Genomic DNA, 57,671 nt, shown 5'->3' on the forward strand with positions numbered 1-57,671 from the left:
TTTTCAAGAACATTTGTTTCCAATTATAACAACTAATAATAAGTACGTCAAAATAATTATTATAAATAAGTATTATTTCTAATATGATTTTAAATTTTATTTGACAATTTATTTAATAAAAAAGCGACTTACTTTTATGTAAGCCGCTTTTCTTCTATTCTTTAATATTTACCCCGTATTCTTTAAACCAAACGTGAATTTGTGCTAAATGAGCTAAAAGTTGTGGCCCGCTCATCAATTGACCAAACCAAGGCGTTTGAAATGCACTGCCGCCTGACTCAATTAATCCGCTAAGCTGTTCTTTATCAAATAGTTCGTGTAAAATTGAGCCTTTATCCGTTAATAAATCTTGTAGCCATACTGTTACTGCTTTTGTATAGTGCGGATTATGCGTTTTCGGATAGGGGCTCTTCTTTCTATATAAGATGTCATTTGGAAGTAATCCTTCTAACGCTTTACGCAATAGACCTTTTTCGCGGTTTTTATACATTTTCATTTCCCAAGGAATATTCCACGCATATTCGACAAGTCGGTGATCCGCAAATGGAACGCGTACTTCTAAGCTTGCGCCCATACTCATACGGTCTTTTCTGTCTAATAATGTTGTCATAAACCATACCATGTTTAAATAAAATAATTGTCTTCTTTTTGCTTCTAGCGGGCTTTCTCCCTCTAAAATAGGAACTTCTTGAATAGATTCTTCATAACGCTGTTGTACATATTGTTGTAAATTTAATTTACTTCTCCATTCTTTCTTTAGCAGTTGTTCACGCGCTTCTGTAGAGCGCATCCACGGAAATGCACTCGATTGCAAATCATCTTCTCTATAAAACCACGGATAACCACCAAATATTTCGTCTGCACATTCCCCAGATAAACCGACGACAAAATCTTGTTTAATTTCGCGACAAAACCATAATAATGACGAATCGATATCTGCCATACCAGGCAAATCACGAACGATTACTGCTTCTGTTAAATACTGTGCTAATTGTTCATTTGAAATGACGCAGCGATGATGGATTGTTTGAAACGTCTCCGTCATCAAATGAATAAATGGTGCATCTGAATTCGGCTGGAACGCATTCGCTTTAAAGTATTTATCATTATCTTCGTAATCAACAGAATATGTGTGTAATTGCCCTTTTCCTGACCTTGCATATTCTTTCGCAGCAATCGCTGTAATCGCGCTCGAATCTACACCACCTGATAGAAAAGTACATAGTGGTACATCAGAAACGAGCTGCCTTGTAATCGCATCTTGTAATAAAAAGCGTGTTCTCTCTACTGTTTCTTCAAAGGAGTCTTCATGTTTTTTACTTTCCACATTCCAATATCTCCATATACATAAACCGTTCTTTGAAAATGTCATCGCATGACCTGGACGTAATTCTTTTATACCAGCATAAATGCCGTGACCAGGCGTTCTAGATGGTCCAAGGCCGAATATTTCGGATAACCCTTCTAACGTTACTTCCGCCTTCACATCTGGATGAGCCAGTATCGCTTTTAACTCTGAACCAAATAGCAATCGTCCACTATCATATTTATAAAATAGCGGTTTTACACCTAATCGATCTCTTGCAATAAATACTTGTTCTTTCTGTTCATCCCATACGGCAAACGCATATATACCGTTTAAATGATCGACACATTCTTCTTTCCACTCAATATACGACGCTAATAGTACTTCCGTATCAGAATGACCTTTGAACGTATATCCTCTTCTTAATAGTTCCTTTCGAATATCTTCTGTGTTATACAGTTCCCCGTTATAACAAATTGCATAATTCGCTTCGTCCTTTAAACAAGTCATCGGTTGTTTACCACCCTCAGGATCAACAACGATTAACCGTTTATGCCCAAATGCGACATTGCCTTTAATCCAAACTTTATTATCATCTGGGCCACGCTTCGCTAACGTCTCAGCCATCTTCGTAACGACGTCCCGTTCTCCTTCTAATGAGCGTTTATAATCCACCCATCCTGTAATCCCGCACATATAAATCATCCTTCCATCTTATTTCTTTTCCTAAACGAGCAGTAATCCCCACCTTAGAGATGCGGATCAAAAAAATGACAAACTTGACGATAACGTACTATCCACATACGGAATAGCATTTTCACTCAGTAAAACGTGTTTTATTGTATGCCCACCTATGTCTAGGTGTGTCTAGTTATAAAGTACGCCCGAACTGTCTATAACAGAAATAACTACTTTTCATAAAGGAGAAATCGTGTATGATACAACGTAACCATATTTTATATAACCAGCCACGCGCTCATACAGTCGGTAATGTAGAATATATAAACAATGAATGGGTATTCTTTGACGATGAAAATGATGAAGCATTTTTATTAGAAGATATTGCCGAAGATGGCTTTGAGATTTTATATAACAACAACTGGCTACCAGCTCGTTTCTATGAACAAGATGTATTACAAATCGCCAACGAACAGCACCATTTGCAAAATGGGGAAATGATACGAATTCGAAAAAAATTACTTCTTAGCTATACGGAATGGCTTGAGGAATTACCTGACTCTGTCTTTACATTATTAACGGAATCATTGCAATCCCTTCATTACTCTTTATATGATTGCATGTATTGTCATAATTATTTATCTTTCTTACCGAAAGAGGAAACGTGCGAAGGAGTAAATATTCTTTTGTTCGATAACGAAGAGATGATTTGTACACTGCAACACCATTTCGTTCGTCACCCTACGTCAAATAAAAACATGTTTCGTTTTACGAAAGTAAACGGAGAAGAGTTGCATATCGATGCGACATAAAGTAAAAAAACCACCTTATCTCCCAAATATTTGAGATTATAAGGTGGTTTTATTTTTAATCAAAATACTTGCCAGCCAATCGGTAATTTCAGTCCAAGGTAAAATACTGCTACTAACGCAACAATAAATAGTCCCCAAACTGCCCCTGTTGCTTTGTTCTTGCTCATTTTTACAAGAACCATTTCCATTCCACCGATAACTAAAATACCAGCTAACATTTTTAAGCCGTACCACATGTGCATGCTACCTGTTGCTGTTTTCACAATACTCATGTACAACATGAAGCCTGTCACAATAATGATGATATACATTAGGCGAAGCCCCATATGTACACCTTTACCTTTTCTTCCTGCTGAATAAAGCGAATACGCAACGAAGAATAAAATTAAACCTAACGCCCATGCTGTAATATGCATATGTACCATCGTATCCTTTACCTCCTCTTTTCACACTTTTTCACTCTATATGATAACATGTTCATTTATTTTCAGGAAATGTTTCGCTTTTTTACATTTAAATGATATAATATTTAGAGTATTTACAAACTTCTTGTAATAACAAAAGGGGGAACAATCATGATTCAAACTAAGGATATTATCGAACTTACAGACACATACGGAGCAAATAACTATCACCCACTTCCAATCGTTATTTCTAAAGCAGAAGGCGTTTGGGTAGAAGATCCTGAAGGAAACCGCTATATGGACTTATTAAGTGCATATTCTGCAGTAAACCAAGGTCATCGTCACCCAAAAATTATTAACGCTTTAATTGACCAAGCTAATCGTGTTACGTTAACTTCTCGTGCTTTCCATAGCGATCAATTAGGTCCTTGGTACGAAAAAGTTGCGAAACTAACTAATAAAGAAATGGTACTTCCAATGAATACAGGTGCAGAAGCTGTTGAAACTGCAATTAAAACAGCTCGCCGCTGGGCTTATGATGTGAAAAAAGTAGAAGCAAATCGTGCTGAAATCATCGTTTGTGAAGATAACTTCCACGGCCGTACAATGGGTGCTGTTTCTATGTCATCAAACGAAGAGTACAAGCGTGGATTCGGTCCAATGCTTCCTGGTATTATCGTAATTCCTTACGGTGATTTAGAAGCGTTAAAAGCTGCAATTACACCAAATACAGCTGCATTCATTTTAGAGCCAATTCAAGGTGAGGCAGGAATTAACATTCCACCAGCTGGTTTCTTAAAAGAAGCTCTTGAAGTATGTAAAAAAGAAAACGTTTTATTCGTAGCAGATGAAATCCAAACAGGCTTAGGCCGTACTGGTAAAGTATTTGCTTGCGACTGGGACAATGTAACTCCTGACATGTACATACTTGGTAAAGCCCTTGGTGGCGGCGTATTCCCAATCTCTTGCGTAGCAGCAAACCGCGACATTTTAGGCGTATTCGAGCCAGGTTCTCACGGTTCTACATTCGGTGGTAACCCACTTGCATGTGCTGTTTCTATCGCAGCTCTTGAAGTGTTAGAAGAAGAAAAATTAACAGAGCGTTCTCTTCAATTAGGTGAAAAGTTAGTTGGGCAATTAAAAGAAATTGATAACCCAATGATTACTGATGTTCGCGGTAAAGGCTTATTCATCGGTATCGAATTAAACGAGCCAGCTCGTCCTTACTGTGAACAACTAAAAGCAGCTGGGCTATTATGTAAAGAAACACACGAAAATGTAATTCGTATCGCACCACCTCTAGTAATCTCTGAAGAAGATTTAGAGTGGGCGTTCCAAAAAATTAAAGCAGTATTATCGTAATAATAGAGAGGTTGTCCTACATGTTGGGACAACCTCTTTCTTTTTATATTGATTTATACTAAAATAAAATTGTAATTTTCTGTATTTTTTTTTAGAAAGCAGGTGCGATATGTTATTAAGGTATGGTAAACATATTAACTATTTAGCCACATCTTTTATTTTAGTTACATTCTTTGGCTTCCTCGTTTCCGTAACATTACTTAGTCACTACTCATCTTCTACTACATTCACACTACTGAAAGCATCATTTTGGACTGCTGTTATTCTGACTATCATTGGTTTTGGACGAGAAAAAAGCGCACTTACGGTTATACTATTTGGTATTTGTACACTTGCATTTATTGGTCTTTACACTTTTTCCGTTATCGATTACCTCTATAACCCAAGACCATAGAAAAGGGCTATCTTTTCACAAGATAGCTCTTTTTTCATTTCACTACATTTCGCAAAGTACCAATTCCTTTTACTGTAATGATCACCTCATCACCAGCATGTAAAAACTTCGGTGGTGTGAAACCTTTTCCGACACCAGATGGCGTTCCTGTTGCGATAATATCTCCTGGTTCTAATGTCATTCCTTTACTTATCGTTGAAATAATTTCTTCTATTGAAAAAATCATTTTATTTGTATTTGAAGTTTGCCTTACTTCCCCATTTACTACCGTTTCAATGTGTAACGCATTTGGCGTTTCAACCATTGATTTATGAATTAAATACGGTCCCATCGGACAAAATGTATCAAAACTTTTTCCAAGGAAAAATTGTTTATGCTTCCGTTGAATGTCGCGAGCAGTTATATCATTTATAATGGTATAACCAAAAACATGCTCTAGCGCTTTTTCTTTTTTTATTTGTTTCCCTCGCTTACCAATGATGATAGCTAGTTCTCCTTCATAGTCTAGTTCATTCGTTGCGTGGGGATGACTATTAATTTTTTCATTCATTCCAATAACTGTCGTTGGCGCTTTCGTAAAGATCATTATATTTTCTGGAATGGACTCTACTCCGCCCATTTCTATCGCATGCTCACGATAGTTTTTTCCAACGCACAAAATATTCTTTCTTGGCCTTGGAATCGGTGCTAATATTTTCACCTCAGTTAACGGATAATACGCCGTTTCCCCATGCTCTTTTGCCCAATTTACAATTTCACGTACTTTCTCAAAACATTCAGTCCCTCTTTCAATACACTCTAACATTGTAATGGGGATTGTAACCTTTTCTCCCTTTTGCCTTTGCGCTTCTCTTAAGTGCAATACCTTTTCTTCCTCTTCATCCACAATACCTACAAATACCTTTTCATCTTTTTTCGCTGTTACCAAACGCAATATTTCCACTCTCCATCCTAAAACTCATACCCTTTAATTGTATTCGCATCCGTAAGAAAAAAACCTTCTCATGCACGCTAATTTTTACAATATTCTTCTCATATCCTATTCGTTACCCCTTTATCATTTGGCATAAAATGTAGAAATTTTACTTTTTTTAGCGAAGGTATTTCTTTTTTATGGGATTTTTGTATAATATGTACTACATATATACTAAAAATTTCATTTAGAGATGGAGCCGATTTCAATGTTTGAGCAAGCGATTGAAAAAAAACGTGAAAAAATGATTTATTTTGCTGAACGCTACGGAATGACTTCTCAAAAAACAGTGGATTGTAGCCAAGAACTGGACAGGCTCTTAAATGCAATTTGGCATGTACATACGGATTTTCACCCCAATCAAACACTCGATACACACACACAATAACGTGTGTGTTTCTTTTATTTCAAAAACACACACATTTTATTGAAAACGCCCATACAATAGTAGAAAAGAAAATTTTAAAAACGAAAGGTGTTTTTTATGCCAGCTATGGTCGGACATATTCGTATCGTTAATATTGGATCAAGTGGTATTTTTCATATTGGAGATGTATTTGCGATTAGACCTATTAGTTATTCACGCGCTTTCGCTGGGGCAGGCTCCTTTAATGTTGGAGATAACGTTTCTGTCTACAATTATCAAAGTACAACGACTGTCAATGATTCAGATGTAATTGATCAAGCGATAATTGGTTCAACTTAGAGGAGGCGATTGCATTGAATTTTTATGTAAACCAAAGTATCATCATCAACAGTATTAGGATTGATAGCATTACAACCTCTTCTGTATTCCAAATTGGCACTGCCGGAAGTATTAAAGCTCTATCTAAATTTTCAAATTCCGGCGGATTTACACAGCCTCTTCGCCCATTACAGGGGAAGGGACAAATTATTTCTATCAAACCATCAACTAGTTCTTCTTAAGACATCCTTGTCATAAATATATAGCAGGAATATTTTTACCCTCCCTATTGAAAAGGAGGTTTCACAAAATGAACCAAGATATATATACTTACTTACACCAACTTCAACAAGCTCTTCAAGCACAACAAGCAAACATTCTTCACCTAGAAGATCAAGTGCGCCAATTACAAGAAGAGCTTACCGAATTAAAAAATCGCCCCTCCTCTTCTGTAGGAAAAGTGGAATACAAATTCGATCAGTTAAAAGTAGAAAATTTAAATGGTACTTTAAATATTGGTTTAAATCCGTTTTCAGCAAAAGGACAGCCAATTGAGGATTTTCAAGTGGATACAGAAACATTAAAGGTAAATCCTGAAACAGATACAAACCCAGATTTTTACCAAGGCATCCTTCAAGAAATGCATCGTTACTTAGATGAAGAAGCATATAATCGAATTCTCCATTTTGAACAAGAAGAGAGAACGCCGCTCGATGAAATGTATCGACAAATGATGGTGGATGACATAAAAAAACAAATGGAGCATAGACTTCCTTATTATTTATCACAAGCGCAATCATATGAAGGGATTTCAACAGATCCAGATTATTTACGAGATATCATTATTCAAGCAATGAAACATGATATCGACAAAGCTTTCCTATCTTTTATTCAACACATACCGGGCAATTTCCGAAAGGAGTAAGTATGTATGAATGTTAACGTTGTAAATCGTGAATTAAAAGTCGGACAGATTAAAATGAACGGTGTATCGTCGTCCGCACTCTTTTTAATTGGAGATGCGAATCTCCTCATACTATCTTCTATTCTTGATACACCATTTGAAACTGTTACAGAGGGTCCATTTGTACCACTAGTCACAGATGTCCCTCCTACTCCAGGTTAAGGAGACTGAGAAATTATGTTACATCATGTGTCTGTTGTCCAAAATGTTTCTATTATTTCTTTAGGGATTACTGGTGTATTTCAAGTTGGAGATGCAAATCAAATGGAATTAAAAAGTAGAGCTCTTGCCGTACACAGGGAAATTCCTTGTTATATAAAGGGAGAAGGTCGCTTAGATGCGTTTGAAATCTTTACAGACGAACACATCACAATCCCAAAGCGAACGACAGATGTAAAATTAAATATTGTAAATGAATACCCTTTTATTGAAGTAAACAATGTTGAATTACGAACCCTTTTAAATTCTGGTTGCTTTCAAATTGGAAATGTTGATTATGTTTTTAATAACTCTCGTATTATGCAAATCCGCCAATATATTTCGGATGAACCTTCCGCTCAATAGTTCATATAGTAATTAAAAAGCTTAGAAAAGTAGGTGGATGGTATGCCCTCTGTTGTTGGAAATCTTGTCGTTCAAAACAGTAATGGCTCTTTCAATTTAGGAGATTTTTATAACGTATCTCCGAAAGAAAATACGAAAGCTTATAACGGATCTGGTGCTTCCAATGTTGGATTTGTCGTGAATACGTTTAGCGGCGTTAGTGCAACAAATACGTTTGATTCTGATGTGGCAGATCAAGATCAAATTGGAACAGCGTAAAAAAAGTAGGAGATGCTCTCCTACTTTTTTCTTATTCCCATGCAAATTATAATTTCATTTTATTTAAATGATAACCCGTTCTCCTCCAAAGCCTTTCTAAGCTTTGGTAAAGATGCCGGGCCCATACCATGTAGTTTTAAAATTTCCTTTTCACTATATTTTGAGAGTTCTTCTATAGTGTGAATTCCATGATGTTGTAACGCATTTCGTGCCGGTGATGAAAGAAGTGAAAGAAATCCTGTTTTTGGTTTCTTTTCTTTCTCACAAGCTGGGCAAGTTGGACAATCGCTACTTTTATAGTATTCATGTCCTTTTTCACACGTTCTTAACGTTTTTTCCGTTGCCATTTTCCAGTTCCTCTATTCCTCAATTTTCACAACATGGTTGCCATCAAAGAAGTATAAGCATTTCTCTTTCACAGGATGTTGCAAGCTTTTCTCTAGCGCCTTTGCATATAACGAAAGCTGCACTTTATATCGATCTTCTAAAATCGGTTTCGCTTGATCGAATCCGCCTGGGAACTTCCCTTCAATCGTATCTGTTTTAAAGTCGATTAAAGTGATACCATCTTCCTCTTCAATCATGCAGTCGATAACCCCTTGGACAAGAATCGATTCTCCGCTCTTCCCTTGCCAATCTTGATATGCTTCTTCTGCTGCAAGCATCATCGTAAATGGTACTTCACGCTCAACACTTTTCGCCGCTAATACCCTTTTACCAAGATCACTGTCAAAGAATGAAATCACTTTTTCGATTGCTATTTCTTCCGCTTGTTCAAATGTTAATAGTTCTTTATTAACCATGCCATTAATTTGCTCCCGAATCACTTCTTCTGTAATCGGCTTCTTCAAATCTACATGCTGCATAACAGCGTGTACTGCCGTACCTCTTTCAGCGTACGTTAATCCTTTTTTCTCCATAAAACGAGGACGTGTTTTAATTGGCGCACGTAGTTTTTTAATAAAGGCGTTATCGCTACCTTCTTCAGATTGATAATTTCTCTTTATTTCTGTAACAGACTGTTTCGCACGATATGATGTTGCTTCCTCATATCCGTACTTCCACATTAATCTGTCGTACACTTCTTCTTTCCGTTCACTTTGTAACGGAACAGCTTTTTTCTCACGAAGCGCTTCTAGTAATTCTTGTTTCTCTTCTTGAACCGGTTCTGGTGCGAGTAACGTGTTACCGTCTACAATTTCTACTTTCCAGCTAGTGTCATACCCATAAATTTCACCTGGAATACTTCCTTGTCCTAATTCCAGAAGCATTTCACTATCACGATGTCTATATAATGAAGGTGCAATCCAGTCTAAATAACAAGACGCTCCGGCACGTATATGGTCTGGTAATAACCACTCACTATGCTCCCTCGCATCGAGCCATTTTTCCATTTCTTTATTTGCATCCTTAACCGTTCCAATTAAAATTAACTTCTCTTTCGCACGCGTTAACGCCACATATAATACACGCATTTCTTCCGCAATTAATTCCATCTTCATTTTACGCTTAATCGCTAATTGTGATAATGTCGTATATTTAATTCGTTTACGAGGATCAATGAACTGTGAACCGAAACCGAAATCTTTATGAAGTAAGAAACGTTTCATTAAGTCTTGTGTATTAAAACGACGCCCAAGTCCAGCTACAAATACGACTGGGAACTCTAGTCCTTTACTTTTATGAATCGTCATAATGCGAACGACATCTTCTTGTTCACCTAAAGCTCTCGCCGTACCCATATCATCACCGCGTTCTAAAATACGCTCAATAAAGCGTAAGAAGCGGAATAATCCTCTAAACGATGTTGCTTCATATTGCCTTGCGCGATCATATAGTACGCGTAAGTTTGCTTGCCTTTGCTTTCCAGCAGGTAAACCACCAACGAAATCGTAATATCCTGTCTCACCGTACACTTTCCAAATTAAATCAGAAAGTGACTGTTGACGCGCGAATTCACGCCATCCTTGCAGTAAATTATAAAACCACTCTAATTTATCATGTAGTTCTTGCTCTTCTTCAAGCGGTGCTCCTTTTAAGAATGAGCTCATTACTTCATAAAATGACCCTTTTTTCCCGTGAGAACGAAGCGTTGCAAGTTCTTCATCATTTAGTCCAACAATTGGTGAACGAAGTACTGCAGCAAGCGGAATATCTTGCATCGGATTATCAATCACACGGAAGACGTTCATCATAATATTTACTTCTGTCGCTTCAAAGTAACCAGTCGCAAGATCAGCGTATACTGGAATTCCTTGCAGCTTTAACTCTTCCATAATTTGCGGCGCCCACGGCATGGAGCGAAGTAAAATAACGAAGTCACGGTATTGCACCGGACGCATACTATTATTTTTACGGTCATACACTTCATAACCTGAATCGACCATCGCTTTAATACGTTGCGCCATAAGACGAGCTTCCAGCTGTGCTTTTTCTACCTCGGCACCTTCTTCTCCGTCTATCACTTCTTCTTCTGTTTGCTGAATACATAGTAGCTCAGCTGCTACATCTTCACCTTCTGGATAGCTAGCACCTAGCTTTAATTCAGCGTCAGCATCGTAATCGATTTCCCCGACTTCTTCACCCATAATTTGTTTGAATATAAAGTTCGTACCTGCTAGCACTTCATGACGACTACGGAAGTTTTTTGCTAAGTCAATCTTCATTCCGCCGTCTAATCCTTCTTGTGTGAAACGTTTATATTTTCCTAGGAATAGGCCTGGTTCTGCTAGTCGGAAACGATAGATTGACTGCTTCACATCACCAACCATGAACAAGTTTCCTTCACTCTCAGAATCTTTCGTTACGAATTTAATAATAGATTCTTGTACGAAGTTCGTATCTTGATATTCATCGACTAGTACTTCAGCAAATTTATTACGATATTGAAGCGCTACTGCTGACGGCTTCATTTCACCGTTTTCACTTTGTTCACTTAAAATTTGTAAACAGAAATGCTCTAAATCTGTGAAATCGACCATTCCTTTATCACGCTTCATCGATTGGAAACGCTCTGTAAATACTTTTACGAGCTGTACGAGTTTTTCTAATACAGGATGCATATCTTGAAAATCTCGTAAGAAACTTTCCGGTCTGCGGCTAAACAACTCTTCTTGTAATTTCTTCACTTCATCTTTCGCTTTATTACGAAGAGCGTCTACTTGTTTTACAACATCTTCGTTGTAATCACTTTTCTTAATACGTTTTAACGTTTGCCACGATACATTTTGCATCGCTTCATACACGCTTGTCCATGATTCACGAGCCGCTGCTGATAACGTTCCAAGTAAAGCTATATCTGCTTGCAGCGTTTCAACGCGAGGCGCTGGACCGTCAGGAAGCATCGCAAGTTCAGTCGCTTTACGAATATGCTGTTCCGCTGTTTCAAGCTGGAATTTCACATCTTCTAATAAGTAAGAAGCGTACACTAAATCTTCAATTGTCTTTCCTTCCACGTCGTATGCTTCTACTAATTTATCGAGCCATTTTTCCGGATTCGGGTGCGCTCTTGATTCTGTATGAAGCGCTAAAATCATACGCTGTAAGTCATCATCACTACGGTCACTCGTATAACGATCAACAAGTTCAAAGAAAATACTATTATCTTCAATTCCGTACTCTTCTTCTAATATGTCATCTAATACTTCTTCTTTTAACAGTTCATTTTCCGTTTGATTCGCAATGCGGAAACGAGGATCCACATCAAGCATGTAATAGTATCCTCTAATTACTTGTAAACAAAATGAATGGATTGTCGAAATAGAAGCTTTATTTAATAAGCTAAGCTGCTTTCTTACGTGCTGAGAGCCTGGTTCATCAATTAATACTTTTTCTAACGCTTCCCCAATTCGGTTTTTCATCTCTTGCGCCGCTGCATTCGTAAACGTTACAACGAGCAGGCGGTCGACATCGACTGGGTTTTCTTCATTTATAATCTTTTTAATAATACGTTCAACTAATACTGCTGTTTTACCCGATCCAGCTGCTGCTGCGACTAAAATATCACGTCTGTTCGCTACAACCGCTTTCCACTGGTCATCTGTCCACTGACTACCTTCTGGTTTTTCAGGCCAATTTTCAATCATTCTCCGCCAACCTCCTCTCTAATTTTCTCCATCGCTTCGCTATCTTTCATATCTTTTAACGTACGGAATTGATTATCTTCAAGTGATTCATCGAACTGACAAACAGATTTGAAGTTACAGAACGTACATGCCGCTTTATTTCCCTTTTTGTAAGGAGCAATATCGATCACACCTTCTGTAATGTCTTTTCCGATATTTTCAAACGTATGGTGTACGTATTTTTGCAGTACATTAAACTCTTGTTCACTTGCAATGCTCGAACGCGCACTAAAACTACCGTCTTTTTTCAGACCAGCAGAAATAATATCAGAGCTTCCTGTTGAAAGTTTGTTATCCATTAAACGAACAACATCAGCATCGCCTAGTACGAGACCTTTCATTTTAAATTTCTTTAAAATTTCTTTCTCAATTTCTGCTTCCGATGCGTCACCTTTCATCTCAACAATCGGGTTATGAATATGGAAGTACAGTACACCTGCCGGTGATGCCGTGCCGCCTTTTTTCATCCACGTATGTGCATTCGAAGTAACAACATCCAAATACGTTAACATTTGCAGTGCTAATCCGTAATACACTTCCGTTAAATCTAGCGCTTTTGAGCTTGATTTATAGTCAATAATACGTAGGAATGTCCCATTTTCATCTTCTGCCTTATCCACACGGTCAATACGGCCGACAACTTCCATCTTCACACCATTTGGTAATGAGAATTCCATCGGCGGAAGTGATCCTGTACCGCCCATACCGAACGGCACTTCTAAATCAACTGGTACGAAACCGCTTGACTTCGCGTGCTCACGTAGAATGATTGATGTACGGAAAATGATTTGCTGTAATTTTTGTTTTAAGTAGAAATGACGATTTGAACTTAATAAAATTTGTCTTTGTAATAACGGTGCAATCTCCTCTATTACTAAAACAGAAAGATGCTCACACTCTTTTATTGATAAATCTGCCCAAGTACGGTTTTCACGCAATAGCCTGTCTGCAATTCTCTTCAGCGCTGCATGGAATAGCTCCCCGATATCTGGCGCATCCAATTTGAAAATATCACGCTCTCTTAATGATAAACCGTGCTGCGCGAAATGAGCGTACGCACAACGATTAAATAATTCCATACGAGAGACGCTTCCCTTAATGGTATCTCCGTATAAATCTCTACTTACAACTGTGCTTAGTTTCTGCGCACGATTTCGGTAGAATAAACTTGATAGCACGCGGCTACTTTTTTGCTTCCATTCATCTGAAGTTACGTAGAAATTATATACATCCCACCAAAAGTCTAAATTCCCTTCAAATCCATATCGCTTCCACGTTTGTAATTGCTGCATAACGTAAGACAACGTTACTTCTGGTGTTGCTACGTATGAAATTTGTTCTGAACGTGATAAGTCATTTACGTCATTTGTAATAAACGAATCTTTCACATCCGGGAACATTCTTTTTATTTTCTTAATAAAGCTAGACGCTAGTAATGTCTTTCCTTCTTCATCTGCAAGCGGGCATGAAATATATAATTTCTCAGTCGCTCTCGTTACCATTTGATACATAACGAACTGTTCTTCTAATAAAGTTTGTCTCGTCGTTGGCGCTAATTCAATTCCTGCCGCGCCAAGAACTTCTCTTTCCTCATCAGAAAGCATACCTTCATCCATAGGTGCTGCTGGAATGACGCCTTCATTTACTCCTATAATGAATGTTGCTTTCACGTTTGATAACCTGGAGTGATCAATATTGGCAACTAACACCTGGTCTAATGACGGCGGAATGTTAGCGAATTGAAGCGCTTCAAGACCTGTCGACATAACATCTGTGAACATAGAAAGTGACATTTTCTCTTCGCCAAGCATCTCTACAAACGTATCAAGAAGACTCATTACTTCTTCCCATACTTGCTCATGATCTGTCGCAAATAAGAAATCTCCGCTCTCTTCTGCACGAATACGTAATGCTTCTAGTTTTTTCGGAACGTCAAGCTCCTCTAAAAATAAGTAAACAGCTTCACACATTTGCATAACTGTTCCCGCACGCTTCAGTCTTTTTTGCATACGAATAACAGGCGTTCTTACAACGTCGCGCAGTCGATTTATTCTCTCTTCCATTTCACGTTCACTGTCTGTAACCATTCCGTCCGTATCGTCAAGAGAACGATAGCGGCGATACATCCACGTGTCCTCTGAAGTCCATCTCTTCCCTTGTACACCGTACGCTAAACAGTAGTTTTCAAACTCATCCATCTCTTCGCGCATCGTTTCTTTTCTTACATCTAATGGATATAAAAGCTCTGTTTTCACGCAGCGGAACACCGCGTCGTAGCGCCAGTTCCCGCTAATAATTTCTAATGCAGAACGAATACATTCTACTAACGGATGATGTGACATCGGGCGTTTTTCATCGATGAAATGCGGGATATTATAATCCGTAAATAACGTTCGCATCACATCGTAATAACTTTCTCCGTTACGAAGAAGGACTGCAATATCTCGGTAACGATACTGTTCATCCCCGACAAGTTTACGAATTTCCCGAGCAACACCTTCTACTTCAGCTCGTAAATTCGCGGCTGTACTAATCGTTACACTTGCTTCACCGTGAAACTTTTCATTCGGACGCGCTTCATAATGAGCTTCTAAATGAGCTAATGCCGGAGAATGAAAACGCGGTTGTTCCATAAGTGGAATCGTTTTTTCAATTTCTATCTTCTCTTCACGTGCTACTTGTTTTATTTTTTCATATGTTAACGTCGTTTCATAAAATAAATCTAGTTCATTTACTGGCTGTGCTAACGTTTTTTCATCTATCGTTAACGTGATCGTAACTCTCGCTCCACAAATCATAAGCTGTCTTACAATTTCTAGCTCTTGCGGTGAGAATGAATGAAATCCATCTATATAAATTTCAGCCCCATTTACATATTCAGACTGCGGAAGCTTTTCGACTAGTAATTGCAGGTAGTCTTCTGAATCTAAATATTTTCCGATTAAAGCACGTTCAAAATCATCATATAGTAGTTGTAAATCATACACTTTATTCGCTAATAGCTTTTGCTCGGCACTGCTACTATGCGCATCTAATTGTTGCCACATTTCATATACGTTTGATGGCGTCACGTTGTAACGTTTAAACTCCGCAATCATACTACCAAGATGTTCAAAGAAACCGTTTTGCTCCGCTGCTTTTTGGAACACCGATAATCCATCTTTACGAGACTCTACAATTTTACGAAGCAACATATGTACGCCCGCTTCATCAATGTGAAGACGACTCGCTCCGCCAACTTCTTGCAGCACCTTCCACGCTAACCGTGAAAAACTAAAAACTTGTGCCCGAATAGAACCTCTTACATCCTCGCTTCCAATTAAGGCCTGCTGCGTTTGGAATGTCATCTGTTCTGGCACAAGGTATAATATTGTTTCCCCTCTTGGGCGCTGCTTTAACTCTTCTTGCACTTCGTGTAAACAAAGTGTACTTTTTCCACTTCCCGCTCTACCAATCACAAATCGAAGTGACATGTAACCCCACCTTTCACTTACATAACGAACGTTAGTTTGCTACTATAATTGTATTATAGGACACGAAAAAAGACAAACGGAGTAGTTTGTCTTTTTCTATACTTCTACCTATTATATCAACCTTTTGAAAAATTCGTTTGTACCTCTTGAATTGGCCAATATCGTAAATCAACTTTACCGACTACTGTATCAGCTTTTACAAATCCAAAGTGTCTACTATCCCAGCTCCCGAGGCGGTTATCGCCTACCACAAAAATGTAACCAGGTGGTACAAACTTCTCTTTCGTTAATTCTTCTAATTTAAAATCACCTGTTAGTTGTCGTCCATTTATCTCTTTCTTATATTTCTCTAAATAAGGTTCATCTACGAATTGTCCATTTATATATAGCTTATCATGCTTATATTCAATATGGTCCCCAGGTAAACCAATAATTCGTTTTACATAGTCCTCTTTTTTATTCGCATGAAACACAACGACATCAAACCTATTCAAGTCCCCTACTTGATAACTCACCTTATTTACAACGAGCATATTGCCATCTTGCAATGTTGGCATCATTGACTTCCCCTCTACAACGTACGTTGAAAAGAAAAACGTTCGAAAAAATACAGCTAATAATACACCAATTAAAATTGTTCGTATCCACTCTATGCCTTCTTTTTTCAAAGTTTTCTTCATCCGCTTCTCCCCTTACCCTTTAATAATGAAGCTTGCATTTATAAAGTGAAACTTAATCGGTGGGGTTTTGTTCATCCCCCACCGATTATCAGCCCGCACCAATCGGGCATTTACGGGCAGTTTGATCTCCCACCTAACTTTTTTGCTTCAGCCGATTTTTTTGGTGGGAGTTTTACTGCCCACAAATAGCGGGACAAAGAAGACTATTCTTAATGTAGCTCTAACTTTACTTCGATTTTCTTACCGACATACCATAAAATAAAAATACCAATTGCTACAATGACTGATTTCACCGGATTATGAATAAATGACATTAAATCATGGCCGATATACGTTAAAATAAAAATCATTACAAGCTTTCCGAACGCGAGCGCAAGTCCAAACTGTTTTACACTAATGCGAGATAAACCAGCGACAACATTTATAAGCGCAGACGGTGTAAACGGAAAACAAAATATGACGAAAATCGGCGCGAACCCTTTCCTTTCAATCCATCCCATTGCCTTTCGTACTCTCTCATGCTTATTTACAAAAGAAAAGAAACGACTTCGGCCAAAATGGCGGATAATGAAAAAGACAAGTAAGGCACCCATTACTGATCCAAGCCAAGAATAAAGAAAACCGAGCCAAAATCCAAATGCAACAGCATTCGCCAGTACAAATACGATGAGTGGCAATGCTGGAATCAACGCTTCTATCATCGGTAAACCAATACCAAGAAGTGGTCCGAACGCTTTATAACTTTCAACAATATGATCCATATTTTCTGGTGAAAAATAATCTTTGATTGTCTGAAAATCCATTCTACACTTTACCCCTTTACTCTAAATACTACCTCTACTGTATCATCGCTTATAAGAAAGAGGAAATGGTAGATACGACATATGGAGATGTATTTATTAAAGTTTCCATATCTTTCATGAGAATTCCTTCATTATTTAGCTATGATAATCTATCAATATTCGACAGGATGTGTCGTATGTTTGGTTACTTGGGTGATTTTTCTCAGTACTTGTCACGACAAGTGAAATTATATCGACTTACCGACAAATAAAAAAAGATGGGGTTTTCCCCCATCTTTTCAAACTTCGCCTTCCTTAACAAAATACACTTTCTCGTATGCTGGTTTTAATTTAGATTCTTCACTTTTATCAATTAGTTTAAAGGAAGGGTTCCCTTGTTTTTTTCTACAATCTTCATATTCAGTACGCAATTTCGCTGTACGATTTTGTTGATTTTCAAAACTACTTTTTGATATTTCTAATTTCACAGCAAAGCCATTTATAAATCGAACAATGACATTTCCATCTTTTGACTGTTTATTACTTTCGATATAAAAATGAGACAACCAAGCGCACTCTTTTCTAGAGTAAGAATAAGTAGGGAAAAAATAAAGTTGATCTGTCGGACTAATCGCAATCGGTGCTTTATGTGTAATATGAGTTAACTCTTTCGTTCCTTCTTTTCTGCCTAAGAAGCTAGAGCCATGCTTACGGCAACTTCTTTTTATAATATCTAGTGGCTTTTGAAATACGAAAAAAGAATCTTCCCTCTCAACAACTCGTGTAACAATTTTCTTCTCACTCAAAATAACAGGAAGTAAGGCCATTGTATTTTTATTTACCACATAGTTTTCGACATAGCGCTCTACTTTACTTTCCATATTCTACTGTCTCCTTTTTTCTATTTATATTAGCAGCTGCATATGTAATTTTAGCATCTATGAGACGAAAATAGGCTACAGATTCCGCTTTTTTACAATACTTTATCATTTATCAAACATTTTTTAAATTAAAAAATAATTATATAGTGATTAAATAATAAATAACCTAAACAAAATGTATTTATACTATCTATAAATATTTACAATCACTTCCTCATTTCGCATCATTACGACAATTAACTTTGCTATAATTAAAAGGAAAATCCAATATATGGAGGTCCACTATGGAAGAAAAAGAAATTCAACCAACGATTCAAATGAAAAATAGTAGCATTGTGATCGTGAAAAACTCAGCTAGCATTATATTCGCTTTATTTTTCATTCTATTATTTTTTGCAAAGCCTTTTCGTAAATCGAAATGCTCTGAATGTAAGAAACGCGAGAAGAAAAAGGTTGAAAAAGAATAGTAAAAGGCCTTCCATTTCGGAAAGCCTTTTACTATTCTTCATATTCATATTTTCTTCCAAGATTCTTTGTATCTCTTTCAATTTGTAATAGAACTATATATCGATCCTCATCTAAAACAGGAGAATGAGATTTCTTCAAATCAATTAACGTCACTTTATCATGTTCATACGTTTTCGCATACGCTTTTATCTCTTCAATCGTATTGTTTAAGTCTTCTTCGTTACCTCTACGAACATTGAGTATGACTTCATTTGTATACTTTTCCCCAAAATATAATCATTATGCTCGTATATTACAACAAAAAAAGGGATGGCAGCAGCCATCCCTTTTTTCCATAATAAACTATAAAATTATAGTTTGATTACGTTTTTAGCTTGAGGTCCACGGTTACCTTCTTCGATTTCGAAGCTAACTTTTTGACCTTCTTCTAGAGATTTGAAACCTTCAGTTTCGATTGCAGAGAAATGTACGAATACATCGTTTTCGCCTGGAACTTCGATGAAACCGAAGCCTTTTTCGTTGTTAAACCATTTTACTTGTCCTGTTACTGCCATAATTATTTCCTCCTAAAGAAAACACAATTTATTTTAGTCTTCCTGTCTAAAAAAAGAATCCACACATTATCAAATACGAAACATAAACTAGTTCTCACATACTTTTTCTCGTTCGTTTTCAGCACTTGATAACATATGGATTGCTTAATTTAACTATTCAACTGACACCATCATAGCACACTTAAAATGAAATGTACAATCTTTTTTGAAAATAACTGACAAATTAAATTGATTGTACACACACAAATATTTGATTTTAACATATACGGATTTCACTATAAAATGAACACACACATCATTCGAATGCGATTACATCCCTTATTCTAAGGTGTTACAATATAATCGTACAGTCGTGATAATGGAGGGGATTATATGCCAAACTACGCTAACGAAGAAAAGCTTACAGGGGGAAATGTATCCAATGTATATCGTTCTGAAAATACTGTTCGTAGAGAATTAAAGCCAGACAGTACAAAAATTCATAAGTTATTACAACACTTAGAAAACAAAGGGTTTCATCATGCTCCAAAGTTTTTAGGTGTAGATGAAAAAGATAGAGAAATTTTATCCTTTATTGAAGGAGAATCTGGGAATTATCCGTTAAAAGAATATATGCGGTCTAATGCTGTTTTAAAAGAACTAGCAAAGATGCTTCGTCTGTACCATGATGCTGTAAGTGATTTTCCTTTATTAGATGATTGGAAACCGATGGATCATACTCCAAATAATATTGAGGTTGTATGCCATAACGATTTTGCCATATACAATATTATTTTTAATCAAGAAAAACCAGTAGGCATTATTGATTTTGATGTTGCTGCTCCTGGTCCAAGAATTTGGGATATCGCCTATACGCTTTATACTTGTGTACCTTTAAGTAGAATGTATTATACAGAATCGGGTGAGGCCGTTCATTATGAATCGTCACGACATGCTGCCCATACGAAAGAAAGAGTGAAGTTGTTTGTCCAGTCCTACGGTAAAAGTATGGACGAAGATTACGTAGGTATGGTACTACTACGCCTAGAAGCGTTATGTGCCTATATGAAACGAAAAGCGCAAGAAGGCGACTTGAATTTCCAAAGAATGATTGATGAAGGACATTTAGAGCATTATAAGAAAGATATTGCATTCATTCGTACGCATGGGAAAGAATGGATTTGATAATATCTTCTTTTTTGTCGAATCGTTCATAAAATAACAAGGGGCACCCTTGAAAAAGGTGCCCTTTCCTTTTATTTCGTAAACTGTGCTTCTTCCGTTGATCCTTTTAATGCTGTCGTTGATGATGTACCGCCTGTAATAACTTGTGCTACTTCATCAAAATAACCTGTTCCTACTTCACGTTGATGACGAGTTGCAGAATAGCCGTGTTTTTCTGCTGCGAATTCTGCTTGTTGTAGTTCAGAGTACGCTGCCATGCCGCGCTCTTTATAGCCACGTGCTAATTCAAACATGCCGTAGTTTAATGAATGGAATCCAGCAAGTGTTACGAACTGGAACTTATAGCCGTAAGATGCGATTTCTTTTTGGAAGCTCGCAATTGTTTTCTCATCTAATTTTTGTTTCCAGTTGAATGAAGGTGAACAGTTGTATGCAAGCAATTTCCCTGGATGTTCTTTATGAATTGCGTCCGCAAATCGTTTTGCATCTTCTAAATTTGGTTCAGACGTCTCACACCAAACGAGGTCTGCATAAGGAGCGTATGCTAAACCACGCGCAATTGCTTGATCAAGCCCTGCTTTCGTACGGTAAAATCCTTCCGGTGTTCTTTCACCTGTAATAAATGCTTTATCAACCGGATCAATATCGCTCGTAATTAAATCAGCTGCATCCGCATCTGTTCTTGCAACGATAATTGTCGGCACTCCCATTACATCTGCCGCAAGGCGTGCCGAAATTAAATTCCGCACCGCTGTTTGCGTCGGTAGTAATACTTTTCCGCCTAAATGACCGCATTTTTTCTCTGAAGATAATTGGTCTTCAAAGTGCACGCCAGATGCACCTGCTTCAATCATACCTTTCATCAGTTCAAATACGTTTAATTGTCCGCCAAATCCAGCTTCTGCGTCTGCTACAATCGGTACGAAATAATCTGTATCACCGCTTCCTTCCATATGCTGAATTTGATCCGCACGTTGAAGTGTTTGATTAATTCGTTTTACTACAGCAGGTACGCTGTTCGCTGGGTATAAACTTTGGTCTGGATACATATGTCCAGAAAGGTTCGCATCCGCAGCGACTTGCCATCCACTTAAATAAATTGCTTGTAACCCAGCTTTTACTTGTTGCATCGCTTGGTTTCCTGTTAATGCGCCTAGTGCGTTAATGTAATCTTCCGTATGAAGCGACGACCAAAGCTTTTCAGCACCACGGCGCGCTAATGTATGTTCAATATCAATTGATCCTCGCAGGCGAATTACATCTTCTGCCGAATATGGACGTGTGATCCCTTTCCAGCGCGTATCTAATTCCCAGCTCTCTTGTAATTTCTCGATTCTTTCGTTTTTCATATGATCCATCCCCTTTTCATTTTTTATAAAATTTCATAACCCGGTAATGTTAAAAATGGTACGAATTCATCATTCCGAACGAGATTGGTAAACAACGTTGTTGCCTCTTGGAATCTCCCTTTCTGAAAGGCCTCTTTACCAATCTCTCTTTCTATTTTTTCTAATTCTTCTTCTTTTAGCTCTTCCATCAATTCAAGCGTAATATTACGGCCATCATGTAGCTTTCCACCTTCATGGCGAATCCATTGCCATACTTGTGCCCTAGAAATTTCCGCTGTTGCCGCATCTTCCATTAAGTTATAAATTGGCGCTGCTCCCCGTCCACTTAACCAAGATGCGATATATTGAATACCTACGCTAATATTTAGGCGAAGCCCCTCTTCTGTAATCGTTCCCACTGGTACTTCTAATAAATCCTTTTCTGTAACATGTATTTCTTCACGTTTTCTAAAAATTTGATTCGGTGTTTTCATAATGTGATTAAATACTTCCATCGCGACTGGTACAAGTCCCGGGTGGGCAACCCAAGTCCCGTCATGACCGTCTAAAGCTTCGCGCTCTTTATCTGCACGCACTTTTTCAAATGCTTCTTCATTCGCTTCTGGATTATTTTTAATCGGAATTTGTGCTGCCATTCCACCAATCGCCGGTGCATTGCGGCGGTGGCACGTTTGAATTACTTTCAAAGAATACGCGCGCATAAACGGCGCCGTCATCGTGACTTGCGCTCTATCTGGAAGTAAAAATTTATTATGATTACGGAAACTCTTTAGAAAACTGAAAATATAATCCCATCTTCCGCAATTTAATCCAGCAGAATGATCTTTAAGCTCATACAAAATTTCATCCATTTCAAACGAAGCGTGAATCGTTTCCAGTAACACCGTCGCTTTAATCGTTCCGTTTGGAATACCGATATATTTTTGAGCAAATATGAAAACATCATTCCATAACCTCGCCTCTAAATGGCTTTCCATTTTCGGTAAGTAAAAGTATGGACCGCTTCCTTTTGCTAAAAGAGCTTTCGCATTATGGAAAAAATAAAGTCCGAAATCTACTAAGCTACCAGACATATTCTTCCCATCAACTTGCATATGTTTTTCTTCTAAATGCCATCCTCTTGGACGCACAATTAATACTGCTGTTTTACTATTTAAATGATATTCTTTTCCGTTATCATTTTTATGCGAAATCGTTCCCTGCACTGCATCTCGTAAGTTTATTTGACCTTCAATTGCATTTTCCCAAGTTGGTGAATTCGAATCTTCAAAATCCGCCATAAAAAGATGCGCTCCTGAATTTAAAGCGTTAATAACCATCTTTCTATCTACTGGTCCCGTAATCTCTACACGGCGATCCTCTAAATCTTTTGGCAGTTTGGCAATTGTCCAATCCGCTTCACGTATACGTTTTGTTTCTTCTAAAAACTTCGGAAACTCTCCTGCATCAATTCTTTTTTGTTTCTCCGCACGCTTTTGTAAAAGTTCTATGCGGCGCTCATTGAAATTTTCATGTAGTTCCTTTAAAAAACTAAGCGCCTCAGGTGTCAATATTTCGTTGTACGCTGGTAACATTTCTCCGACGAGTGTAACCCGTGAAGTTTGCGTCGACATATTAGCATCCCCTTCTTAAACTGTTTTATAACAGATTTGATTTTATGTTTTATATTATATAACAAATCTTCAGAAAAGGAAGTTTTTTTTGAAAATTCATTTCGTTTTTTTCCAAAATGCTTTTCTTTCGCGCTTTATTCCATACAAAAAAAGGTCACTGTTATACAACAATGACCTTTTTGTATTATTTTCCAAACCTCAATTTACTAATTAAACCTTATTACTGTCCTTGTTCCATATCATGCAAAATTGCTTTATATAAAAACTGTGCGTATTGTTCTCTTTTTACTTTCATGGAAGGACCAAATTTATTATCTCCGATTCCCGCTGTAATACCATTTGTTTGTATTGCACTAATTGCATTCGTTGCCCATGAATTCGCTGAAACATCATTAAAATTATGAGGACCCTTCGCCTGTAACTCAAACGCATTCGTAAGAACTTGCGCCATTTCTGCACGAGTTAACGTTGCTTTCGGTCTAAAGTTTCCATGCTCATCTCCCATGAAAATTTCTAGTTCCGTTAAAGCTAATATTTCTTCAATAAAGTTTGTTGAGTTTTCATCGATATCCCCATATGGGTTTTCATATTCATCTTGTTCTTCTATATCAAACACACGATAAATTAAAGCTGCAACTTGCTCACGTGTTACATCATCTCCAAAACCGAAAATTCCATCTCCATATCCAAAAATAATTTCGTTTGCCGCTAAATTATGAATTGCCTCTTCTGACCAATGTCCTTTTGGTACATCTTTAAATACAATTGGATTTGTATTTTGTAACGGTGCACTTTCCGCTTTTACATTGTTACTCTCTGCTGAGAATAACATCCCACCCATAATTGTTAATGCCGTAGCTGTTTTTAATAATTTTTTGCTCATCAAATTATCTCCCCAATATGTATATGTTTTTAAAAAATATACATAACAAATGGTATAGTGACAATAGATTTCTCGACACATTTCGTGACGGTTTTGTGAATCATATTACATATCATGTCTTTTTTACGGGGTTGATTATAAAGCTCATGTACAACAATAAAAATACATAAAAACGCATAATAATTCTTCTATAAACAAACAAAAAGCACAAATAGTTCTATTTGTGCTTTCCTATTTCACCCTATTTCCAATCCTCTTTCAAATGATAATTAATAATTGCGTTATTTATAAACTGAGCATATTGTTCTCTCGGTACGAAGCTATTTAATTCATACATACCTTTTCCAGTTCCTGTCACAACTTGATTAGATTGTAATGCACTAATTGCACCTTCTGCCCAATGTCCTTTTGGCACATCTTTAAATGTATGCTTTTGTTTTGCTTCGAAAGTATATGCCTTTTGAAGTGCTACTGCCATTTCAGCTCGAGTAATTGGTGCTTTCGGTCTAAAGTTTCCGTTTGCATCACCTTTAAAAACACCACGTTTTGTTAACGCTAAAATTTCCTTTTGGAAATTAGTTGAACTTCCAGAAATATCTTTGTATGGATTCGCTACTGCCCCTTCTTCTTTCATTTCAAGTGTTTTGTAAATAACCCCAGCTACTTGTTCACGTGTTGTAAGATCTCCAACACCATACTTTCCATTTCCGTATCCAACTATAATTTTATTATAAGCTAAGTCTAAAATAGCATCATATGCCCAAAATCCGTATGGAACATCATCAAATACAATCATTTCCGGATATTCTTCCGCTTTTACAGGGGCCACATTCGTTCCTGTAAATATACCGCCTACCATTGTCGCAATCATCATTACACCCAATATTTTTTTCTTCATTGTCCTCTCTCCCTATTTCTATTTTATGTTAAATAGAAAAATAATAGATAATACGAAGTTATCCATACTACATATGAAGTATTTCCAAATAACATGAGCAAATATTTTTAGCCATGCATTTTAATAAGCTTCACTGCTTTAGGAGTATTCATTTATTGATGAATGTACGATAAAATGCAAATCTTCTAGAAGAAACATTTTTACTACCTTTCTGCTTCATACCTCCTTCTTCTATTGTCAAAAAGGAAGCTGTCAAATCTAAGGTGTTATATAATGAAATATTCTACAATCTCTTTGTGAACTCCTTTGCATTTTTAAATTTCACTTTATTGACACAAAAAGACGCAAATAATATATATTTGCGTCTTTTGTAATTCTATATGAATTAATAACGATTTTGTCCAAATCTAGCACAAATAGTAAACTAGATTAATTATTTAATGCTTTCATTACCATTGCATTTTTTAAAAACACCGCAAATTGCTCACGTGTTACAAAAGTATTCGGCTCATATTGTCCATTACCCATCCCTTTAACAACATCATTAGATTGCAACGCACTAATTGCATCTGTTGCCCAATGGGTATCTGGTACATCTGTAAATGTATGCTTCTGTTTCACTTTAAATTCATAGGCGTTCACAATAATTTGTGCCAGCTGTGCACGAGTTACTGGATCCTTCGGACGAAATGTGTTATTTTCGTATCCTGCGAAAATTCGACGAGTCGTTAATGCTTTAATTTCATAAGCAAAATTTGTTGTGCTTTCATTGATATCTGTATATGGATTGTCTAATAGTTCTAGATTATTTGGTATTTTAAGAGCATGAGCAATTACAGCTGCCGCTTGCTCACGTGTTACATTATCTTTAGCACCAAATGTTCCATTTCCATAACCAACCATGATTTTATGATATGCTAAATCATAGATTGCATCCTTCGACCAATGATCCTCGGCTACATCAGTAAATACAATCATTTCTGGCTCATGCACTGGCCATTCTTCTGCACTAGTACTATTTGCACTCACAAATACTCCACTTAATAAAGTCATCGCTGTGATTCCTTTTAATACGTGCTGTCTCATTACGTCCATCCACCCTTTTTTCTTTTCTCTCTTTTTCCCTTTATTTACTAATTTATTGTATAAAACATGTAAATAAATTGCAATATCTTCTTATTGAAATGAAAATGATATCTTCTAAAATTAAGAAGTAGCACTTTCCTTTACCGATAATTCCTTTTCTCTTCCCTTGCGAAAAGTTAGAGCCATCCCTACAAAGATAAGAACAATTCCTACTACTTGCATACTAGTCGGTCTAAACCCGGTAAAGACTGTATCTAATAGTATTGCAACCGCAGGATCTAAAAACACTAATACAGAAATTAATCTTGTCGATAAATCTCTTAAACTGTCAAAAAATAAATAATAAACAAACCCCGTATGTATAAGTCCTGTCGCTGTGATCATCATCCAGTTCATCTCTGTTAGTCCTTGAAACTTCCCGAAGTCTACGAATGGTAGCAATAAAAATATCCCTAAAAATGTTTGTAAAAATGTCATCGCATATGCGCTCGTATGCCGAATTCCTTTTCCTAATAAAGTGGTAAAAGCATAAAATACAGCTGCAAGAAGTGCCCATACCATGCCAGATGACATAAGTTTTTCGAGCGATAGACTTCCATCTACTCCAGCTACTAAAACTGTACCGATAAAACAAATGACAATGGACATAACAGCAAACACTGTAAGTCTCTCTTTAAATACAATACTACCAATCATTAATACGATAATTGGTGCAAGATGGTACACTGAAATCGCAATTGTAATTGACATAACTTCAAAGGCTTTAAATAGAAACACCCAGTTAAAGACGAGAAATACGCCGCATGCTAATATTTGCATTACTTCTTTTTTATTCCATTTCTCACTTTTATACTGTCCTGTTACGAGCCAACATAATGCTAAAAATAGAGTCGCACAAATGCAACGAACGAATACTAATTCAAAAGACGGTAAACCTGTTTGAACAGAAAAAAATCCAATTGATCCGAAAATAGACATCGAAAGGATCATTTTTATAGCCGGCATTGATTTTTTATTGAACACCCTTTCTCTCCTCCTATAACCTACCTTTTACAAACGAAAAATCTCCAAAACATTACGTATTATTATATATTACAATCGGAAAATTGTAAAAAATTAGAATATAATAAGTGACAGCCGTACAAAATTCCCATAAAAAAAATCATCCTTGTTTACATAGGATGATTTTTTTATTTATTGAGAGGAATTTCTCTATATTAAAGCTTAAATATACTACTACTTTTGAAGAGTAAATCGAGCAACTATTTGTTTTAATTCTCCTGCTGCGTTATGCATATGTTCCATTGAAACCGAGATCTCTTGAACAGATTTTTCTTGCTGTTGAATAGACTCTTTTACCCTATCAGTTCGGTCAGATGATCTTTGGGAAATTTGAGCCATGTCTTCTGCAGAAGCCGAAATCTCTTCACTACTAGCTGCAATTTCATCTGTAGACATAGATACAGTTTGAATTTGCTCAGATACTTGCTGTACTTTTTCTGTAATTTTTCCAAATACTTTTTCTGTATGCAGTACCACTTGTGTACCTGCCTGTACCTCATTATCTACTGCCCCCATCATATCTACGGTGTGACTCGTTGTTCCCATAACTTGAGTAATAAGCTTCTCAATTTGTTTTGCAGAATTACTAGATTGTTCAGCTAATTTACGCACTTCATCTGCCACAATTGCAAACCCTCTACCACTTTCCCCAGCACGGGCAGCCTCAATTGCGGCATTTAATGCTAATAAATTAATCTGAGCGGCAATACCTTGCATAACATCAATGATTTTAACAATTTCTTCTGATTGTTCTTTCATAGTCTCTACTTGTTTCACACCGCTATGTACTGAATTTTGGATTATATCCATCTGTTGAATCATTTGTTTCATTAACTTATTACCACTCTCTGCATCTAATGCTGACTGAGCAGACAATTCATTTACAGATGATGATGTATTCACTATACTCTGCATTCCTTGTGTCAACTCTTCCATCGCACCCGCAGTTTGTTCCATTGCTTGCATTTGGCTCTCTGCACCATTTGCAACTTCTTCAATATCCATCGTTATTTTCTTCGCCGCACTGCTAGATACTTCTGATGCACATACGACTCCGTCTGCATGTTGGAATAAAAGCTGAATATTATTATCTACTTCTTTCATATTTGTTCTTAACCCTTTAATCATTTCATTAAAATCACTTACTAATACACCTAATTCATCTTTAGCATTATACTCACCATGTACAGTTAAATCCCCATCTTTTGCTCTTTCCATCATACGACTAACCGTTTGTAAAGGAGCAACTATAAGCCTGCTAATAATATAACTTACTATACATATAACGATTGTAGTAACTACTACAAGAACGATAAAAGTAATAACGGATCGATCTATCATTTTTTGAGAATCTTTAAATACTTGATCAGCTAAATTTGAAACATACGATTCTAAATCCACCGCATAGCCAGCTAACTCTACTCCCTTCGGTTTTAATTCCTTCTGAAATTCGTTTACCATTTGTAGCTCGTTTGTTACCTTCGCCTTTTCAAACAACTTTTTATATGTATCTATATAACTTGGCAAAGATTTCTTCATCTTTTGAAACAGCTCATCCTCTTGCTTACTTAAATTAAAGCCATCATCATATTCTTTTAATAAAGAATCATATTTTTTAAGATCCTTTTCAATATTATCAATTATCCCCTCTTTATTTGTCCCTTCATTTTGTGATGCCGTAATTAATTCTAATAAGTTATATTCTAATGAATTTTGTGTACGAAGCATTCCTTCTAATAAAATTGCAGAATATTGATAATCATCTACTACAACCTCTGTATCGTGCTTAATCTTATTAATAGAATGAATTGCTACATAGCTCATAATTACCATACCTAAAACTGCTAATGAAATAAGCGATAATAATTTATATTTCACTTTTAAATTTTGTAAAAAATACATTTTTCCACCTTTATTCCTTTATATATAGATTTTTAGAATTTTATAGCTTATTATTTACAAAATCACAATAAAAAGCAATGATAAATATTCCCAATATCAAACTTATATCTCTATAAAAAAAGAAGTAGCATAATAGCTACTCCTTTTTGCTTTGTTTCTCATATTGTTCAAACGTATGAATTCTTTCGAAAATTGGTGGATGTGTGTATAAGAAAAACTTCACTAACGCAGGTGGATTCACTTGGCTTAAACTCGTTTTTGATAAATATTGAAACGTTTTTACACCAGATTCTCCATCTTTCGTCATATCTAAAGCATATTGATCTGCCGCTCGTTCTTCTATACGAGAAACATAGTTTGTTGCTGGCTGTGATGCAAACGAGAGTACAGAAGAAATTAAGAAAAATAAAGGTAAAATTGAGAAACATGCTACTTTTGAAATTTGCAGCGTATCTCCCCATTTTCGAATACACATATTTATAATACGACTAATGAGATACATACCTATAAACGATAGCAACACATAACTCGCAACGCCCCAATATATATGTTTCATAACATAATGCCCCATTTCATGGGCCATTATAAATAAAATCTCTTTATCTTTTAATTGCTTAAGCGTTGTATCCCACATTACAATACGTGCGTTAGGACCAATTCCTGTCACGTAAGCATTTAACGCATTCGTTTTTTCCGACATATTTACTTCATATACATGTTTAGCAGGAATGTCAGCTTTGTCTGCTATCGCTAAAATTTTCGTTTCTAATTCTTTATTTTTCAGCGTCGAGAAGTCGTTATACAGTGGATCGATAACAACAGGCTGTATAAATGTTAAAAAGATTGTAAATGGAACAGAGAGCGCCCACCCTGCTAGCCACCATCTTTTCGGGAATTTACGGATAAGCCATAACAGAACCGTAACTACGATTAACATCGTCGCATAACTCTCCCAAAAACCGATAACGTGATCTTTTATCCAGCTTTGTGTACTTTGCGTTGAAATGCCGTAATCAACGGATACTTTTCGGCTAATCCATTGCATCGGCAGGGCTAGAACTGTTGTGAGTAGTGATAAATAAAAGAAATAAATCGCAACTTGCAGGACACTTATTTTCGTCGTTTCCTTCGACCATTTCTCAAACTTTCTTGAAACACCGAGCACAAGTACAAATAATAAAATAATCCATTCAAGAGGCGTCGCTAAAAAGTACAGTAAGTTTTTCACGCGCGAATAATCTTGGCTTAGCGTAAGCTCCCTTGCATTCATAAACGTTTCTGGATCTGCTTTCGTTCCTTTATACATGTCCGGAATCAGTTCATGATTCCATCCAAATAAATACCAATATATAAGCAACGCAAACCCAACGTACAAAAAAAGCGACCACCCAATAACCTTCCTCACGCTATTCCCTCCTCTATGCTGCCTGTCTATTATTATTGTAAGTTCGTACATGCTAAATTAGAACAAGCTTATTACGCGAATTGCTCAAGAGCCTTCTATTTACATAAAAAAACTCTTCTACAAAAAGAAGAGCTTTACCTACCTTTAGACACTTTCTTCGGTTCATACTCTGGGATAAGAAATGTACTTACAACCCAACATATTAAACCAGCGCCTTTTATATAGCGTATATATTCATAGTCTTGAAAAAATAAAGTCGTTACAATAAGCGTAAAAAATCCAATTAAAACTAGTACGTATCCTATTTGCTTCTTAGATAACATAACGTGTCCCCCTTAAGGAAGTACATCCACTAATAAACTAAAATCTTGTAAAGAAAAAGAACTATATTTCATAATACCTTGTACAGCTAAAAGTAAAATAAGACCGGTCACACACATATAATTAACTCTTTCTTCACTCTTTTTTTCAGCAACTATTCCGCCACTTATACATAATACCCCTAACAAATGGAGCGCTAAATACATGAAGAAATAAGCTTCCTCCCAGCGAAGAATAACATTGACTGTTGTTATCAGCACTATACTAAGCACAATCAAATAAAAAAACTTATTTGATGATATTGTTTCATTCATATAATTTTATACATCCCTTTCAAATTTAGAATGAATGATGTTTCAAAGCTATAAAGTAAATGATTGTTTTCATACTATAAAACAAAAGGAAAGCCACTATTACTTTCTCGAATACTGTATGAACCCACATATGCTTCTCTTCATTTTTTCTGAAGATGCGCTTCATCATTTCTTCTACAATTAGACCAAATATTAGTAAAACCCCTAACACAATAAGAAGAGAAATAATATTTTCTTTTAAATGAGTACTAGAAAATAAGTAATACTCTGGAAACACAATCGTATCTACTACAGGTTGCACCCAATGACAAACGCTTTTATCACACATATCTGTAAGAGACGTAGAATCTATAATGTCTTTCAATATTTTTTCAATCGTCTTCTTCATCTCATTTACTCCCCACTACATCTGAAAAGCTTTTTTCCTGCTCTACATATATAGCTGGCATTTCTTTACTCCAATATTTGCGGTTAACAAATAAAAAGATGAGTACTAAGTTTAATCCCGTTATAAAAATAAGAAGTCCTGGAAAGAAAGTCGTATAATTTGAGAAATCTGCAAAACTCATTATCTCTTCTTTATTTATTAGCAAAGAAACGCCGATTACAAATGCATTGTTTAACATATGAATAGCAATTGGCATGAGTAAGCTATTCGTACGAATATATACGATTGATAGTACAACGCTAAATACAACTGCACCTAGGAAATCAACGTGTAACAACGCAAACAATAGCGCCACAACGATGATCCCTATACTCGTTCCCCATTTTGCGGCGAAGCGCTGCAGCAAAAATCCCCGAAAAACAAATTCGCCAATAATTGGTGCGATGAATACGACCATAATAACTTGATATACATATCCCCCTGTACTATCTATAATCGGTTCACGTAATGCGTTCATAATAAAGTCCGGTGTAATCCATGCAAAGCTATACATGTACAAAATAAGATAACCATAACTAAACACGCATAACATAATCGTAATGTATAAAACTTGCACCAGGTTAAATGTTTCATTTTTATTAATAAATAATGAAAAGGAAACACGGTGCTTTCTATACTCATAAAAAATCCACGTAATCGGAAGGATATAGAATATAAGAATATTTACAAAAGTAGAATTTTGCATATGAAATGTATTTTTTATCAATTCATTACTGCCTCTTGCAACTAAAGTTAATAGTGCAAATACAATTAAAAAATATCTAGCTCGCATCGTTTGAAACGGATTCACACTCATCTCCCCCCTATGTTACTTTTATCATATCATTTGATTCTTAATTTTTTGAGAAAGAAAACCTTAAAATTTCCTTAAAAATTCCATAAGTTACAGAAAGATGATATGATATTCGAGAAAATTAGGAGGGATTTTTTATGTATCAAGCAAAAATTTTGCTCGTTGATGATGAAACAGCGATTTTACAATTACTAACTACCATTCTTGAAAAAGAAGGTTTTTCTCATATTACAACTGCAACATCAGCTGAAATAGCTTTATCTCTCACTGAACAAAACAATTACGATTTAATTATTTTAGATGTCATGCTTCCTGGACAATCTGGTTTTGATATTTGTCCAATCATTCGCCAAAAAACAGATTGCCCTATCTTCTTCCTCACAGCTAAAACATCTGATTTAGATAAAATATCTGGATTTTCACACGGTGCAGATGATTATATTACGAAGCCATTTCATCCACTTGAAGTAGTAGCTCGTATGAAAGCACAACTCCGAAGACATATAAAACAAGTAATGCCACATGAACAAAAAGTACACTCCAATTCATTTGGTAGATTTGAAATTGATCGATATTCCGCAGAACTTACAGTAAATGGACATGTTGTCGAATGTTCAGCCCAGCTATTTCAGCTACTACTCTTCTTTTGCGAGAATCCGAACTATGTATTTTCGAAAGAAGAAATATACGAAAAAGTTTGGGGAGCACCTGCCTATAATGGCGATGATAATACCGTTATGGTTCACATTCGAAAACTACGTGAAAAAATTGAACAAGATCCAAGTAAACCAGAATATATAAAAACCGTTCGCGGACTTGGCTACAAGTTCATTACAAAGTAGGGTGACGATATGAACTTTAATAAACGACTTATTATACAGTTTATCCTGCAGCACGTATTTGTTTTAGTTACGTTACTGATTGCTGTAGTAGCTGCTTTTACTTATTTATTTTTTCTTGTTACTAGTACTTCATATGAACCGAACATTCCAGATTCTGATAGTTTTATGATTTCAAGATATATATCTTCAGAAGATGGCGATATTTCGTTAAAAGCTGAAGTAAAAGACTTAATTAAAGAGAAAAATGATTGGATACAAGTTGTGGAGGAAAACGGAAAAGTTCTCTATCACTTTAATACGCCAAGTGACGTACCAACATCTTATACGAAAATATCTTTATTCTCATATATACAGAATCAAATAGAAAGCCCTTATACATTTACATATTGGGAAATTGAATTAGAAGAAAAGAACGTACTTGTTATTTACGGTGGTATGTTAAAAAGCAATGCATTACTAAAAACAATTCAGAAAGGGCACCCTTCTGTATCTACTGATTCGTTCACATTAACAGAAGAAGAACAACAGTTACTTTCCAAAGAAGAAGCAACACTTCAAATTTTTAATAGTAACGGCGATGAAGTCTTCTCCTATCCAAATGGAAAGAAAAAAACGTTTTCCGTTATACAAGCCGCTCTTAGCGAAAAAGAACCGTGGAATCATAAGGAAAACACGTCTAGCTTTTATGACACAACTAGCAATCATCTTCTTGTTGTAACTGCAAAAAATGAGTACTACTACCCAGATGATGAAATAGACGATGTATTTACTAAAAAGTTTCTAATCGGATGCGGATTAATCCTTCTTATTGTATTTGTTTATTTAGTCATTCTTTCTATTTGGTACGGTAATAAATTTGGAAAACCGTTATTACATGCGATGCGCTGGCTTAAAAACATCGCTGGTGGAAAGTACGAAGAGCCTGTTAGTAAAAAAGGGAAACCTATCCGGTTCAGGCGGTCCGGTAAAGAAAAATGGTCATTCCGCTTGTTTCGAGATGTTACAAATTCACTAGAGCACCTCTCTATTACACTCAAAAAAAATGATGCAATAAGGCAAGTACTACAGCAAACACGTGAAGAATGGATTACCGGTCTAACGCACGATTTAAAAACACCACTAAGCTCTATTTACGGCTACGCTTTATTACTAGAATCAAAGCAGTATAACTGGACCGATCAAGACATCCAGCAGTTCGGTAGCGTTATGAAAGAGAAATCTCAATATATGACGACATTAATTGATGATTTAAGCTTAACGTATCAATTAAAAAATAACAGTCTCCCTGCGCAGCACGTGAACATTGAAATGAATCAATTCGTCCAAAAAGTCTTATTACAATTTATTAATAATCCGACACTTCAAAATCAAAATATTGAATTCGTGCCGAGCTCAAACAAAATTCAATATTTTATTGAAGAAAAATGGTTCCAGCGTATTATCGAAAACTTACTAGTAAACGCTGTAAAACATAATAATGAAACGACAAATGTCAGCGTAAAACTTTCTCAAAACGCTACTTCATTTACACTCTCTATTTCAGATAACGGAAAAGGAATGGATGACAAAACGAAAGAACTTCTCTTTGAGCGCTATTACAGAGGAACAAATACAGAAGAAAGCAACATCGGAACTGGACTTGGCCTCGCTATTACAAAACAGCTCGTTCATGCTCATAACGGAACGATTTCTATTGATAGCGAACTTGGAAAAGGAACGACGATTACACTTGTGTTCCCGTTTCATTCGTAGGAAAGGCGCTATGTGGCGTCTTTTCTTTTTTGGGAGAGTTCAACGATACATGAAATTATGTAGGTCATCTTTCTGAGTTATTTTAGCGGTATATGAAATTATATCGGCGATTTTCTGAATATATCAGCGTAAATCGGATTATATCAGCGATTTACGCTGATATATCGACTTACCGACAAAAACTGACAATAATAACCTACTACTATACAAAGTAAAAATAACCTTCCATAACTCACTATGAAAGGTCACTCCATATTTCAGCTATTTTCCTACTAACACAAACACATTCTCATCAGGTGCTTCCATTACCGCAACGTGTCCTGATTCTGTTTGAAATGGTTCACGAATCCATTTTACATCTTTATTATCTTTTAAACTTTCATATGTTTGTTGCACATCTTCTACTAATACTTCGACTTCTGTAAAATTAATATCCGGATGATTGCTTATTACTAACTCCGAACTTTTCTCATCTGGAAACTTCAATCCTATTAACGTCCAAATAACCCCTTCTTCTAGTTCCCTCTCTATAATCCAGTTTTGCTTCATTCCCATGTCTTTATAAAAAGAAACGGATTTTTCTATATCCTTCGTATGTATAGATACACATTCTAGTTTTTTGAACATCTTCCCATTTCCCCCTTTATAAAAAAGCGAACCATTTCTCAATGACTCGCTCTCACTCTATTACTTCTTCTTCACCGGTATCCAAAGTTCAATTTGAGCAAACTCACTTTTATCTGCATGACAGCGCTCATCGTATAGTTCAAACTCTGTAACTCCGCAATGTTCGTATCCTGAATGCGGGAACCATTCTGAGAATACTGCGTTCCACGTTTGGTGAATAGACGATACCATTTCTTCATGAGGAACTTTCGGCGTTGTAAATACAGCATATGTTGCTGCTGGGAAAGTACGCTTCGCAACTTCATTTGGTACATTTTCAAAGCCTGTAACTTCCATTCCGATAATATAAGTGAAGTCGCCCGTTTCTAAATTAAAATCAGTACATAATCCAAGCTCTACCCATTGACTCGTATCTTTACGATTCGGAATCGTTGTTCCAAGATCTTTTTGTAAATATTCTTGCCAAAAAGCTGGGATGTCTTGATGATTTTTCCCCTCTTTACTTGTCGTCTTCAGTTCATAACCCGCCACTAAAAATTCTGGTTTATTTATAATACGATATTCCATTTGTATGCCTCCTAAATACGGATTTAATTTTCTTTGCTTTACATTCACACTGTAATACATCGGTGTTTCAATTTCTTGTTTTCGATATTCACTCGGTGTCATTTGAAATAATTTTTTAAAGGCTCTCGTGAACGTTTCGTGAGATTGAAAGCCATGCTCAAACGCAATATCAATAACTTTTTCATCCGTATGAGAAAGTTGATAAGCTGCCCGGGCTAACCTCCTCTTTCGAACATACTCCATTACTGTATCGCCTACTAACGCCTGAAATACACGATGAAAATGCGACTCAGAAAAACCTGCAATACGTGCTAAATTACGCAGCGTCTGTTTTTCCATTACATCTTCTTCAATATAATCAATGGACCTTTGGATTTGTGTTTCATAGCTTTCCATCTCTGTTCACCCGCCTTATATGTATTATGATAAAAGAGAATCCTATCCAATTCTTGACGTTTTTTACTATAATTCCATAAAAAATTGTAACTTTTTTATATGTATTTCGTTGTTATGTATGAAGGGAGGGAAATGTAGTGAAACGCAAACACTCATTAGAAGAAATTTACTCCGAACATATGCAAGATTTATTTCGCTATCTTCTCTCCCTAACCGGAGATTCCCACTACGCGGAAGATCTCATGCAAGAAACATTTTACCGAATGCTCGTCCATATTGACTACTATAAAGGAGAAGAAATTAGGCCTTGGTTATTTACGATTGCCTACAACGCCTTTATCGATTGGTATCGAAAAGAAAACAGATATAAAACAACGACAGTTGAAGAGTTCCATTTACCAAACGTACCAAGTACAGAGCACTCTTATTTCATAAAACATGAGATTGCTAGTTGGTTAGACAGCTTATCTTCCCTTCCCCTTGAAAGACGAAATGTCCTGCTACTACGAGATTACTACGGATTCTCGTATAAGGAAATAGCCGAAATGACTGGTCTCACACTAGCGAAAGTGAAAATTGAATTACACAGGGGACGAAAAGAAACGAAAAGTATAAAGGAGTGATAAGGATGGGTTGTACAGAGTTTAAAAAACTATGGGAGAAGTACGACAACGGAACGCTCACGCATGATGAACAAGAACAGTTAGAAAGTCATATTGAGACATGTGAAGAGTGTGACGCTTACTTAGATGAACTGTTAGCAAAAACAGAGCCAATTAAGAAAAAGTTACCGCCAAAAGATCTTAAAGTTCCTTTTTGGAGAATTAAGTGGAAACATCGGTTACAGACGCTTGGTTTCATCCTATCCATTTTCATCGTTATATATATAATTGGCGGGATATCATCTGCCTTTTATTTTCAATCTAATAATGATAAAAGGCTAGAAGAAATTAGAGAGGTTCCTTCTCTTGCACTTGAAGCAACTATCCCAAATAGCCGTGTTATGGGGGGCGGAACAAGTGTAGAAGCTTTTTTCCGTACGAACAGCAGCTTTGATTTAGTAAGAACCGTCGGTAAAAAAGAAATGCCACTCGGTACAGTAGAAACAAAAAGCTTCTTATCTTCTGTAGATGTCACGAAGCAAACTTGGATGAATCCGTTCTATCAACCAAAACTGTTCTTTGTTCATCCCAAAACAGAGCAGGGAGATTATTTAAAGGATTCTTCAAAAAAAGTATGGGATACACTTGCAAAAGTACATGAGGGAACCGTTGCAGAAGTAGCAATTTCTTTTGATAAATCTTACACTTTAAAAGAATTAGAACCGCTTTTATATAGCATATTTGAAGCACAAGAACTCCCTCCAACTCCTGTATGGTGCGCTTTAGATACGGGACAAGAAAGAACAAATGTAGACGACTATATCCTTCACGGCGGAGAAGCTATAGGGTTTCCAGAACATGTAAGATTCTTTGATAATGAAACTGACAAACAGAAAACGCAAGAAGACAAAGTAATCGAAATGATGCGCGTCCTTTCTATCCATAAAAAAACGGTAAGCCAAATAGCTGCGCTTCCTGAAAAAGAACTAAACTTAGATAAACGTTATGAATATGTAAAAGAGAATGGCGTAAAAGTATACGGTATTGTCATTACTGGCCCGTCGAAAGAGTTATTAAAATTACAAAACTCCCCGCACGTACGTTATGCGACTCTTGGAGATATTGAGATTTGGAATTGGGTTGATAATTAATGTGAAAAAAAGGGAAACACTCCGTCCTATTTTTGACGCGATGAAGGATTGGGGAAACGAGTGGAAAATATTAGATGAATAAAAAGAAGGTATCATCTTATGTGATGATACCTTCTTTCTATTAATCCGAAATCACTTTCACATACATCCCTCTCACCGCTTTTTCATAAGCGACTTCACTCATCTGTTTTATTTTTTCCGATACGACAGACGAGTGAATAACTCCCCCATCATGAAGTAACGGCGGATCAATAAGACGTACTTTATTTTTCTGTTGTAAATCAAAATCGTTTCTATCTTCTTTTACTTTTACATTCGGATGAACTTTTCTTACTAAAGCATGTACTTCTGGATCACTACATTGCTTCAATTTCGAAATTAGCTCATCATCTTCAAGAAGAAAATCATCTGCCTGAATAATCTTTTTGTGTATGGCTAACTTTAACGTTTTCGCTAACATATCATTTCCGTAAATATTCATTGGTTTCATAAAGAAATCGATTACTTCTTTATAGTACGTTTCTGTAAACCACTCTGCCATTTCGATACTTTGAAGGACCATTTTCCCCTCTACTGCAATGATATCCTCTAAAAATCTATGAACTTCTTCTAACGAAATATATCCGTATGTATACATATCTCGTAACGTATAATCCACACGATCTGCGCATAATTCGGGCGCTGACCTTTCCAGTAACGTCCACTTCGAATCATCTAATAAAATATCTTCATAGTTATAACCATACTTTGAAAGAATCGCTGGAATTTCTGAGTTTTTCACAACAGAACTAAATATCTCTTCATGATAACTTTCATTGCTATTATCAAAAACGTAATCAATCACATGAGAAAAAGCAGTATGCGATACGTCATGCAGTAAACCTGCAATTTGTTCCTCTACTGAGCCACCGAGTTTCTTAATTAACAACATAACGCCAACTGAATGATCAAAGCGCGTTACATTCCAGTTCTCATTTATTAAGTAGCTTGCGCCATTTTGATGAATACCTTTCAGCCTTTGCACAGACTTACTTACAATTAATTCTTCTACTACTGAATCCACTTCAAATTCTCCGTATAGTACATCTGATATGATCACTTATAATCCCCCTTTATTTCAGCCGAGTCTTATAATCGTACCTCTTTTATGAAATGAACACTATAAAAATAATAAATCTAAATATATTGATATTATATATTATACATGTCTGTTATTTGTTTTAATTCATTTATTTTTATTGCGTGCTCCTTATGTGGAGCCTTTTTTTATTGAAAAAATAGAGAGCAATTCGCTCTCTATTTTATACACCTATTCAAATGTAACTTCCACCTGCACAATCTCAGATCTACTTCCAAGTCGAAGCGGTGGTCCCCAGAATCCGAAACCAGAAGAAACAATCGCGTGGAATGCACCTTTTTGTGCGTATCCCCAGTCTAATTCGTACATTCTTCTCGTTACAATATGATTCGGCGCCATTTGTCCGCGGTGCGTGTGGCCGGATAATAATAAATCGACGCCAGCATCCGCTGCTTGTTTCAACTCAAATGGTTGATGATCCATTGCGATAACTGGCATAGATTTATTCACCGTACTCATTAAACTTTCAAAACTTTGGCGATCTCGCTCTGTTTTATCTCTTCTTCCAACGATATAAAAATCATCTTCAATTGTAATCACTTCATCTAACAGAATACGAATATCAATCTTATCCATCTCTTGTAAAAATTCAGGAACCGCTCGTCCGTAATATTCGTGGTTTCCTAACACACCATATACGCCTAATGGAGCCTTCATTTGTTTCATAATTGGTCCCATATTCTTTTGAATGAATACACCTGGATGATCATCGATAATATCACCTGGCAGTAAAATAATATCAGGCTCCATCTCATTTACATGACGGACAAGTCTTTTTAAATGTGCAACGCCAGATAATTTACCGAAATGCATATCAGAAGCCATCGCAATGCGTAAGCTTTTACGTCCCTCTACTTTTTTCGGGATGTGCACCTCGTACTTTCTTACTACTGGGCTATATGCGTTGAATACCCCATATGCAAAAATAAAGATGAACGCAAGTAACACTGCCGTTCCTGTCCAAATAATTGCCGTCTCTTTCTCCATTGAAAACTGTAGAAGGAAAACTGTAATATCAGCAAGTGGCAACAACATAATCGCATATTGTATGACCGCAAACCAAATTGAACCGACCGTTCGTAGAAATGGCAAAAACTTAAACACTTGCACAAGAATGTACGCATATGAAATAAAACCGACTACGAAAGCGTAATATCCCCAAGATTCCCAGCCGAACACCGCATGAAGCCAAACCCATCCGTTCCAGCCAATGTAAAACATGAGTAGTGTGTATACAATTAAAATAGTAAATATATTGAGATACCGAAAATTTTTCACTGATAGCCTCCTTATTGATTTCTTCTATTATATCTTGTTATGCACGTTTAACGTAAATATTAAGCACAGCAACCTTCACAATAAAAACCTCTAACTGCTAGATGCAAACCTAACAATTAGAGGTGCCATTCAAAACAAAATTACTTTTACAGATTTTCGTTATAGAAACTTGTTAATTTTTCAACTGCAATTGTAACTGGTTCTGGTTGGTCGTATAAATCGTAATGACTCGCACCTTCCACAACAAGTAAATCTTTTTTCTCCGAAGCTGCTTTCTCATACAGCTCATGACCATCTTTATAAGAACCGAATGCACCTTGCTTATTGCCGACAATAATTTGTAACGGTTGTGTTAATAATGTATCTGCTAAATGGAACGCATCAAAACCAATTACCGACCCCATGCTCGTAAAGTTTAACTTATTTGGAGAGTTAACACTTCGCCCTCGCGGTGTTGTATAATACTCAACTGCTTCTACAATATCTATATCCGTCATACCTGCTGCCTTTAATTCCTCTTGATTTTTAGGAATCCAGTTTGTAATCATCGCCTCTGCTCCGCGTGCTTCAGCGGTACGTTGTTTACCGATAGCCTCTAAACCCCCGATTGGATCAGCTTCACGATTTAATCGGCCGATATTTGCACCAACAACTGTGCCAACTGCTTTAATACGGCGCTCCGTCATTGCAGCACTTACCGCATATCCTCCGCCCGCACAAACACCTAACACACCGATACGTTCTTCATCTACATAAGGAAGAGTAGTTACATAATCTACCGCTGAGCGAATATCTTCGACGCGCGCAGCTGGTTCTTCCATATATCTCGGTGCCCCTTCACTTTCACCTTGATACGATGCATCAAACGCAAGCGTTACATAACCTTGTTCTGCTAATTTCTCCGCATATAATCCTGCTGTTTGATCTTTACAGCTACTACCTGGATGCACACAAACAATCGCTGCATTTTGTTTCTTTTCCTCAGCACCTACAGGAATATTTAAAATGCCTGCAACTCTTAATCCTCTTGCATAAAAATGAACATTTCTCTTCGTAACTGCCATATATAAAACCACCCTTACTTTATTTTTCATTTACACTTGTGAGAGTTAATACTCACGTGTATATTTATAATAAAGCGAGCAACCACTTGTTTCAATGACCACATTTACGCATTTGGGTGATAATACACACATAACGAAATATGTGTATCAATACCGGAGGAACATCATATGGAGAAAATCGATAGAAGAATTATAAAATCACAAAACGCCATTCAATCCGCATTTATCGAAATGTTAATTGAAGATGGCTTTGATGAAATTACAGTAAAAAACATTACAGAAAAAGCGAACATCGGAAGAAAAACTTTCTACCTACACTACCTAGATAAATACAATTTATTAGACAAAATTGTGGACGACCATTTAAATCAATTAAGAGAAATATGTGATATAAAGCAAACAAAAGGCTATATAGAAGGAACTATCATATGGTTTGAATACTTCAAAGAACATAAACCATTTTTTACATCGTTATTTAGAAGCAACAGCACATTATCATTTCAGAAAAAGTTCCTAACGTTCATCATGGGTGAACTAGAGAAAAAATTAAATACAAATACCTCATTAAATAAAAACATTGATACACACATCGTTTTAAAGTTTTTAGGAACCGCTGTCATGGGCATTTTGGAATCTTACGTGTTGGATGAGATTGATAATGATGTTGAGTACGTTGCGAAGCAGGTTGGGGAGTTGATGAGGAGGAATATATAACGGTTATGAAAAAGTGCACCCAGATTGTTGGGTGCATTTTTTACATTTTAACGCCTTTATTTTAATCCGTAATATTCCTCGATATCATCATCCAAATCATCCCATGCTACAGACATGATTGGATATGTTTCTTTTGATGGTACTTCTATATTTTTATGTACGAGGTGAATACGTTCTTTCGGATCAATCGTCTTCAAAAATACCTACTCCTGATACATACATTTTTGTACCTCAACTTGGTAGATTTATAATAAATTAAATGCCCCTTCACTAGGATAAACCTGTATATAATCTTCCTCATCATTCACATAAGCAATCTTCACACCATCTAACAACTGCTGGTTTTTCAATTCCTCTAGCGTTGTTTGCAGCGCTTTATCAACATCAATTACAAAAGTAAATATGTTAATTGTCACGCTACCAATATCTCCACCATCACAATGTCCATTTCCAGACCAGCCTAATGCTTCATCCATAACCTCTTGAACTTGATGGCGCTTTTCCAATGCTTCTTCCAACTGATCGTCTGCATACTCATATTGCAAAACAAATTCTATCAATTCTTCCTCATCGAGTTTCTTATACCCATCTGCTAACTGTTCATCTGCTAAGTCTTTCATTTCTTTTTCAACACGCTGAAATGGATAAAGTTCTATTTCATACATTTCACCTGTATCACCAACACAGCCACAATGTACAATTAAAGTTTTCTCATCTTCTCCCCATACTTCCCAGTACAACATTTTATCTTTTTCTTGCTTAATCAGTTTAATCATATAGTCGCCTCATTTTAAAATTTTCATTACTCATAAAAAGATCCAACTAGTAATACCATCGCTTAAAAATTCCATGAGGCATCTCTTCACCTTTATTTTGAAAAGCACCATCACAATCATTTAGCCATGCTTCCATCGATTCTAAGTAATCTGCTAACGTTATATTCTCCCAATCTCCTTGATTTTCTTTGAAATCTTTTTGAAGATAAAATAAGAATTCTACTAGTTTTTCTTTTGAATCTACACCATCAGCTAAATCGTAAATATCCATTTCGTTACTCCTTCTATCTAATACATTTAGCTTTCTTTCCATATCACTATCTCGACATTATACTCATTTTTTAAAAAAGAAAATGCACTTCTCATAGACTCATTTACTACAATAAGGCTAGAATGAATTAATCCTCTTTGAGCCTCATCATATCCAATGAAATGTAATACTTCTTTTGTATATAACATGAAATCTTCTAATTCTATTTGCACACCAAAGTCCCAATTTTATAACTATATCCTCCAGCATCAAGAATCGATCCGGTACTTGAAATGTTGTAGAATCAAGGATCAGAATACGTTCAACGGAAGCAGAAAGAGCAAGAGAGGTAGTAGCGATATAACCCTTCAGGAAAATAAAGACAACTTTTGATTTTGATGCATATTCGTAAAAAGCACGTTACTATTCTCATTAACATAAAAAAATAGTAACGTGCTTTCACCTTCAAGAATAGTCTCAATCCTTAAGTTATGGATATGTGATGGTACCTCTTATAGAAAAGGTTAGATATACCTCTGAATATACCTAATCCTTTCTTTGCTATTTGTCATCATAGAGTGTAAATGAATTAGCCGGGAGTTGTTGTGTAAAATTAGGAGTATTGAGTTGTTCTATTGGTTCTTGAGATGTTTGTTTCATGTGTCGTTTTTCAAATGCTAATTGTATCCTTTGTAGCATAATATGTGCTGTAATAATAGTCAGGATGAAAAATGTAATAGGAACCATTGGAATCCAAGGTTGAACAGAGAGGGAACGAAAATAGAGACCAATTAAACCTGACCATTCATTGCTAACTGACTCAGCTTCATTTCCGTAGAAAAGAATTGTACCACCAAAAAATAATTCTAAAATACCAAAATGAGAGAAAATGATTAAAGTTTGTACAAATTGTTGCATCATGACAATGATTAGAATAGGAAATATATTTGGAAATATGTGTTTTATAGCGAGATGAAATTTGCTTCCTCCTAATATTGTAGCAGCTTCTATAAATTCTTCGTTCAGTATCTCTTTTGTCTCTTTTGCAAAATAAAATATAAGAACGGGTAAAGCGAGAATGACTAAGACTATGATTTCAAAGGATGCTCGTTCAAAGAAAGAGGGAACTGGAGACCCGTTTTGAAAACGCAATACTGTATCAAGAATAAAGTAACCAATGAGGGTCATTGGAACAACTGTAAAACAATCAAAGAGAGCTTCAAGTGTCTTAAAACTTTTTCTTACATAAAAAGCGAAGAATAATCCAATTGCTAGCCCGATAAATGTTCGTAGAAATGCTATCAATAACGATATACCAATGGTCCATTTCGCTCCATCTACTACTCTATGTAATAAATCAAATCCCTTCATATCCGTACCTAACAGAAAAGTGAAAGAAGGGGGAAATGGTGCCGCTTGTACATTACCACTTTCATCATATAGAATAGATGTTTGGCGAACTTTCCCATCAAAGAATATGGAATTTCCAATGCTTACTATGATTAATAGAAGCAAAAAGGATATACAAATTATGAAATACTTATCTCTTTTTAAATGGGCCCACATGTTAAGATTCTCCTTTCAGTTCATCAGGTATGAAAATATTGAAAAGCTTAAAGACAATAAAGATAGGAATGTAAATTAAAAACAATGTAACGCAAAATATTTCAGGTGCTGGTTCTAATTCGGTATTATACGTTTTTAAAAATGTGAAAATACCTTGAACATTGAGTAAGTATTCAATAATGTATAAATTAGATAACATATACCAAATATTTGTTTTTGAGAAGTAGAGAGTACTTAAAAAGACGTTTCTTAGAACGTGACGATTGAGAATATAAAACGTGTCAAATCCTTTGGCGCGTGCTAGCAAGGTATAATCTTTTTGTAATTCATTTTCAAAACGTAGCAATAGTAGTTTGTTAAACATAAGAATAGTTGGAAAACTTAAGCAAATAATTGGAAATAGTAAGATTGAGTTGTCTTTTGTACCAGCTATATTTGCGATTAAAAAGTTTGTCTGTTTATAAATCCAAACGACAAGTAATTGGAGACACAAAATAATAAAAATATCGGGAATTGCTTCTAATAGTAAAAAAAATGATTTTATTCTTTCTCTTTTTTTTACAGGGAGTAGCAACAAGGCATAAGCAGTCATAAAAGAAACTAATACGGAAATAAAAAGAGCAGCTAAAAAGATAATAACCGTGTTTCCATATTGAATTAGAATTTGAGGAAATAGGGGTTTTGCAAATTTCGTGTAAGTTAATGGATCCCACCCTATTAATTTAGAGGTGACGTCCGTAAGTGTGTGCAGGTAATTGTTAAAGTCAATCTTCATCCCAATAAATAAGTGCGGTAATGTGCCGATAAATATAATGATAATAAACGATAAGAATAGGTGGAACGGTATCGTTAAATATGTTTGTGCAGAAATTTTTTTCATGTTAGCCTAACCTTTCCTATAAAGTGAAGCTACCATCAGTAGAGATTCTCTACTGATGGTAGCCTAATGAACTAGTTTTTACAACAAATTCAGGAAAAAGAAACACTTCATATACTTGAATTGACAGGGGAAAAATTTTATTTATTAGCTTTTCATTAACTCTTCTTTGTTTATCTCCATATTTGTCTTAGCAGAATTTTTAAATTCGATTATATTTACTTGATTTTGGAATTTATTCAAGAAGTCTGTTACTAACCTAATTAACAAAAAGAAAATAATCATTTGGATAATCATGCAAGCCCAAAGTAAATAATCCGTCCAGTTCATATCTTTCACTCCTTTATTTGTTTTGTAAGATATAAAAAATGATTCATACTACGATAAATTGTGAATGTTGAGTTTAAAATTGCTATTAATAAAACTAAGAATGTTGATAAAAGTATAGAGAAGATTCCATTATGATTGAAAATTAGTGATATATCCTTTTCATATATAAGAAGAGATTGCAAGCTGAAAAAATCTGTTTCATTTTTAATAAGGAAAATAATTAATCCTACTAAAAAAATATTGCGAAACACTAAAGTCCAAGATAAGTTATGATCTCCTACAATTCCACCACATCCGCAAGAAATATTGGTTCTCTTCCTATATAAATTAACAATGATTCCTATTGTATACATAATTAATAAAAGTAAAAGTATAGCGCCTACCCAAAGCTGTAATAATCCTAGAATGAGTGAAATGGAACAAATTAACGCAAGGCTTACTTCCATCCTAGAAAAGAATTTTATGAATTTTTTGGGGAGGATTTTATATTCCCCTACAATGACAACGTGTTTGCTAAAATGTAATAGTTTACTAATAGAGGACGATAGAAAAAGAGTACCTATTAATATCCTTAAAATTAAGATAATTTCATTCATATTAAAACCTCATCAAGTTTATTTTGATATAGAGTTGCTTGGGTTGTGTATAATTCATAGTATTTCCCTTTTTTTAGGAAGAGCTCTTCATGAGTGCCGAACTCAACTAATTCACCATTGTCTAATACAACAATTTTATCTGCTAATTTAGCTGCAGACATTTTATGAGAAATCATAATTGTAGTTTTCTGGTTGGTCAGTAATTCAAATTTATCAAAAATTTCTCTTTCTGAAATAGGATCTAACGCAGCAGTTGGCTCATCTAGAATCATGATATTACCATTTTTAAATAACGATCGAGAGATTGCTAATTTTTGCCATTGACCTCCTGAGAGCTCTTCACCCTCTTGTAAAAATCTCCCTAATGGAGTGTTGTATGCATTCGGGAATAGTTGGATATCTTCATGGATTCCTGACTGCATAGCTACATTTTTTAGTTTTTCATCATTATTTATTTCGGAAACATTACCAAGAGCGATATTTTCTCTTATGGTTAAATGGTACTGAATAAAATCTTGAAACATTACTGTCGTGTGCTCTCTTAAAGAATGTAATTGAATTTTGTTAATAGGTATATTATCAAAATATATATTTCCAGATGTAAGTGGATATAGTCCAAGCAGGCATTTTATTAATGTAGTTTTTCCAGATCCATTATGACCGACTATTGCTATCTTTTCATTAGGTAATATAGAAAAAGATACATTTTGTAAAATTTTATTTTTATTATTAGGGTATGAAAAAGATACATTTTCAAAGCGTATGCCATATTGTAAAACACTAGGAAATGGTACTTGTTCATCGGTATTTATTTCATCCTCATCTAGTGAATCGATATAATGAAAATAGTCATATATATATAATACATCCTCATATAATTGAGCCAAATTAGCTGAAATGTTATGTAATGCATTTTGTGTATTATGTACTGCTTGTCCTATAGAAACGAAGTCACCAATTTTAACAGCAGATTTTTTAATGAGCCAAATAATAATTCCGGCCGAACCGCAATATGAAAGAGCTACTAGCAAATCTAAGAATATTTCCGCTTTACTTTTGGTTTTTAAGAAATTTAAAGAATAACTCATATTTTTATTATATTTTTTTTCCCATCTTTGTATGAAGTACGTATGTAGGTTAAAAATTCTAATTTCCTTAATCGTATCTTTTTGCATTAACAAGTTCTCTATATAATTTGTCTCCCTTAAGAGGGGAGTAGTTTTTTTTGTGAGTTCAAATCCTTGTTTACCAAGATATGATTTTATGAAAAGAGCTGGAAAAAAGGTAATACTAGCAACTACAGCTAAACTCCAATGAATAGAGAGTAAAAAAATAATTAAAGATGAAATGGTTATTAAAGATTGTGCAATTAAAAATAAATTGTTAATTGGTGATAGTAGACGTCTACCAGTATTTGATTTTATTCGATTGGTATAGTTATAAAAATCAGGATTATCAAAATATGAATACGGTATTTTAAATGTCTTATAAGCAATTTCTTCAGTTAAAAATTTAGTGAGCTTAAAGCGCATATTTTCGTCAATATAATACTGTAATTGTTTAATGATAGTTTCAATTAATAATAGCAAAAATTGTAGTACAAGCAGAGTAATAGCTAATGTATAATTTTTATTTTCACTTGTAATGATGGTGGATACATTGTTAACAAGTTCTTTTGTAGTCCATATTGTAGCCACAGGTAACATCCCTAAAATAATCATGAATATGCTAGAAAAGCAAAACCAAATCTTATTGAGTTTCCAAATTAGTTTAATAGTTCTTAGTATGTAAGTAATGAACATATAAAAAACCCTCACTTTTTCTTCTTTTAGAGGACATTGTCAGATATTGGAGAAAACTTAGTAATAGTAGCTTCAGAATTGATACGTATAAATGTCGGGAAAACAAATATTTGTAATTGTTTTTTTTGAATCTCAGATAAAGGAAATATCGGAATCTTACAATGTGCTGGAATACTATTATTAAATTGATTGTATAAATCTGGGGTTTCGGAATATAAATATATTATTAGGTTATGTGATTTGTGCTTATTTTTATGAATAATTTCATTTAATTTTTCATGACATATTTTACATGATGCGGCCATTAACAAGATAATAGATTCATCATGGGTGGAGTAGGAATTTGGTAATTGTAATATATTGCTAATATCTTTTTTTATTAAGGAGTTTGATTTTTTCTGAATAAATTTTGGTTTGGGTAATAGAGCGAGCGCTTTTTTCAACTTACTAATTTGTATAAGTAGAACTAATAGAAAAATTAACCATATGAAAAATAGTAGAAGATATATAATCATATTAAACGCCTTTCTATCTTTAATTTAATAGGATTCAAAGCTAAGAATTTTATATTCTTAGCTTTGAATTTTACACTTTTAGCAACAACCAACAGCAACAAAACGTCCGTTACCATAATGACGAAGTAATGTGCGACGGCTTGTACCACAATAACTATCATAGTCACAGCCTTCTTCATAATATTGTGGACCAACAACCTCATTTTTTACCCCAAATAATTTTGCTAAAACATTACTCATACTAACAACCCCTTTGTAAAGTATTGGTAATACATTACAAATTTTAGCAATAAAAGACAGAATATTCAATATAAATAAAATTTTATCAAGTTTTTTAGTTTATAGTACATTAATTATAAAAAGAACCCATTTCACAATTATTTCTTTTCCTATTTGCCAGTTTTTCTAGTAGAGAAGACGTTAAATTACAGCACAGTTATTCAAAAAAATAGTTATAATTCATTTTGAATAGAAAGATTTATAAATTTTCTCAAGTTTTTTCAGTTTATAGCAAATTAATTATAAAAAAGAATCTGGTTCACAATTGTTCTTTTTCTATTTGTTAATTTTTACAAATAAAAACATTGAATTAAAGTGGAATTCTTCAAAAAATAGTTAAAATTCATTTTGAATAGAAGGATTCATGCAGTATGAACTTTCCTTTCTAAATAATCGATAGAATACGAGCTTGATGGATCCACTAAATCACCTATCGCACCTGAAAGATGATCAATGACTTGCTGCAAAATTTCTAAGTTTTTCTTCTCACTTTCAGCGTTCATTTCATCCATAATGTCACAAATAAGATATTGCACTCGCCGCAAGCGTAATTCCTTTTGCTCCACGTATATCTCCTCCTTATTAGTCATATTACGGTTTAAATATATGGGATTATAGCTTAACCAATGCTAAAAAATACAAAGGCAACCATCTTCAGAAAGATGGTTGCCCCTATTTTTAAACTTGCATCGCTTTTTCTCTCAAAGCTCTTCTTAACAACTTACCTGTCGTATTCTTTGGTAACTCTGTTAAAAACTCGATACTCATTGGCACTTTATATTTCGCTAAATGTAACGTGCAATAATGCATAAGTTCTTCTTCTGTTACGCTCGTTTGTTTTAGAACGACGTAAGCTCGTACTGCTTCTCCTAAGTTTTCGTCCGGTACGCCAATTACGACAACTTCCGCTACAGATTCGTGCGTGTACAATACTTCTTCTACTTCACGCGGATATACGTTATAACCACCAACTAGGACGATATCTTTTTTGCGATCAACGATATAGAAGTAACCTTCTTCATCCATTTTCGCTAAGTCACCTGTATATAACCAGCCGTCTTTTAATGTCGCAGCTGTATCTTCTGGCGCGTTATAGTATCCTTTCATCACGTTAGGTCCGCGAACAATTAATTCACCGACTGCACCGACAGGTACTTCTTCTCCAAGTTCGTTCACAATTTTATTTTCTACATGCCAAATATTTGTGCCAATTGAACCTGGTTTACGCGGACGATCTAGCGGATTGAAACAAGTAACTGGTGATGCTTCTGATAAACCGTACCCTTCTGAAACAATTACGTCAAAACGTTTTTCAAAGTTTTGCAGAAGAGCAACAGGCATTGATGCACCACCTGAAATACAAAGGCGAAGCGTCTTCACATCTTCTGCGCTCGCTTCTTCAAATAAATATAAATAATTGTACATTGTCGGTACACCAGCAAAAATCGTTGGTTCGTACGTACGACAAATACGGAATACTTCTTTCGGACTAAATTTCGGTAACATTAAAATCGTTGCCCCGTTCACAATCGGCGCATTGACCGCCACTGTTAAACAAAATACATGGAACATCGGCAGTGCCGCAACGACGCGATCGTCACCAGTATATTGTAAATACGACGCCACATCGCTCGCATTACTATATAAATTTTTATGTGTTAACATAGCACCTTTTGGTTTTCCAGTTGTGCCTGAAGTGTATAGAATAACCGCTACATCTTCTTCATCTAGCTCTGGGCCTTCGTAAGTTAAATCTCCAGCCCCTATCATTCTGGTAAACGTTTTCATTTTTCCGGTTTCTGTATGGTTAAAATCTGATGAGGTTTCGCATATAATGATGTTTTCTAATGAAGGAAGTCTTGTTGTAAGAGATTGTATAACAGGTAGAAGGACGTCGAGTACGATGATTGTTTTTACATCTCCATTTTGTAAAATGTAATGCATTTCGTCTGCTGTATAAATTGGATTAACTGGAATGACAGTTGCTCCGGCTTTCATTGTTCCGTATAAACCGACCAAAAAATGTGGTGAATTTCCAACAACTAATGCGACATTGTCCCCTTTTCCAATGCCCATTTCTGCTAAATTGTTAGAAAACCTTGTGACCATTTTGTTTAATTGGTCATACGAGACCGACTGATCCATAAATATATAAGCCGGTTTATCCCCCTTTTTTTTCGCCGTTTCAGCCAAAGATTGAACGAGATTCACACAAACCCCACCTTTATAAAATTTAGAATATTTAAAAATTCTAAATTAATTATATTAAAAGAAAATTAAAGTAGCAAGTGATATTCTATTAACTGCATATACAAGGATCACCTCCTCTTAGTTTACTTTGGAAGGATAAGGGGATTTTGTTTGCAAGTAATTTATGAAACTAGACCAGAAATCATTTTAGGATAATATGCATTCATCTTTTCTCTAAGTTTATTAAGTTCCTCTTTATTTAACGTCGTATGCTCTCCAAACAAGTTGATCGCGTCCGCTCCATCTTCATGAAAATACACCGTAACATATAATGTCGGTAACCCTGTATTGTCTTCATCTATTGAAAAAACGACATCTGGTGTCTTATTAACAGTGCTGAATGTTTCATTTCTTTTCCACTTCTTATTTTGAAACATGTCTTGTATTTCCTGTATCTTTCGTCTGTTATCTGTATGCGTAAAATATATAACATTATCTTTCGCTGGCTTTCCAATCGATAAAAGTATGCGACTTGAGGACGTTTCATCGTTACAAGCTGTCATTCCGATGACAAAGCTAAGCAATAATACAACGTACATTACCCTTTTCATTTCGATCCGCCTCCTTTTGAATATATATATTCCTTTGTAAGGGGCAGATGCCCTGTGATTTTATGGTAAGTGAAATTATATCGACTTACCGAAAAAACATGACAATCTACGCAAAAAGAAAGAGGCTGCCAGTTATGACAGCCCCTCTTATTTTTAGAAGAACAAATGTAAGAAATCTTCTGTTGTAATATTACCGAAGTAGCGTGCGATATCTACGCCTTCTAAAGCTACAGTGAATGCATCTTTATCAAATTGTACGCCTGTTAGACGTTCTTCAATGTCATGCACATCTAGTGAACCGAAGAAGTCACCGTAAATTTTGCATTCTGTTACTGTTCCTTTTTTCACTTCAAGACGAACGTCAACTTGTCCAACTGGGAAGCGGTGTGAATGTTGTAAGTTGAACTTCGGAGATTTTCCGTAGTTCCAATCCCAATTTTGGTAGCGTTCTTCAGAAAGTTTATGGATTTCCTTCCAATCATTTTCTGTTAATTCGTACGTTGGAATTTCTGTTTCTCCTTCGAAAATTGTTTCTAGAAGAAGTTGTCTAAACTCTTCTGTCGTCATTTTTTCGTTTAAGAACTCTGTAATGTTCGCAACGCGGCTACGGATTGATTTAATGCCTTTTGATTGAATCTTATCCATTTTTACTTTTAACGCTGATACGACGTGATCGATTTCAGAGTCAAATAGTAACGTACCGTGACTGAACATACGACCTTTCGTTGAGAACTGCGCGTTACCTGAAATTTTTCTACCTTCAGCTAAAATGTCGTTACGACCACTTAGTTCTGCATTTACTCCTAATTTACCAAGCGCTTTCGTTACAGGCTCTGTGAATTTTTTGAAGTTGCTGAAACTGTCTCCATCATCTTTCGTAATAAAGCTGAAGTTTAAGTTTCCTAAATCATGATATACTGCGCCTCCGCCTGATAGACGACGAACGACATGAATGCCTTTTTCTTTTACGTAATCTGCATTAATTTCTTCTACTGTGTTTTGGTTTTTACCAATGATAATGGAAGGCTCGTTAATGTAGAACAATAAATATGTTTCGTTAATATCTAAATTCTTCACACAATATTCTTCAATTGCTAAGTTTATTCTAGGATCTGTAATCCCTTTATTATCAATAAATAACATCGTATCACCTCATGAGTTCCATACGTAGCCACTATGCGCTAGCGTAATATGGCCACTGAAAATTTGTTTTGCTTCTGTTACTAAATCAGATGGATTGCCTGTATGCGGTAAGTGCGTTAATAAAAGTTCTTTTACATTTGCATCTTTCGCAATACTTGCTACTTCTGTACTATTCATATGCCCTGCTTTTGCAGCTTCTTGATGTGCATACATATTACACTCACAAATGAAAAGATCAGCATCTTTTGTGAATGGAATAAATTCAGGAATATAACTTGAATCAGCACTGTATACTACAGCGTCACTACCAGCTGTAATACGCATCGCAAAGCATGTAACAGGATGAACAGTTTTTAAGAATGAAATCGAGAACGGTCCAATTTGAAGTGTTTCTTCTGGATTGTACGCGATTCCTTTCGTATGTGGTTCATGCGTTAAAGAATGGAATCCATTCTCGTCAAACGTATGACCGTATATTGGTAATTCCGGTAGTTGCCCCTTTGTCGCACTCGTAATTAATCTCGCATATTGCAATACCCCAATGTCTGCAACATGATCGTGATGATAGTGCGAAAGTACAACTGCATCTATATCAGATGGTGTTATATATTTTTGAAGCTGTGCTAGTACACCACTGCCACAGTCTACAAGTAAACGAAAACCATCGTGTTCAAACAAATAGCCCGACGTTGCTTCTCCCGCTTCTGGAAAGCCGCCCCAAAAGCCGACAACAGTCATTTTCATATGTATCCATCCTTTCTAAACCGAGTAGGAATGCATGTTTCACTTACATCCTACATTGTTAACTATAATCCATTTCCTAAACTTTTTCATTAATTTTCACTTTTGTTATAAAACAGTTATTGACTTTTGTTTTTTGTACTAATACAATGATAGTAAGAAATGGAAATGGAGGGATTGACATGATCGATCAACCAATGGAGTTTTTCAGAAATTTACCGACGAAAACTTGTGCGCACTGCGGGAAAGAAATTGATGAGCAACACGAAGCATACCATAACAAATGTGATGACTGCGTTCACGAAGAATAGTAGTTTATGAACATAAAAAAACCTAGCAGACATAGTCTACTAGGCTAATAACATCGTATCCTTCATCGTTGAACCTTTCACCAAGAGCTCCAGTTCAAACTCATACAATTCTTTTTTTCGATAATTTTTCGTATGGATTTTATCCATCATCAGGTCGACAACTTTTCGGGCCATCTCATCGATTGGCTGTTCAATTGTCGTAATACCTGGCTCTGTAATCTGTGATAAAATTTGATTATCAAAACCAATAACAGCGAGATCATCTGGAATACTCCAATTATGGCGTTTCGCCTCTGAAATAATTCCAGCTGCTACCTCATCGCCTCCTGCCAAAATCGCGGTAGGATTTTTTTTGTCCTTTAATACTTCATGGAATATTCTCTTTCCATCATCCCAAGAGAAAGCGTTTTCAAGAAAATCGATCGCTTCTACTTGGCGGCTCTTCTCCGTTATGGCACGTAAAAAGCCCATTTTTCGCTGCTGGCTAACTACTTTGGTTTCGTTACCACGGCAAAAAATAAGATTACGATATCCTTGTTCTAACACATGCTTAGCAGCTATGTATGCTCCTTGCGCATGATCAAACTTCACTGTTGGAACATTTGCTTCCTCAATATATTCATTACATAACACAATTGGACCGTGCTGTAAGTATGGCTCTACATCTTCCCACGGATTTTCTAGTGAACATAGAATAATCCCATCTACTTGTTTCGTAGATAATAATTGTAAATACTCCATCTCTTTTTCTGGTAAATATCTTGTTTGACAAATAATCAGTTTATATTTATGTTCAGAAGCAGCAATCTCGATTGCTTCGATAAATCTACTGAAGAAAGGATTTGTAATCCTTGGAACGAGCACCGCAATTGTTTCCGTCTTTTGTTTACGAAGCCTTCTCGCCGCAGAATTAGGAACGAAGCCTAAGTGCTTCATTGCTAATTGAACCCTTTTTTTCTTCTCATCTGAAACATATGGATGATTATTAATCACCCTAGAAACCGTTGTCCTTGATAACCCCGCTAATTTCGCCACGTCCTCTATAGTCGACACGAAATTCTCCCCCTTTGCATGAAAACGTTTTCTTAAATTGATTATATAGTATATTATTGGAAACTGCAATATGGGTTGTTATGATTTTACTATATTAATATTATTCATAGGGAAAAGTCTGTTAATGGGAGGGGAATTTATACTACTTTTAGAACTTTACAGTAGGCATATTTACTAAAGATAAAGGGAGATATTTCATGAATCGGACGGATCGTTTATTAGCTATATTAATTGAATTACAAAGAAGACACACTGTTACAGCACAAAGCTTAGCGGAAAAATTTGAGACAAGTATAAGAACTATTTATCGAGACATGGATGCACTTAGTGAATCTGGCGTCCCACTTTTCGCCATGCCCGGCCACGGTTATTCATTAATGGATGGTTATTTCTTACCCCCCATTCAACTTACGCCTGAAGAGGCTGTTACTCTTTTATTAGGCGGTGATTATATCGAGAAAACTTTCACTTCTTCTTTTGCTGTACATGCACGATCAGCAAAAGAGAAACTTGAAATTGTTCTCCCTGCTGATCAACAAAAGAAAGCCCAGGAATTACGAGGAACTTTTCGTTTCCTTTCTCCTATATTCTCACATCAGCAATCTGAACAAGAAACACTAGAAAATCAACTTCTCCTATTGCAAGAATCTATTCAAAAAGAACAAGCTATCTCTTTTTCTTATCGTAAACCTAGGGAAACTACAAAAATACAGCGGGCCGTTCATCCTTACGGTTTAGTCAATATTTCGGGAATTTGGTACATCGTTGCCTACTGTTTACTTCGAAAACAAATACGTAATTTTCGTTTAGATCGTATGGAGGAATTACAACAAGAGCAAGAATTCTTTACGAAACCGAAAGACTTTTCTTTACAAAACTATCAACCTGAAAATAATCGCACTGTTATGATTCATTTATTGTTTCCATCTCATATTGCACATAAAATTATTGAATCACGATATTATTTTATAGATTCATATGAACATAGAGATAGCGGTTTTCACGTTTTTTTGAAATCAAGAAACATAGACGAAGTATTTCAATGGGTATTAAGCTGGGGAAGCCAAGTACAAGTACTTGAGCCAAAAATTCTTTCTGAGAAAATCCGTGATGAAGCAAAAAAAATGTTAAAACTGTAATTTCACTACTGACATAATGCTGTCAGTATCTCTCCTTTATAGTAGGTATTAACAAATACATTTTCATAAAAAGGAGTTAGTGATATGAAGAAATTTGAAGAGTTAGCAACGTACTACATAGAGGAATTAGAAAAGTACTCTATAGAACAATTTAGGATGAAGCCTTCTAATGAGGAATGGTCTCTCGGTCAAATGTATAATCACTTAATTTCAGCTACACGCATGCAGTTAGATGCAATCGCAAAATGCAGAACTGAATTACCTTCTGTAACTAACAAGAAAACAGATATGGGAGAAAAGGTATATATGATGGGAGCTTTCCCAGACATAAAAATCAAATTACCAGATCATCCTGGATATACGCCTGAAAACCCAGCTAATAAAGAAGACGTACAGAAACAGATTCTAGAATTAATTACAATTGTTAAAGACATTGAGCCAACGCTTTCTTCTATCTCTAGTGATTGTAAAGTCGAACATCCTGGGCTTGGTTACTTACATGCAGCAGAATGGTTCCAGCTTATTTCTATGCATTTTGCACATCATTTACGTCAGAAAGAAAGATTGGAACTTAAGGTTTGCTAAGTGTTAACATTTCCACTAAAAAGAGACTGCCCATATTGGCAGTCTCTTCACTAAAATATGCACCGCCTATACAATTCATAAATTCCCACTTGCTATCAATAGAAGACTCCTCTTTTTTATTCAATATAAAAACACATCAATACGTCATCTCCATATGACCCATCTTCATATTTAAT

63 protein-coding genes and 2 pseudogenes (1 of these 65 running past the window's edge) are annotated in these 57,671 nt (G+C 35.6%); 20 read left to right on the plus strand and 45 right to left on the minus strand.

The genetic code is table 11. The annotated features are described in order from the left end of the window. Positions 1-154: 154 nt before the first annotated feature. Positions 155-2,002, minus strand: a complete 1,848-nt coding sequence (asnB, locus tag ACUN28_RS23590; protein WP_016088916.1) for an asparagine synthase (glutamine-hydrolyzing) — start codon at positions 2,000-2,002, stop codon at positions 155-157. A 239-nt stretch (positions 2,003-2,241) separates the two neighbouring features. On the opposite strand from asnB, the gene ACUN28_RS23595 reads away from it, so the two are divergent. Next, the gene (locus ACUN28_RS23595) at positions 2,242-2,796 is read left to right on the plus strand and encodes a DUF2777 domain-containing protein (RefSeq protein ID WP_016088917.1); all 555 of its coding nucleotides are present in this window, start codon (positions 2,242-2,244) and stop codon (positions 2,794-2,796) included. 59 nt (positions 2,797-2,855) lie between these two features. On the opposite strand, the gene ACUN28_RS23600 is transcribed toward ACUN28_RS23595, so the two are convergent. Continuing rightward, on the minus strand, positions 2,856-3,221 hold the full coding sequence (locus ACUN28_RS23600) for a YisL family protein (protein WP_016088918.1): 366 nt from the start codon (positions 3,219-3,221) through the stop codon (positions 2,856-2,858). A gap of 150 nt (positions 3,222-3,371) precedes the next feature. On the opposite strand from ACUN28_RS23600, the gene rocD reads away from it, so the two are divergent. Both rocD and ACUN28_RS23610 read left to right on the plus strand, forming a co-directional pair. Continuing rightward, on the plus strand, positions 3,372-4,562 hold the full coding sequence (rocD, locus tag ACUN28_RS23605) for an ornithine aminotransferase (RefSeq protein WP_016088919.1): 1,191 nt from the start codon (positions 3,372-3,374) through the stop codon (positions 4,560-4,562). Between the two features lie 109 nt (positions 4,563-4,671). Next, a complete protein-coding gene (locus ACUN28_RS23610) occupies positions 4,672-4,956 on the plus strand; it encodes a hypothetical protein (protein ID WP_016088920.1) in 285 nt (94 codons plus the stop codon). 34 nt (positions 4,957-4,990) lie between these two features. Here ACUN28_RS23610 and ACUN28_RS23615 read toward each other — a convergent pair whose 3' ends face one another. Continuing rightward, positions 4,991-5,890: a fumarylacetoacetate hydrolase family protein gene (locus tag ACUN28_RS23615; protein ID WP_016088921.1), complete on the minus strand. Its 900-nt coding sequence runs from the start codon at positions 5,888-5,890 to the stop codon at positions 4,991-4,993. A 247-nt stretch (positions 5,891-6,137) separates the two neighbouring features. Between ACUN28_RS23615 and ACUN28_RS23620 the strand changes: the two genes are divergently transcribed. From ACUN28_RS23620 to gerPF, 7 genes are all read left to right on the plus strand, one after another. Next, on the plus strand, positions 6,138-6,317 hold the full coding sequence (locus ACUN28_RS23620; RefSeq protein ID WP_000462840.1) for an aspartyl-phosphate phosphatase Spo0E family protein: 180 nt from the start codon (positions 6,138-6,140) through the stop codon (positions 6,315-6,317). 96 nt (positions 6,318-6,413) lie between these two features. Continuing rightward, complete coding sequence (gene gerPA, locus ACUN28_RS23625; RefSeq protein WP_016088922.1) at positions 6,414-6,635, plus strand: spore germination protein GerPA; 222 nt, start codon at positions 6,414-6,416, stop codon at positions 6,633-6,635. Between the two features lie 14 nt (positions 6,636-6,649). Beyond that, positions 6,650-6,856 (plus strand): spore germination protein GerPB, encoded by a 207-nt coding sequence (gene gerPB / locus ACUN28_RS23630; RefSeq protein ID WP_016088923.1) that lies wholly within the window; start codon positions 6,650-6,652, stop codon positions 6,854-6,856. A gap of 68 nt (positions 6,857-6,924) precedes the next feature. Continuing rightward, the gene (gerPC, locus tag ACUN28_RS23635; RefSeq protein WP_016088924.1) at positions 6,925-7,539 is read left to right on the plus strand and encodes a spore germination protein GerPC; all 615 of its coding nucleotides are present in this window, start codon (positions 6,925-6,927) and stop codon (positions 7,537-7,539) included. 6 nt (positions 7,540-7,545) lie between these two features. After that, entirely contained in the window at positions 7,546-7,740 is a 195-nt protein-coding gene (gene gerPD / locus ACUN28_RS23640) for a spore germination protein GerPD (RefSeq protein ID WP_001102342.1), read from the plus strand. A 15-nt stretch (positions 7,741-7,755) separates the two neighbouring features. After that, on the plus strand, positions 7,756-8,142 hold the full coding sequence (locus ACUN28_RS23645) for a spore germination protein GerPE (protein WP_016088925.1): 387 nt from the start codon (positions 7,756-7,758) through the stop codon (positions 8,140-8,142). A gap of 42 nt (positions 8,143-8,184) precedes the next feature. Continuing rightward, the gene (gene gerPF / locus ACUN28_RS23650) at positions 8,185-8,400 is read left to right on the plus strand and encodes a spore germination protein GerPF (RefSeq protein ID WP_001141570.1); all 216 of its coding nucleotides are present in this window, start codon (positions 8,185-8,187) and stop codon (positions 8,398-8,400) included. Between the two features lie 59 nt (positions 8,401-8,459). Here the strand turns inward: gerPF and ACUN28_RS23655 are convergent, their stop codons facing one another. From ACUN28_RS23655 to ACUN28_RS23680, 6 genes are all read right to left on the minus strand, one after another. Further along, complete coding sequence (locus tag ACUN28_RS23655; protein ID WP_016088926.1) at positions 8,460-8,747, minus strand: RNA polymerase alpha subunit C-terminal domain-containing protein; 288 nt, start codon at positions 8,745-8,747, stop codon at positions 8,460-8,462. 12 nt (positions 8,748-8,759) lie between these two features. Next, positions 8,760-12,485, minus strand: coding sequence for a helicase-exonuclease AddAB subunit AddA (gene addA, locus ACUN28_RS23660; protein ID WP_016088927.1), 3,726 nt, complete (start codon positions 12,483-12,485; stop codon positions 8,760-8,762). Beyond that, the gene (gene addB / locus ACUN28_RS23665; protein WP_016088928.1) at positions 12,482-15,997 is read right to left on the minus strand and encodes a helicase-exonuclease AddAB subunit AddB; all 3,516 of its coding nucleotides are present in this window, start codon (positions 15,995-15,997) and stop codon (positions 12,482-12,484) included. Before addB ends, addA begins: the two co-directional genes overlap by 4 nt. 116 nt (positions 15,998-16,113) lie before the next feature. Further along, positions 16,114-16,677, minus strand: coding sequence for a signal peptidase I (lepB, locus tag ACUN28_RS23670; RefSeq protein ID WP_016088929.1), 564 nt, complete (start codon positions 16,675-16,677; stop codon positions 16,114-16,116). 209 nt (positions 16,678-16,886) lie between these two features. Continuing rightward, positions 16,887-17,480, minus strand: a complete 594-nt coding sequence (locus ACUN28_RS23675; protein ID WP_016088930.1) for a TVP38/TMEM64 family protein — start codon at positions 17,478-17,480, stop codon at positions 16,887-16,889. A gap of 278 nt (positions 17,481-17,758) precedes the next feature. Continuing rightward, on the minus strand, positions 17,759-18,340 hold the full coding sequence (locus ACUN28_RS23680) for a competence protein ComK (protein WP_445423422.1): 582 nt from the start codon (positions 18,338-18,340) through the stop codon (positions 17,759-17,761). 284 nt (positions 18,341-18,624) lie between these two features. On the opposite strand from ACUN28_RS23680, the gene ACUN28_RS23685 reads away from it, so the two are divergent. Next, positions 18,625-18,807: a hypothetical protein gene (locus tag ACUN28_RS23685; RefSeq protein ID WP_016088932.1), complete on the plus strand. Its 183-nt coding sequence runs from the start codon at positions 18,625-18,627 to the stop codon at positions 18,805-18,807. Positions 18,808-18,838: 31 nt separating this feature from the next. Here the strand turns inward: ACUN28_RS23685 and ACUN28_RS23690 are convergent, their stop codons facing one another. Both ACUN28_RS23690 and cspA read right to left on the minus strand, forming a co-directional pair. Next, complete coding sequence (locus ACUN28_RS23690; RefSeq protein WP_080118056.1) at positions 18,839-19,051, minus strand: hypothetical protein; 213 nt, start codon at positions 19,049-19,051, stop codon at positions 18,839-18,841. 107 nt (positions 19,052-19,158) lie between these two features. After that, positions 19,159-19,362 carry an RNA chaperone/antiterminator CspA gene (gene cspA / locus ACUN28_RS23695; RefSeq protein ID WP_000301522.1) on the minus strand — a complete coding sequence of 68 codons (204 nt, stop codon included), beginning with the start codon at positions 19,360-19,362 and terminating at the stop codon, positions 19,159-19,161. A 372-nt stretch (positions 19,363-19,734) separates the two neighbouring features. Here cspA and ACUN28_RS23700 point away from each other — a divergent pair, with 372 nt between their 5' ends. Next, entirely contained in the window at positions 19,735-20,526 is a 792-nt protein-coding gene (locus ACUN28_RS23700) for a phosphotransferase (protein ID WP_016088933.1), read from the plus strand. A gap of 71 nt (positions 20,527-20,597) precedes the next feature. Here the strand turns inward: ACUN28_RS23700 and aceA are convergent, their stop codons facing one another. The 12 genes from aceA to ACUN28_RS23760 all read right to left on the minus strand — a co-directional run bounded on the left by aceA (position 20,598) and on the right by ACUN28_RS23760 (position 32,597). Next, positions 20,598-21,875 (minus strand): isocitrate lyase, encoded by a 1,278-nt coding sequence (gene aceA / locus ACUN28_RS23705; protein WP_016088934.1) that lies wholly within the window; start codon positions 21,873-21,875, stop codon positions 20,598-20,600. 23 nt (positions 21,876-21,898) lie between these two features. Then, a complete protein-coding gene (aceB, locus tag ACUN28_RS23710; RefSeq protein ID WP_016088935.1) occupies positions 21,899-23,488 on the minus strand; it encodes a malate synthase A in 1,590 nt (529 codons plus the stop codon). A 220-nt stretch (positions 23,489-23,708) separates the two neighbouring features. Continuing rightward, complete coding sequence (locus tag ACUN28_RS23715) at positions 23,709-24,371, minus strand: S-layer homology domain-containing protein (protein WP_016088936.1); 663 nt, start codon at positions 24,369-24,371, stop codon at positions 23,709-23,711. Between the two features lie 241 nt (positions 24,372-24,612). After that, positions 24,613-25,269, minus strand: a complete 657-nt coding sequence (locus ACUN28_RS23720) for an S-layer homology domain-containing protein (protein ID WP_016088937.1) — start codon at positions 25,267-25,269, stop codon at positions 24,613-24,615. A 429-nt stretch (positions 25,270-25,698) separates the two neighbouring features. Next, positions 25,699-26,355 (minus strand): S-layer homology domain-containing protein, encoded by a 657-nt coding sequence (locus tag ACUN28_RS23725; RefSeq protein ID WP_016088938.1) that lies wholly within the window; start codon positions 26,353-26,355, stop codon positions 25,699-25,701. Between the two features lie 120 nt (positions 26,356-26,475). Further along, positions 26,476-27,378, minus strand: coding sequence for a DMT family transporter (locus ACUN28_RS23730; protein ID WP_016088939.1), 903 nt, complete (start codon positions 27,376-27,378; stop codon positions 26,476-26,478). Positions 27,379-27,591: 213 nt separating this feature from the next. Beyond that, positions 27,592-29,319, minus strand: a complete 1,728-nt coding sequence (locus ACUN28_RS23735) for a methyl-accepting chemotaxis protein (protein ID WP_016088940.1) — start codon at positions 29,317-29,319, stop codon at positions 27,592-27,594. Positions 29,320-29,455: 136 nt separating this feature from the next. After that, positions 29,456-30,724, minus strand: a complete 1,269-nt coding sequence (locus ACUN28_RS23740) for a M48 family metallopeptidase (protein ID WP_016088941.1) — start codon at positions 30,722-30,724, stop codon at positions 29,456-29,458. A 134-nt stretch (positions 30,725-30,858) separates the two neighbouring features. Continuing rightward, the gene (locus ACUN28_RS23745; protein WP_016088942.1) at positions 30,859-31,047 is read right to left on the minus strand and encodes a hypothetical protein; all 189 of its coding nucleotides are present in this window, start codon (positions 31,045-31,047) and stop codon (positions 30,859-30,861) included. A gap of 12 nt (positions 31,048-31,059) precedes the next feature. Continuing rightward, positions 31,060-31,359, minus strand: coding sequence for a hypothetical protein (locus ACUN28_RS23750; protein ID WP_016088943.1), 300 nt, complete (start codon positions 31,357-31,359; stop codon positions 31,060-31,062). A 25-nt stretch (positions 31,360-31,384) separates the two neighbouring features. Beyond that, positions 31,385-31,747 carry a hypothetical protein gene (locus tag ACUN28_RS23755; RefSeq protein WP_016088944.1) on the minus strand — a complete coding sequence of 121 codons (363 nt, stop codon included), beginning with the start codon at positions 31,745-31,747 and terminating at the stop codon, positions 31,385-31,387. A gap of 1 nt (position 31,748) precedes the next feature. Then, the gene (locus ACUN28_RS23760) at positions 31,749-32,597 is read right to left on the minus strand and encodes a CPBP family intramembrane glutamic endopeptidase (RefSeq protein ID WP_016088945.1); all 849 of its coding nucleotides are present in this window, start codon (positions 32,595-32,597) and stop codon (positions 31,749-31,751) included. 140 nt (positions 32,598-32,737) lie between these two features. Between ACUN28_RS23760 and ACUN28_RS23765 the strand changes: the two genes are divergently transcribed. Both ACUN28_RS23765 and ACUN28_RS23770 read left to right on the plus strand, forming a co-directional pair. Then, a complete protein-coding gene (locus ACUN28_RS23765) occupies positions 32,738-33,442 on the plus strand; it encodes a response regulator transcription factor (protein ID WP_016088946.1) in 705 nt (234 codons plus the stop codon). A 9-nt stretch (positions 33,443-33,451) separates the two neighbouring features. Next, complete coding sequence (locus tag ACUN28_RS23770) at positions 33,452-35,194, plus strand: sensor histidine kinase (RefSeq protein WP_016088947.1); 1,743 nt, start codon at positions 33,452-33,454, stop codon at positions 35,192-35,194. 261 nt (positions 35,195-35,455) lie between these two features. Here ACUN28_RS23770 and ACUN28_RS23775 read toward each other — a convergent pair whose 3' ends face one another. Beyond that, positions 35,456-35,821: a VOC family protein gene (locus ACUN28_RS23775; protein ID WP_016088948.1), complete on the minus strand. Its 366-nt coding sequence runs from the start codon at positions 35,819-35,821 to the stop codon at positions 35,456-35,458. 60 nt (positions 35,822-35,881) lie between these two features. Further along, positions 35,882-36,784, minus strand: coding sequence for an AraC family transcriptional regulator (locus ACUN28_RS23780; protein WP_016088949.1), 903 nt, complete (start codon positions 36,782-36,784; stop codon positions 35,882-35,884). Positions 36,785-36,921: 137 nt separating this feature from the next. Here ACUN28_RS23780 and ACUN28_RS23785 point away from each other — a divergent pair, with 137 nt between their 5' ends. Together ACUN28_RS23785 and ACUN28_RS23790 are read left to right on the plus strand one after the other, a co-directional pair. Then, positions 36,922-37,407: an RNA polymerase sigma factor gene (locus tag ACUN28_RS23785; RefSeq protein ID WP_016088950.1), complete on the plus strand. Its 486-nt coding sequence runs from the start codon at positions 36,922-36,924 to the stop codon at positions 37,405-37,407. A gap of 5 nt (positions 37,408-37,412) precedes the next feature. Then, entirely contained in the window at positions 37,413-38,537 is a 1,125-nt protein-coding gene (locus tag ACUN28_RS23790; protein WP_016088951.1) for an anti-sigma factor, read from the plus strand. Between the two features lie 121 nt (positions 38,538-38,658). On the opposite strand, the gene ACUN28_RS23795 is transcribed toward ACUN28_RS23790, so the two are convergent. From ACUN28_RS23795 to ACUN28_RS23805, 3 genes are all read right to left on the minus strand, one after another. Continuing rightward, entirely contained in the window at positions 38,659-39,636 is a 978-nt protein-coding gene (locus tag ACUN28_RS23795; RefSeq protein WP_445423423.1) for an HD domain-containing protein, read from the minus strand. A gap of 210 nt (positions 39,637-39,846) precedes the next feature. Continuing rightward, the gene (locus ACUN28_RS23800; protein WP_016088953.1) at positions 39,847-40,953 is read right to left on the minus strand and encodes a metallophosphoesterase; all 1,107 of its coding nucleotides are present in this window, start codon (positions 40,951-40,953) and stop codon (positions 39,847-39,849) included. A 146-nt stretch (positions 40,954-41,099) separates the two neighbouring features. After that, a complete protein-coding gene (locus ACUN28_RS23805; RefSeq protein WP_016088954.1) occupies positions 41,100-42,017 on the minus strand; it encodes an alpha/beta hydrolase in 918 nt (305 codons plus the stop codon). Positions 42,018-42,185: 168 nt separating this feature from the next. On the opposite strand from ACUN28_RS23805, the gene ACUN28_RS23810 reads away from it, so the two are divergent. Beyond that, positions 42,186-42,731 (plus strand): TetR/AcrR family transcriptional regulator, encoded by a 546-nt coding sequence (locus tag ACUN28_RS23810; protein WP_016088955.1) that lies wholly within the window; start codon positions 42,186-42,188, stop codon positions 42,729-42,731. Between the two features lie 56 nt (positions 42,732-42,787). Here ACUN28_RS23810 and ACUN28_RS23815 read toward each other — a convergent pair whose 3' ends face one another. The 15 genes and pseudogenes from ACUN28_RS23815 to ACUN28_RS23885 all read right to left on the minus strand — a co-directional run bounded on the left by ACUN28_RS23815 (position 42,788) and on the right by ACUN28_RS23885 (position 54,410). After that, positions 42,788-42,928, minus strand: coding sequence for a hypothetical protein (locus tag ACUN28_RS23815; RefSeq protein ID WP_016088956.1), 141 nt, complete (start codon positions 42,926-42,928; stop codon positions 42,788-42,790). Between the two features lie 48 nt (positions 42,929-42,976). Further along, the gene (locus ACUN28_RS23820) at positions 42,977-43,507 is read right to left on the minus strand and encodes a hypothetical protein (RefSeq protein ID WP_016088957.1); all 531 of its coding nucleotides are present in this window, start codon (positions 43,505-43,507) and stop codon (positions 42,977-42,979) included. Positions 43,508-43,533: 26 nt separating this feature from the next. Continuing rightward, a pseudogene (locus ACUN28_RS23825) lies at positions 43,534-43,778 on the minus strand (DUF7660 family protein). Between the two features lie 26 nt (positions 43,779-43,804). Continuing rightward, positions 43,805-44,005: pseudogene (locus tag ACUN28_RS23830) on the minus strand (hypothetical protein); the annotation flags it as partial. A 313-nt stretch (positions 44,006-44,318) separates the two neighbouring features. Next, positions 44,319-45,323, minus strand: a complete 1,005-nt coding sequence (locus ACUN28_RS23835) for an ABC transporter permease (protein ID WP_016088960.1) — start codon at positions 45,321-45,323, stop codon at positions 44,319-44,321. Between the two features lies 1 nt (position 45,324). Next, positions 45,325-46,203, minus strand: coding sequence for an ABC transporter permease subunit (locus ACUN28_RS23840; protein WP_016088961.1), 879 nt, complete (start codon positions 46,201-46,203; stop codon positions 45,325-45,327). 144 nt (positions 46,204-46,347) lie between these two features. Continuing rightward, positions 46,348-46,530 carry a hypothetical protein gene (locus ACUN28_RS23845; RefSeq protein ID WP_001104600.1) on the minus strand — a complete coding sequence of 61 codons (183 nt, stop codon included), beginning with the start codon at positions 46,528-46,530 and terminating at the stop codon, positions 46,348-46,350. 5 nt (positions 46,531-46,535) lie between these two features. Further along, complete coding sequence (locus tag ACUN28_RS23850; protein WP_016088962.1) at positions 46,536-47,126, minus strand: MauE/DoxX family redox-associated membrane protein; 591 nt, start codon at positions 47,124-47,126, stop codon at positions 46,536-46,538. After that, entirely contained in the window at positions 47,123-48,928 is a 1,806-nt protein-coding gene (locus tag ACUN28_RS23855; RefSeq protein ID WP_016088963.1) for an ABC transporter ATP-binding protein, read from the minus strand. Before ACUN28_RS23855 ends, ACUN28_RS23850 begins: the two co-directional genes overlap by 4 nt. A 593-nt stretch (positions 48,929-49,521) precedes the next feature. Beyond that, positions 49,522-49,683, minus strand: coding sequence for a hypothetical protein (locus ACUN28_RS23860; RefSeq protein ID WP_000073170.1), 162 nt, complete (start codon positions 49,681-49,683; stop codon positions 49,522-49,524). 401 nt (positions 49,684-50,084) lie between these two features. Further along, complete coding sequence (locus tag ACUN28_RS23865; RefSeq protein ID WP_016088965.1) at positions 50,085-50,288, minus strand: hypothetical protein; 204 nt, start codon at positions 50,286-50,288, stop codon at positions 50,085-50,087. Positions 50,289-50,400: 112 nt separating this feature from the next. Beyond that, positions 50,401-51,933, minus strand: coding sequence for a fatty acid--CoA ligase family protein (locus ACUN28_RS23870; RefSeq protein ID WP_016088966.1), 1,533 nt, complete (start codon positions 51,931-51,933; stop codon positions 50,401-50,403). Between the two features lie 161 nt (positions 51,934-52,094). Next, entirely contained in the window at positions 52,095-52,523 is a 429-nt protein-coding gene (locus ACUN28_RS23875; protein ID WP_016088967.1) for a hypothetical protein, read from the minus strand. A gap of 153 nt (positions 52,524-52,676) precedes the next feature. After that, positions 52,677-53,666, minus strand: a complete 990-nt coding sequence (locus tag ACUN28_RS23880) for a lipoate--protein ligase (RefSeq protein WP_016088968.1) — start codon at positions 53,664-53,666, stop codon at positions 52,677-52,679. Positions 53,667-53,675: 9 nt separating this feature from the next. Continuing rightward, positions 53,676-54,410, minus strand: a complete 735-nt coding sequence (locus ACUN28_RS23885) for an MBL fold metallo-hydrolase (RefSeq protein ID WP_016088969.1) — start codon at positions 54,408-54,410, stop codon at positions 53,676-53,678. 179 nt (positions 54,411-54,589) lie between these two features. Here ACUN28_RS23885 and yhfH point away from each other — a divergent pair, with 179 nt between their 5' ends. Continuing rightward, positions 54,590-54,718, plus strand: coding sequence for a protein YhfH (yhfH, locus tag ACUN28_RS23890; protein WP_000567010.1), 129 nt, complete (start codon positions 54,590-54,592; stop codon positions 54,716-54,718). A 39-nt stretch (positions 54,719-54,757) separates the two neighbouring features. Here yhfH and ACUN28_RS23895 read toward each other — a convergent pair whose 3' ends face one another. Further along, complete coding sequence (locus ACUN28_RS23895) at positions 54,758-55,771, minus strand: LacI family DNA-binding transcriptional regulator (protein ID WP_016088970.1); 1,014 nt, start codon at positions 55,769-55,771, stop codon at positions 54,758-54,760. A gap of 197 nt (positions 55,772-55,968) precedes the next feature. Between ACUN28_RS23895 and ACUN28_RS23900 the strand changes: the two genes are divergently transcribed. Beyond that, a complete protein-coding gene (locus tag ACUN28_RS23900; RefSeq protein WP_016088971.1) occupies positions 55,969-56,910 on the plus strand; it encodes a helix-turn-helix transcriptional regulator in 942 nt (313 codons plus the stop codon). An 84-nt stretch (positions 56,911-56,994) separates the two neighbouring features. Beyond that, positions 56,995-57,495, plus strand: coding sequence for a DinB family protein (locus ACUN28_RS23905; protein ID WP_016088972.1), 501 nt, complete (start codon positions 56,995-56,997; stop codon positions 57,493-57,495). Between the two features lie 116 nt (positions 57,496-57,611). Here ACUN28_RS23905 and ACUN28_RS23910 read toward each other — a convergent pair whose 3' ends face one another. Continuing rightward, positions 57,612-57,671: the final stretch of a GNAT family N-acetyltransferase gene (locus tag ACUN28_RS23910; protein ID WP_016088973.1), read on the minus strand. It continues 450 nt past the right edge of the window; the window shows 60 of its 510 coding nt (coding positions 451-510); the start codon falls outside the window, past its right edge; the stop codon is at positions 57,612-57,614.

The organism is Bacillus sp. WC2507 (genome assembly GCF_052656125.1).

Coding starts and splice junctions, on each gene's coding strand:
- asnB (WP_016088916.1), bottom strand. CDS start 2,002: ATGTGCGGGATTACAGGATGGGTGGATTATAAACGCTCATTAGAAGGA.
- ACUN28_RS23595 (WP_016088917.1), top strand. CDS start 2,242: ATGATACAACGTAACCATATTTTATATAACCAGCCACGCGCTCATACA.
- ACUN28_RS23600 (WP_016088918.1), bottom strand. CDS start 3,221: ATGGTACATATGCATATTACAGCATGGGCGTTAGGTTTAATTTTATTC.
- rocD (WP_016088919.1), top strand. CDS start 3,372: ATGATTCAAACTAAGGATATTATCGAACTTACAGACACATACGGAGCA.
- ACUN28_RS23610 (WP_016088920.1), top strand. CDS start 4,672: ATGTTATTAAGGTATGGTAAACATATTAACTATTTAGCCACATCTTTT.
- ACUN28_RS23620 (WP_000462840.1), top strand. CDS start 6,138: ATGTTTGAGCAAGCGATTGAAAAAAAACGTGAAAAAATGATTTATTTT.
- gerPA (WP_016088922.1), top strand. CDS start 6,414: ATGCCAGCTATGGTCGGACATATTCGTATCGTTAATATTGGATCAAGT.
- gerPC (WP_016088924.1), top strand. CDS start 6,925: ATGAACCAAGATATATATACTTACTTACACCAACTTCAACAAGCTCTT.
- gerPD (WP_001102342.1), top strand. CDS start 7,546: ATGAATGTTAACGTTGTAAATCGTGAATTAAAAGTCGGACAGATTAAA.
- ACUN28_RS23645 (WP_016088925.1), top strand. CDS start 7,756: ATGTTACATCATGTGTCTGTTGTCCAAAATGTTTCTATTATTTCTTTA.
- gerPF (WP_001141570.1), top strand. CDS start 8,185: ATGCCCTCTGTTGTTGGAAATCTTGTCGTTCAAAACAGTAATGGCTCT.
- ACUN28_RS23655 (WP_016088926.1), bottom strand. CDS start 8,747: ATGGCAACGGAAAAAACGTTAAGAACGTGTGAAAAAGGACATGAATAC.
- addA (WP_016088927.1), bottom strand. CDS start 12,485: ATGATTGAAAATTGGCCTGAAAAACCAGAAGGTAGTCAGTGGACAGAT.
- addB (WP_016088928.1), bottom strand. CDS start 15,997: ATGTCACTTCGATTTGTGATTGGTAGAGCGGGAAGTGGAAAAAGTACA.
- lepB (WP_016088929.1), bottom strand. CDS start 16,677: ATGAAGAAAACTTTGAAAAAAGAAGGCATAGAGTGGATACGAACAATT.
- ACUN28_RS23675 (WP_016088930.1), bottom strand. CDS start 17,480: ATGGATTTTCAGACAATCAAAGATTATTTTTCACCAGAAAATATGGAT.
- ACUN28_RS23680 (WP_445423422.1), bottom strand. CDS start 18,340: ATGGAAAGTAAAGTAGAGCGCTATGTCGAAAACTATGTGGTAAATAAA.
- ACUN28_RS23685 (WP_016088932.1), top strand. CDS start 18,625: ATGGAAGAAAAAGAAATTCAACCAACGATTCAAATGAAAAATAGTAGC.
- cspA (WP_000301522.1), bottom strand. CDS start 19,362: ATGGCAGTAACAGGACAAGTAAAATGGTTTAACAACGAAAAAGGCTTC.
- ACUN28_RS23700 (WP_016088933.1), top strand. CDS start 19,735: ATGCCAAACTACGCTAACGAAGAAAAGCTTACAGGGGGAAATGTATCC.
- aceA (WP_016088934.1), bottom strand. CDS start 21,875: ATGAAAAACGAAAGAATCGAGAAATTACAAGAGAGCTGGGAATTAGAT.
- aceB (WP_016088935.1), bottom strand. CDS start 23,488: ATGTCGACGCAAACTTCACGGGTTACACTCGTCGGAGAAATGTTACCA.
- ACUN28_RS23715 (WP_016088936.1), bottom strand. CDS start 24,371: ATGAGCAAAAAATTATTAAAAACAGCTACGGCATTAACAATTATGGGT.
- ACUN28_RS23720 (WP_016088937.1), bottom strand. CDS start 25,269: ATGAAGAAAAAAATATTGGGTGTAATGATGATTGCGACAATGGTAGGC.
- ACUN28_RS23725 (WP_016088938.1), bottom strand. CDS start 26,355: ATGAGACAGCACGTATTAAAAGGAATCACAGCGATGACTTTATTAAGT.
- ACUN28_RS23735 (WP_016088940.1), bottom strand. CDS start 29,319: ATGTATTTTTTACAAAATTTAAAAGTGAAATATAAATTATTATCGCTT.
- ACUN28_RS23745 (WP_016088942.1), bottom strand. CDS start 31,047: ATGTTATCTAAGAAGCAAATAGGATACGTACTAGTTTTAATTGGATTT.
- ACUN28_RS23750 (WP_016088943.1), bottom strand. CDS start 31,359: ATGAATGAAACAATATCATCAAATAAGTTTTTTTATTTGATTGTGCTT.
- ACUN28_RS23755 (WP_016088944.1), bottom strand. CDS start 31,747: ATGAAGAAGACGATTGAAAAAATATTGAAAGACATTATAGATTCTACG.
- ACUN28_RS23765 (WP_016088946.1), top strand. CDS start 32,738: ATGTATCAAGCAAAAATTTTGCTCGTTGATGATGAAACAGCGATTTTA.
- ACUN28_RS23770 (WP_016088947.1), top strand. CDS start 33,452: ATGAACTTTAATAAACGACTTATTATACAGTTTATCCTGCAGCACGTA.
- ACUN28_RS23775 (WP_016088948.1), bottom strand. CDS start 35,821: ATGTTCAAAAAACTAGAATGTGTATCTATACATACGAAGGATATAGAA.
- ACUN28_RS23780 (WP_016088949.1), bottom strand. CDS start 36,784: ATGGAAAGCTATGAAACACAAATCCAAAGGTCCATTGATTATATTGAA.
- ACUN28_RS23790 (WP_016088951.1), top strand. CDS start 37,413: ATGGGTTGTACAGAGTTTAAAAAACTATGGGAGAAGTACGACAACGGA.
- ACUN28_RS23805 (WP_016088954.1), bottom strand. CDS start 42,017: ATGGCAGTTACGAAGAGAAATGTTCATTTTTATGCAAGAGGATTAAGA.
- ACUN28_RS23810 (WP_016088955.1), top strand. CDS start 42,186: ATGGAGAAAATCGATAGAAGAATTATAAAATCACAAAACGCCATTCAA.
- ACUN28_RS23820 (WP_016088957.1), bottom strand. CDS start 43,507: ATGATTAAACTGATTAAGCAAGAAAAAGATAAAATGTTGTACTGGGAA.
- ACUN28_RS23835 (WP_016088960.1), bottom strand. CDS start 45,323: ATGTGGGCCCATTTAAAAAGAGATAAGTATTTCATAATTTGTATATCC.
- ACUN28_RS23840 (WP_016088961.1), bottom strand. CDS start 46,203: ATGAAAAAAATTTCTGCACAAACATATTTAACGATACCGTTCCACCTA.
- ACUN28_RS23845 (WP_001104600.1), bottom strand. CDS start 46,530: ATGAACTGGACGGATTATTTACTTTGGGCTTGCATGATTATCCAAATG.
- ACUN28_RS23850 (WP_016088962.1), bottom strand. CDS start 47,126: ATGAATGAAATTATCTTAATTTTAAGGATATTAATAGGTACTCTTTTT.
- ACUN28_RS23855 (WP_016088963.1), bottom strand. CDS start 48,928: ATGTTCATTACTTACATACTAAGAACTATTAAACTAATTTGGAAACTC.
- ACUN28_RS23860 (WP_000073170.1), bottom strand. CDS start 49,683: ATGAGTAATGTTTTAGCAAAATTATTTGGGGTAAAAAATGAGGTTGTT.
- ACUN28_RS23875 (WP_016088967.1), bottom strand. CDS start 52,523: ATGAAAAGGGTAATGTACGTTGTATTATTGCTTAGCTTTGTCATCGGA.
- ACUN28_RS23880 (WP_016088968.1), bottom strand. CDS start 53,666: ATGTTATTTATTGATAATAAAGGGATTACAGATCCTAGAATAAACTTA.
- ACUN28_RS23885 (WP_016088969.1), bottom strand. CDS start 54,410: ATGAAAATGACTGTTGTCGGCTTTTGGGGCGGCTTTCCAGAAGCGGGA.
- yhfH (WP_000567010.1), top strand. CDS start 54,590: ATGATCGATCAACCAATGGAGTTTTTCAGAAATTTACCGACGAAAACT.
- ACUN28_RS23900 (WP_016088971.1), top strand. CDS start 55,969: ATGAATCGGACGGATCGTTTATTAGCTATATTAATTGAATTACAAAGA.
- ACUN28_RS23905 (WP_016088972.1), top strand. CDS start 56,995: ATGAAGAAATTTGAAGAGTTAGCAACGTACTACATAGAGGAATTAGAA.